At 69.6% G+C, this 53840-nt stretch carries 59 protein-coding genes (2 of these 59 cut by a window edge); 35 read left to right on the top strand and 24 right to left on the bottom strand.

The genetic code is table 11. The features are described from left to right. Both AAHG09_RS19520 and AAHG09_RS19515 read right to left on the bottom strand, forming a co-directional pair. Positions 1-558, bottom strand: partial view of an amino acid ABC transporter substrate-binding protein gene (locus AAHG09_RS19520; protein ID WP_342109104.1) — the 5' portion only. Its footprint begins 348 nt before the window's first position; the window shows 558 of its 906 coding nt (coding positions 1-558); its start codon is at positions 556-558; its stop codon lies off the left edge, out of view. Positions 559-705: 147 nt separating this feature from the next. Then, positions 706-1986, bottom strand: coding sequence for a dicarboxylate/amino acid:cation symporter (locus AAHG09_RS19515; protein WP_342109103.1), 1281 nt, complete (start codon positions 1984-1986; stop codon positions 706-708). A 241-nt stretch (positions 1987-2227) separates the two neighbouring features. Between AAHG09_RS19515 and AAHG09_RS19510 the strand changes: the two genes are divergently transcribed. The 10 genes from AAHG09_RS19510 to AAHG09_RS19465 all read left to right on the top strand — a co-directional run bounded on the left by AAHG09_RS19510 (position 2228) and on the right by AAHG09_RS19465 (position 11701). Beyond that, entirely contained in the window at positions 2228-3145 is a 918-nt protein-coding gene (locus tag AAHG09_RS19510) for an ABC transporter permease subunit (protein WP_244000594.1), read from the top strand. Then, complete coding sequence (gene livM, locus AAHG09_RS19505) at positions 3145-4539, top strand: high-affinity branched-chain amino acid ABC transporter permease LivM (protein WP_342109102.1); 1395 nt, start codon at positions 3145-3147, stop codon at positions 4537-4539. Before AAHG09_RS19510 ends, livM begins: the two co-directional genes overlap by 1 nt. Then, positions 4539-5447 carry an ABC transporter ATP-binding protein gene (locus AAHG09_RS19500; protein ID WP_342109101.1) on the top strand — a complete coding sequence of 303 codons (909 nt, stop codon included), beginning with the start codon at positions 4539-4541 and terminating at the stop codon, positions 5445-5447. The genes livM and AAHG09_RS19500 overlap by 1 nt, the downstream gene beginning before the upstream one ends. After that, positions 5444-6241, top strand: coding sequence for an ABC transporter ATP-binding protein (locus AAHG09_RS19495; RefSeq protein ID WP_342109100.1), 798 nt, complete (start codon positions 5444-5446; stop codon positions 6239-6241). Before AAHG09_RS19500 ends, AAHG09_RS19495 begins: the two co-directional genes overlap by 4 nt. Before the next feature lie 5 nt (positions 6242-6246). After that, positions 6247-6615, top strand: coding sequence for a DUF6867 family protein (locus tag AAHG09_RS19490; protein WP_244000673.1), 369 nt, complete (start codon positions 6247-6249; stop codon positions 6613-6615). Between the two features lie 49 nt (positions 6616-6664). Next, positions 6665-7786, top strand: a complete 1122-nt coding sequence (locus AAHG09_RS19485; RefSeq protein ID WP_342109099.1) for a branched-chain amino acid ABC transporter substrate-binding protein — start codon at positions 6665-6667, stop codon at positions 7784-7786. A 394-nt stretch (positions 7787-8180) separates the two neighbouring features. Then, on the top strand, positions 8181-9104 hold the full coding sequence (locus AAHG09_RS19480; RefSeq protein ID WP_342109098.1) for an amino acid ABC transporter substrate-binding protein: 924 nt from the start codon (positions 8181-8183) through the stop codon (positions 9102-9104). A 250-nt stretch (positions 9105-9354) separates the two neighbouring features. Next, a complete protein-coding gene (locus tag AAHG09_RS19475) occupies positions 9355-10077 on the top strand; it encodes an amino acid ABC transporter permease (RefSeq protein ID WP_342109097.1) in 723 nt (240 codons plus the stop codon). A 51-nt stretch (positions 10078-10128) separates the two neighbouring features. Next, positions 10129-10821, top strand: a complete 693-nt coding sequence (locus AAHG09_RS19470) for an amino acid ABC transporter permease (protein ID WP_342109096.1) — start codon at positions 10129-10131, stop codon at positions 10819-10821. A 151-nt stretch (positions 10822-10972) separates the two neighbouring features. Then, the gene (locus tag AAHG09_RS19465) at positions 10973-11701 is read left to right on the top strand and encodes an amino acid ABC transporter ATP-binding protein (protein ID WP_342109179.1); all 729 of its coding nucleotides are present in this window, start codon (positions 10973-10975) and stop codon (positions 11699-11701) included. 49 nt (positions 11702-11750) lie between these two features. Here the strand turns inward: AAHG09_RS19465 and AAHG09_RS31970 are convergent, their stop codons facing one another. The 3 genes from AAHG09_RS31970 to AAHG09_RS19455 all read right to left on the bottom strand — a co-directional run bounded on the left by AAHG09_RS31970 (position 11751) and on the right by AAHG09_RS19455 (position 13331). Next, complete coding sequence (locus tag AAHG09_RS31970) at positions 11751-11855, bottom strand: hypothetical protein (protein WP_412760059.1); 105 nt, start codon at positions 11853-11855, stop codon at positions 11751-11753. Between the two features lie 90 nt (positions 11856-11945). Continuing rightward, the gene (locus AAHG09_RS19460) at positions 11946-12224 is read right to left on the bottom strand and encodes a BrnT family toxin (RefSeq protein WP_342109095.1); all 279 of its coding nucleotides are present in this window, start codon (positions 12222-12224) and stop codon (positions 11946-11948) included. Between the two features lie 87 nt (positions 12225-12311). Beyond that, entirely contained in the window at positions 12312-13331 is a 1020-nt protein-coding gene (locus AAHG09_RS19455) for a gamma carbonic anhydrase family protein (protein WP_342109094.1), read from the bottom strand. A 143-nt stretch (positions 13332-13474) separates the two neighbouring features. Here AAHG09_RS19455 and AAHG09_RS19450 point away from each other — a divergent pair, with 143 nt between their 5' ends. Beyond that, positions 13475-13942 carry a molybdenum cofactor biosynthesis protein MoaE gene (locus AAHG09_RS19450; RefSeq protein ID WP_342109093.1) on the top strand — a complete coding sequence of 156 codons (468 nt, stop codon included), beginning with the start codon at positions 13475-13477 and terminating at the stop codon, positions 13940-13942. Positions 13943-13948: 6 nt separating this feature from the next. On the opposite strand, the gene AAHG09_RS19445 is transcribed toward AAHG09_RS19450, so the two are convergent. Further along, positions 13949-14098 (bottom strand): hypothetical protein, encoded by a 150-nt coding sequence (locus AAHG09_RS19445; protein WP_342109092.1) that lies wholly within the window; start codon positions 14096-14098, stop codon positions 13949-13951. Between the two features lie 204 nt (positions 14099-14302). Between AAHG09_RS19445 and AAHG09_RS19440 the strand changes: the two genes are divergently transcribed. Beyond that, positions 14303-15448 carry an AI-2E family transporter gene (locus tag AAHG09_RS19440; RefSeq protein ID WP_342109177.1) on the top strand — a complete coding sequence of 382 codons (1146 nt, stop codon included), beginning with the start codon at positions 14303-14305 and terminating at the stop codon, positions 15446-15448. A gap of 138 nt (positions 15449-15586) precedes the next feature. On the opposite strand, the gene AAHG09_RS19435 is transcribed toward AAHG09_RS19440, so the two are convergent. Then, the gene (locus tag AAHG09_RS19435; protein ID WP_342109091.1) at positions 15587-16816 is read right to left on the bottom strand and encodes an amidase; all 1230 of its coding nucleotides are present in this window, start codon (positions 16814-16816) and stop codon (positions 15587-15589) included. Positions 16817-16925: 109 nt separating this feature from the next. On the opposite strand from AAHG09_RS19435, the gene AAHG09_RS19430 reads away from it, so the two are divergent. From AAHG09_RS19430 to AAHG09_RS19405, 6 genes are all read left to right on the top strand, one after another. Further along, the gene (locus tag AAHG09_RS19430; protein WP_342109175.1) at positions 16926-17915 is read left to right on the top strand and encodes an extensin-like domain-containing protein; all 990 of its coding nucleotides are present in this window, start codon (positions 16926-16928) and stop codon (positions 17913-17915) included. Positions 17916-18085: 170 nt separating this feature from the next. Continuing rightward, a complete protein-coding gene (locus AAHG09_RS19425; RefSeq protein ID WP_342109090.1) occupies positions 18086-18547 on the top strand; it encodes a hypothetical protein in 462 nt (153 codons plus the stop codon). 16 nt (positions 18548-18563) lie between these two features. Further along, complete coding sequence (locus tag AAHG09_RS19420) at positions 18564-19226, top strand: ribonuclease T2 (protein ID WP_342109089.1); 663 nt, start codon at positions 18564-18566, stop codon at positions 19224-19226. Between the two features lie 57 nt (positions 19227-19283). Next, positions 19284-20132: a 23S rRNA (adenine(2030)-N(6))-methyltransferase RlmJ gene (locus tag AAHG09_RS19415; protein ID WP_342109088.1), complete on the top strand. Its 849-nt coding sequence runs from the start codon at positions 19284-19286 to the stop codon at positions 20130-20132. A 223-nt stretch (positions 20133-20355) separates the two neighbouring features. Continuing rightward, positions 20356-21633: a porin gene (locus tag AAHG09_RS19410; protein WP_342109087.1), complete on the top strand. Its 1278-nt coding sequence runs from the start codon at positions 20356-20358 to the stop codon at positions 21631-21633. Positions 21634-21921: 288 nt separating this feature from the next. Beyond that, on the top strand, positions 21922-22221 hold the full coding sequence (locus AAHG09_RS19405; RefSeq protein WP_342109086.1) for a hypothetical protein: 300 nt from the start codon (positions 21922-21924) through the stop codon (positions 22219-22221). Positions 22222-22260: 39 nt separating this feature from the next. Here AAHG09_RS19405 and AAHG09_RS19400 read toward each other — a convergent pair whose 3' ends face one another. Next, on the bottom strand, positions 22261-22815 hold the full coding sequence (locus AAHG09_RS19400) for a GNAT family N-acetyltransferase (protein WP_342109085.1): 555 nt from the start codon (positions 22813-22815) through the stop codon (positions 22261-22263). Positions 22816-23006: 191 nt separating this feature from the next. On the opposite strand from AAHG09_RS19400, the gene AAHG09_RS19395 reads away from it, so the two are divergent. Continuing rightward, positions 23007-24524: a peptidoglycan DD-metalloendopeptidase family protein gene (locus AAHG09_RS19395; RefSeq protein WP_342109084.1), complete on the top strand. Its 1518-nt coding sequence runs from the start codon at positions 23007-23009 to the stop codon at positions 24522-24524. Positions 24525-24587: 63 nt separating this feature from the next. On the opposite strand, the gene AAHG09_RS19390 is transcribed toward AAHG09_RS19395, so the two are convergent. Further along, on the bottom strand, positions 24588-24929 hold the full coding sequence (locus AAHG09_RS19390) for a YidB family protein (protein WP_342109083.1): 342 nt from the start codon (positions 24927-24929) through the stop codon (positions 24588-24590). Positions 24930-25082: 153 nt separating this feature from the next. On the opposite strand from AAHG09_RS19390, the gene AAHG09_RS19385 reads away from it, so the two are divergent. Beyond that, a complete protein-coding gene (locus AAHG09_RS19385) occupies positions 25083-25343 on the top strand; it encodes a hypothetical protein (protein ID WP_342109082.1) in 261 nt (86 codons plus the stop codon). Positions 25344-25355: 12 nt separating this feature from the next. Here AAHG09_RS19385 and AAHG09_RS19380 read toward each other — a convergent pair whose 3' ends face one another. Next, on the bottom strand, positions 25356-25760 hold the full coding sequence (locus AAHG09_RS19380) for a YidB family protein (RefSeq protein ID WP_342109081.1): 405 nt from the start codon (positions 25758-25760) through the stop codon (positions 25356-25358). A 125-nt stretch (positions 25761-25885) separates the two neighbouring features. Between AAHG09_RS19380 and AAHG09_RS19375 the strand changes: the two genes are divergently transcribed. From AAHG09_RS19375 to AAHG09_RS19350, 6 genes are all read left to right on the top strand, one after another. After that, complete coding sequence (locus AAHG09_RS19375) at positions 25886-26767, top strand: alpha/beta fold hydrolase (RefSeq protein WP_342109080.1); 882 nt, start codon at positions 25886-25888, stop codon at positions 26765-26767. A 132-nt stretch (positions 26768-26899) separates the two neighbouring features. After that, positions 26900-27232 (top strand): preprotein translocase subunit YajC, encoded by a 333-nt coding sequence (gene yajC / locus AAHG09_RS19370; protein WP_342109079.1) that lies wholly within the window; start codon positions 26900-26902, stop codon positions 27230-27232. 57 nt (positions 27233-27289) lie between these two features. Further along, positions 27290-28894, top strand: a complete 1605-nt coding sequence (secD, locus tag AAHG09_RS19365; protein ID WP_342109078.1) for a protein translocase subunit SecD — start codon at positions 27290-27292, stop codon at positions 28892-28894. 235 nt (positions 28895-29129) lie between these two features. Next, positions 29130-30071 carry a protein translocase subunit SecF gene (gene secF, locus AAHG09_RS19360; protein WP_342109077.1) on the top strand — a complete coding sequence of 314 codons (942 nt, stop codon included), beginning with the start codon at positions 29130-29132 and terminating at the stop codon, positions 30069-30071. 12 nt (positions 30072-30083) lie between these two features. After that, positions 30084-30482, top strand: coding sequence for an Mth938-like domain-containing protein (locus AAHG09_RS19355; RefSeq protein WP_342109076.1), 399 nt, complete (start codon positions 30084-30086; stop codon positions 30480-30482). Then, entirely contained in the window at positions 30482-31360 is an 879-nt protein-coding gene (locus tag AAHG09_RS19350; RefSeq protein ID WP_342109075.1) for a phytoene/squalene synthase family protein, read from the top strand. Before AAHG09_RS19355 ends, AAHG09_RS19350 begins: the two co-directional genes overlap by 1 nt. Here the strand turns inward: AAHG09_RS19350 and AAHG09_RS19345 are convergent, their stop codons facing one another. The 5 genes from AAHG09_RS19345 to AAHG09_RS19325 form a co-directional block, all read right to left on the bottom strand. Then, entirely contained in the window at positions 31361-31957 is a 597-nt protein-coding gene (locus AAHG09_RS19345) for a protein-L-isoaspartate O-methyltransferase family protein (RefSeq protein ID WP_342109173.1), read from the bottom strand. It abuts the gene before it with no gap. Between the two features lie 62 nt (positions 31958-32019). Continuing rightward, positions 32020-32784, bottom strand: coding sequence for a 5'/3'-nucleotidase SurE (surE, locus tag AAHG09_RS19340; RefSeq protein ID WP_342109074.1), 765 nt, complete (start codon positions 32782-32784; stop codon positions 32020-32022). Further along, positions 32784-34283: a serine--tRNA ligase gene (gene serS, locus AAHG09_RS19335; protein WP_342109072.1), complete on the bottom strand. Its 1500-nt coding sequence runs from the start codon at positions 34281-34283 to the stop codon at positions 32784-32786. The genes surE and serS overlap by 1 nt, the downstream gene beginning before the upstream one ends. An 85-nt stretch (positions 34284-34368) precedes the next feature. Further along, positions 34369-34731 (bottom strand): YybH family protein, encoded by a 363-nt coding sequence (locus AAHG09_RS19330; RefSeq protein ID WP_342109071.1) that lies wholly within the window; start codon positions 34729-34731, stop codon positions 34369-34371. Between the two features lie 78 nt (positions 34732-34809). After that, positions 34810-35253, bottom strand: coding sequence for an OsmC family protein (locus tag AAHG09_RS19325; protein WP_342109070.1), 444 nt, complete (start codon positions 35251-35253; stop codon positions 34810-34812). A gap of 357 nt (positions 35254-35610) precedes the next feature. Here AAHG09_RS19325 and AAHG09_RS19320 point away from each other — a divergent pair, with 357 nt between their 5' ends. After that, the gene (locus AAHG09_RS19320; RefSeq protein WP_342109069.1) at positions 35611-36486 is read left to right on the top strand and encodes an ATP-binding protein; all 876 of its coding nucleotides are present in this window, start codon (positions 35611-35613) and stop codon (positions 36484-36486) included. Here AAHG09_RS19320 and AAHG09_RS19315 read toward each other — a convergent pair whose 3' ends face one another. The 3 genes from AAHG09_RS19315 to AAHG09_RS19305 all read right to left on the bottom strand — a co-directional run bounded on the left by AAHG09_RS19315 (position 36487) and on the right by AAHG09_RS19305 (position 40405). Next, entirely contained in the window at positions 36487-38622 is a 2136-nt protein-coding gene (locus AAHG09_RS19315; RefSeq protein ID WP_342109068.1) for a TonB-dependent receptor, read from the bottom strand. It abuts the gene before it with no gap. 434 nt (positions 38623-39056) lie between these two features. Beyond that, positions 39057-39527, bottom strand: coding sequence for a dUTP diphosphatase (dut, locus tag AAHG09_RS19310; protein WP_342109067.1), 471 nt, complete (start codon positions 39525-39527; stop codon positions 39057-39059). Beyond that, on the bottom strand, positions 39524-40405 hold the full coding sequence (locus AAHG09_RS19305; protein ID WP_342109066.1) for an HpcH/HpaI aldolase/citrate lyase family protein: 882 nt from the start codon (positions 40403-40405) through the stop codon (positions 39524-39526). The genes dut and AAHG09_RS19305 overlap by 4 nt, the downstream gene beginning before the upstream one ends. Positions 40406-40509: 104 nt before the next feature. On the opposite strand from AAHG09_RS19305, the gene AAHG09_RS19300 reads away from it, so the two are divergent. From AAHG09_RS19300 to AAHG09_RS19290, 3 genes are all read left to right on the top strand, one after another. Continuing rightward, a complete protein-coding gene (locus AAHG09_RS19300) occupies positions 40510-41259 on the top strand; it encodes a DUF429 domain-containing protein (protein WP_342109065.1) in 750 nt (249 codons plus the stop codon). Between the two features lie 536 nt (positions 41260-41795). Beyond that, positions 41796-42311, top strand: coding sequence for an NUDIX hydrolase (locus AAHG09_RS19295; RefSeq protein WP_342109064.1), 516 nt, complete (start codon positions 41796-41798; stop codon positions 42309-42311). A gap of 43 nt (positions 42312-42354) precedes the next feature. Then, complete coding sequence (locus AAHG09_RS19290; RefSeq protein WP_342109063.1) at positions 42355-43020, top strand: carbonic anhydrase; 666 nt, start codon at positions 42355-42357, stop codon at positions 43018-43020. A gap of 116 nt (positions 43021-43136) precedes the next feature. Here the strand turns inward: AAHG09_RS19290 and AAHG09_RS19285 are convergent, their stop codons facing one another. Continuing rightward, entirely contained in the window at positions 43137-43841 is a 705-nt protein-coding gene (locus tag AAHG09_RS19285) for a DUF4142 domain-containing protein (protein WP_342109061.1), read from the bottom strand. 255 nt (positions 43842-44096) lie between these two features. Here AAHG09_RS19285 and AAHG09_RS19280 point away from each other — a divergent pair, with 255 nt between their 5' ends. The 5 genes from AAHG09_RS19280 to nudC all read left to right on the top strand — a co-directional run bounded on the left by AAHG09_RS19280 (position 44097) and on the right by nudC (position 48450). Then, positions 44097-45245 (top strand): acyltransferase family protein, encoded by a 1149-nt coding sequence (locus tag AAHG09_RS19280; RefSeq protein WP_342109060.1) that lies wholly within the window; start codon positions 44097-44099, stop codon positions 45243-45245. 25 nt (positions 45246-45270) lie between these two features. Continuing rightward, positions 45271-46134, top strand: coding sequence for a universal stress protein (locus AAHG09_RS19275; RefSeq protein ID WP_342109059.1), 864 nt, complete (start codon positions 45271-45273; stop codon positions 46132-46134). Positions 46135-46446: 312 nt separating this feature from the next. Continuing rightward, a complete protein-coding gene (locus tag AAHG09_RS19270) occupies positions 46447-47052 on the top strand; it encodes a hypothetical protein (protein ID WP_342109058.1) in 606 nt (201 codons plus the stop codon). A gap of 71 nt (positions 47053-47123) precedes the next feature. Further along, positions 47124-47543, top strand: coding sequence for an HIT family protein (locus AAHG09_RS19265; RefSeq protein WP_342109057.1), 420 nt, complete (start codon positions 47124-47126; stop codon positions 47541-47543). Between the two features lie 4 nt (positions 47544-47547). Continuing rightward, positions 47548-48450 carry an NAD(+) diphosphatase gene (gene nudC / locus AAHG09_RS19260; RefSeq protein ID WP_342109056.1) on the top strand — a complete coding sequence of 301 codons (903 nt, stop codon included), beginning with the start codon at positions 47548-47550 and terminating at the stop codon, positions 48448-48450. An 8-nt stretch (positions 48451-48458) separates the two neighbouring features. Here nudC and AAHG09_RS19255 read toward each other — a convergent pair whose 3' ends face one another. From AAHG09_RS19255 to AAHG09_RS19235, 5 genes are all read right to left on the bottom strand, one after another. After that, entirely contained in the window at positions 48459-48956 is a 498-nt protein-coding gene (locus AAHG09_RS19255) for a cupin domain-containing protein (RefSeq protein ID WP_342109055.1), read from the bottom strand. A gap of 131 nt (positions 48957-49087) precedes the next feature. Continuing rightward, positions 49088-49231, bottom strand: a complete 144-nt coding sequence (locus AAHG09_RS31965; protein WP_412760057.1) for a type II toxin-antitoxin system RelE family toxin — start codon at positions 49229-49231, stop codon at positions 49088-49090. Between the two features lie 134 nt (positions 49232-49365). After that, positions 49366-49611 carry a type II toxin-antitoxin system Phd/YefM family antitoxin gene (locus AAHG09_RS19245; protein WP_342109054.1) on the bottom strand — a complete coding sequence of 82 codons (246 nt, stop codon included), beginning with the start codon at positions 49609-49611 and terminating at the stop codon, positions 49366-49368. 145 nt (positions 49612-49756) lie between these two features. Continuing rightward, entirely contained in the window at positions 49757-51229 is a 1473-nt protein-coding gene (gene cysG / locus AAHG09_RS19240; protein WP_342109053.1) for a siroheme synthase CysG, read from the bottom strand. Positions 51230-51438: 209 nt separating this feature from the next. After that, positions 51439-53840 carry the 3' portion of a nitrate reductase gene (locus tag AAHG09_RS19235; RefSeq protein WP_342109052.1) on the bottom strand. The gene runs 295 nt beyond the window's last position, so the window shows 2402 of its 2697 coding nt (coding positions 296-2697); its start codon lies off the right edge, out of view; the stop codon is at positions 51439-51441.

Below are 53840 nucleotides of genomic sequence, written 5' to 3'. Positions count from 1 at the left end.
GTGATCCGGTGCCGTCACCACCTGCGCGTCGATCTTGAGCCGGGCGAGCTGGTCGCGCACGGCCTTCTCGTTGGTGGTGCCGGCGGTGACCACCACGGTCTTGCCGCCGAGGTCGCGGTAGGAGGCGATGCCCGAGCCCCGCTTCACCAGGAGCTGCGTCGCGCTGATGTAATCCACCGGCGAGAAGGCCACCTGCCTGCGCCGCTCGGCATTGGCGGTGGTCGAGCCGCATTCGAGATCGATCCTGCCGGAGGCGACCGCCTCGATGCGGGTCTCGGCGGTGACCGGCGCGTAGCGGATCTTCACCGGCCGGCCGATCGCCGCCTGGATGTCGTCGGCGATCTCGCCGCAGAGGTCGATGGCGTAGCCGATCGCCCGGGGAGAGCCGTCCGGATGCTTGCCCTCCACGAAGGAGAACGGCACCGAACTCTCGCGGTAGCCGAGCACGATCTCGCCGCGCTCGGCGACACTCTTGAGCATGCCGGTCAGCACCTCGATGGCGGAAGCGGGGGACGCCGCCAGCGCCAGGGCTAGAATCGCGATGGAAAGCCTTGCCATCACCCGTCCTCCGGGGCGCACCCTACGGTGCCAGCACATCGACACATCGGAGACGAATAGAGCGGAAGGGCGACCTCACGCTCCTCCCTCCCCCGCAAAGGGGGGAGGGAGACGCGCATCGCTTTGACGGCTGCCCCCTCTCTGCCCCTACTCCGCCGGCGACACCACGGTCCCGACATGATCCAGCCGCTGGTCGGTGGCGGTGAGCTGCCCCTCCCACTTGGCCACCGCCACCGTGGCGACGCTGTTGCCCAGCACGTTGGTGGCCGAGCGGCCCATGTCGAGGAACTGGTCGATGCCGATGATCAGCAGCAGCCCCGCCTCCGGGATGTTGAACTGGGTCAGCGTCGCCGAGATCACCACCAGCGAGGCGCGGGGCACGCCCGCCATGCCCTTCGAGGTCACCATCAGCAGGAACAGCATGGTGAGCTGCTGACCCCAGGTCAGCGGGATGTTGTAGGCCTGGGCGATGAACATCACCGCGAAGGTGCAGTACATCATCGAGCCGTCGAGGTTGAACGAGTAGCCCATCGGCAGCACGAACGAGGTGATCCGGTTGGGCACGCCGAACTGTTCGAGGTTCGTCAGCATCTTCGGGTAGGCCGCCTCGCTCGACGCGGTCGAGAAGGCGAGCACGAACGGCTCCTTGATCAGGTTGATGAGCCGCATGATGCCGCCGCCCCCGAGCAGCAGGAACCCGACGCCCATCAGCAGCGCCCAGAGCACCGCGAGGCCGATGTAGAACTCGATCAGGAACTTGCCGTAGGTGACCAGCACGCCGATGCCCTGGGTGGTGATGGTCGCGGCGATCGCGGCGAAGACCGCCACGGGGGCGAACATCATGACGTAGCCCGTCACCTTCAGCATGACGTCGGCCACGCCCTCGATGCCCTTGGCCAGGAAGTGCCCCTTCTCGCCGAGCGCAGCGAGCGCCACGCCGAAGAAGATCGAGAACACCACGATCTGCAGGATCTCGTTATTGGCCATCGCCTCCACGGCGCTCTTGGGCACGAGGTGGGTGACGAACTCCTTCAGCGAGAGCGAGGCGGTCTTGAGCCCCGTGCCGGCCCCGACATCGGGCAGCGGCAGGTTCAGGTTCACCCCCGGCTGCATCAGGTTCACCAGGATCAGCCCCAGCATCAGCGAGCAGAACGAGGCGCCCACGAACCAGAGCAGCGCCTTGCCGCCGACCCGGCCCACTGCGGCCGTGTCCCCGAGATGCGCGATGCCCACCACCAGGGTCGAGAACACCAGCGGGGCGATGATCATCTTGATGAGGCGCAGGAACACGTCGGAAATCAGCGCGATGTAACCGGCGATCTCCTTTGCCGTTTGCGGATCGGGCCACGTGATGCTGCAGGCATAGCCCACCGCGATCCCCAGGAGCATGCCGACGAAAATCATCGTCGTGAGTCGTGAACCTGTCATCGGACGGCTCCTGCCTGGGCTCGGGATGAGCGAGCATTACAGTTCGTTAACGTGAAGCACGAACTGCGCCATGCGCAAGCCCTGAGTGGCGCCGTTACTGGTCTCTTCGACTGTTTTCGCGCGACGCTTGCGCGGGGATGAAACCGGTGGCCGGCATGCTACGGCTGCGGTACGGGTCTTGCCCTGCCAAGCTGCCTGCTGTCTCAGTAGGCAGACTCGAACCCACGGCGCGCGAGAGTACATGGACGTCTTCGTACAGCAGCTCATCAACGGGCTGACGCTCGGCTCGATCTACGGCCTGATCGCCATCGGCTACACGATGGTGTTCGGCATCATCGGCATGGTGAACTTCGCCCACGGCGACGTCTTCATGGTCTCCTGCTTCATCGCGCTGATCACCTTCCTGCTGCTGACGGTCTGGCTCGGAATCAGCTCGATCGCGCTGGCCTTCCTGGTGGTGCTGGTGGTCGCCATGGTGCTGACCGCCCTGTGGGGCTGGGCGATCGAGCGAGTCGCCTACCGGCCCCTGCGCGGCTCGTTCCGGCTGGCGCCGCTGATCTCGGCGATCGGCGTCTCGATCTTCCTGTCGAACTTCGTGCAGGTGGTGCAGGGCGCGCGCAACAAGCCGACCCCGCCGATGTTCTCGGGCGGCATCACCCTGTTCGAGCGCGACGGCTACGCGGTGTTCCTGGCCTGGAAGCAGGTGCTGATCATGGCGGTGACCGCCGTGCTGCTCACCGGCTTCTGGTATCTCGTGCAGCGCACGCCCTTCGGCCGCGCCCAGCGCGCCTGCGAGCAGGACCGCAAGATGGCGGCGCTCCTCGGGATCGACGTCGACCGGACGATCTCGCTGACCTTCGTGCTCGGCGCCGCGCTGGCGGCCGTCGCCGGCGTCCTCTACCTGATGTATTACGGCGTCGTGTCGTTCTCGGACGGGTTCGTGCCGGGCGTGAAGGCGTTCACGGCGGCGGTGCTCGGCGGCATCGGCTCCCTGCCGGGCGCGGTGCTGGGCGGCCTGATCATCGGGCTGATCGAGACCTTCTGGTCCGCCTACTTCTCCATCGAGTACAAGGACGTCGCCGCCTTCTCGATCCTCGCGATCGTGCTGATCTTCATGCCCTCGGGCATCCTGGGCCGGCCCGAGGTCGAGAAAGTCTGATGGCCGCCCCGCAGACTGCCCTTCCCGGCTCCGCGATGGCCGGCATCCTGCGCGACGCCGCCCTCTACGCCCTCGTCACCTTCGGCCTGTGCGTGCCGCTCATCGCCTATCGCACCGATCCCGGCCCAGGCACCGAGCTGGTGCTCGTGCCGCGCTGGGGTCTGGTGGCGGCGCTCTGCGCGGCGATCTTCGTCGCCCGGATCGTGCAAAGGCTGGTGCTGCTGCGCCGGGATGCCCGGCGGGCGCTGACCCCCTCCCCGGCCCAGGCCACAGAGGCGGTCCACGGCGAGCCCGATGCCGGCCAGAAGACCTCGAAGGTCGGGCTCTACATCTTCATCGCCGTGGCGCTGACCCTGCCGATCCTCGCGGCGCTCGCCACCGGCGGCCTGTCCTCGGCCCGCTACTGGATCGACCTCGGCATCCTGATCCTGACCTACGTGATGCTCGGCTGGGGCCTGAACATCGTGGTCGGCCTCGCGGGGCTGCTCGACCTCGGCTACGTCGCCTTCTACGCGGTCGGCGCCTATTCCTACGCGCTGCTGTCGACCACCTTCGGCCTGTCCTTCTGGCTCTGCCTGCCGCTCGCCGGCCTGTTCGCCGGCCTGTGGGGCATGATCCTCGGCTTTCCGGTGCTGCGCCTGCGCGGCGACTACCTCGCCATCGTGACGCTGGCCTTCGGCGAGATCATCCGCCTCGTGCTGATCAACTGGACCGACGTGACCGGAGGCGGCGCGGGCATCTCGTCGATCCCGCGGGCGACCTTCTTCGGCATCCCGTTCACGGCGGGCGACGACGGGTTCGCGGCGACCTTCGGCATCCCGTACGATTCGATGCACCGGCTGGTGTTTCTCTATTACCTGATCCTGGCGCTCGCCTTGATCACCAACTTCGTCACCCTGCGCCTGCGCCGCCTGCCGATCGGACGGGCCTGGGAGGCCCTGCGCGAGGACGAGATCGCCTGCCGCTCGCTCGGCATCAACACCACGGCGGTCAAGCTCACCGCCTTCGCGCTGGGGGCGGCCTTCGGCGGCTTCGCGGGCTCGTTCTTCGCGGTGCGCCAGGGCTTCATCAGCCCGGAGAGCTTCAACTTCCTGGAGAGCGCCATCATCCTGGCGATCGTCGTGCTCGGCGGCATGGGCAGCCAGGTCGGCGTCGCGATCGCCGCGGTGGCGATGGTCGGCGGCCCCGAGATGCTGCGCAACCTCGGCTTCCTCAAGGCCGTGTTCGGCGAGGGCTTCGACCCGAACGAGTACCGCCTGCTCCTGTTCGGTCTCGCGATGGTGGCGATGATGGTCTGGCGGCCCCGCGGGCTGATCTCGGTGCGGCTGCCCTCGGTCTCGCTCGGCGAGCGCCGCGCCGTCTCCGGCGCCCATGTCAGCGAGGGGCACGGCTGATGGCGACGTATCCCGATCTCCGGGCGGCGGCCGCGACCCCGCCGGTGCTCACCGTTGAGCATCTGACCATGCGGTTCGGCGGGCTTGTCGCCGTCTCCGACCTGTCCTTCGAGGCGCGGCGCGGCGACATCACCGCGCTGATCGGCCCGAACGGGGCCGGCAAGACCACCGTGTTCAACTGCATCACCGGCTTCTACAAGCCGACCGAGGGCATGCTGACCCTGGCGCACGCGGACGGCACCACGCACCTGCTGGAGCGGCTGCCGAACCACGAGGTCAATCGCACTGCTCGGGTGGCGCGCACCTTCCAGAACATCCGCCTGTTCCAGGGCATGACGGTGCTGGAGAACCTGCTGGTCGCCCAGCACAAGCCGCTGATGCGCGCCTCCGGCTACACGATCCTCGGGCTGCTCGGCCTCAAGGGTTTCCGGGACGCGCAGGAGGCGGCGATCGAGCGCGCCAAGGCGTGGCTGACGCGGATCGACCTGATGGAGCGGGCGGACGATCCGGCCGGCGCCCTGCCGTACGGCGCGCAGCGCCGCCTGGAGATCGCCCGGGCGATGTGCACCGATCCGGTGCTGCTCTGCCTCGACGAGCCGGCGGCGGGCCTCAACCCGCGGGAATCGGCCGAGCTGAACGGCCTCCTGCGCCACATCCGTGACGCGCACGACACCTCGGTCCTGCTGATCGAGCACGACATGTCGGTGGTGATGGAGATCTCCGACCACGTGGTGGTACTCGATTACGGCCAGAAGATCGCGGACGGCACGCCCGCCGAGGTCCGCAGCGATCCGAAGGTGATCGCCGCCTATCTCGGCGTCGAGGACGAGGAGGTGGAGGCCGTGGAGGCCGAGGTCGGGATCAGCGTGCCGCACGGGGACGCGACCCATACGGGAGCTCCGGCATGAGCGTCGCCGGCATCAACGTCCTGGTCGAGGAGACCCGGGCGATCCAGGCGGGCCAGAAGCCGCCGCTCCTCGCGGTGCGCGACGTCTCGACCTATTACGGCAGCGTCGCCGCCCTGCGGGGCGTCGATCTGGATGTCGCCGAGGGCGAGATCGTCACGCTGATCGGCGCCAACGGTGCCGGCAAGTCGACCCTGATGATGACGATCTTCGGCAGCCCCCAGGCGCGCTCCGGCACGATCACCTATGACGGGCGCGACATCACCCGCCTGCCGACCCACGCCATCGCCCGGCTCGGAATCGCCCAGTCGCCGGAGGGGCGCCGGGTCTTCCCGCGCATGAGCGTCTACGAGAACCTTCAGATGGGCGCGGCGCTCCACGACGGGCGCTTCTTCGCCGAGGATCTGGAGAAGGTCTGCGTCCTGTTCCCCCGGGTGAAGGAGCGCCTGAACCAGCGCGCCGGCACCATGTCGGGGGGCGAGCAGCAGATGCTGGCCATCGCCCGGGCGCTGATGAGCCGCCCGCGCCTGCTGCTCCTCGACGAGCCGTCCCTCGGCCTCGCGCCGCTCGTCGTGAAGGGCATTTTCGACGCGATCCGGGAGCTGAACCGGACCGACGGCATGACGATCTTCCTCGTCGAGCAGAACGCCTACCACGCCCTGAAGCTCGCCCATCGCGGCTACGTGCTGGTCAACGGCCGGGTCACGATGAGCGGCACGGGCCGCGCGCTCCTGGACGATCCGAACGTCCAGGCCGCCTATCTGGAGGGGGGCCATGCCGGCCCGGTCGGGGCATGAGCATGCTGCAGGGCGTCGTGTTCGAGGAGGAATCGGCCTGGCTGTTCCTGCTTGTCACCGTGGTGATGGGCGGCTGGGCCGGCTGGATGGCCGCGCGGGGCATCGCCCGGGGCTGGCGGCCGTTCTGGCAATGCGCCCTGGCGCTGCTGCTCGTGGCGGCCGCCGTGCGCTTCATCCACTATGCTTTGTTTTCGGGCACGCTGCTGTCGCTGCACTACTATGCGGTCGACGCGCTCGTGGTCATGATCATCGGCGCGGCGGGCTTCCGCTATACGCGGACGCGCCAGATGACGAGCCAGTACCGCTGGCTCTACGAGAAGACCTCACCGCTGACCTGGCGCGAGCGGGCGCCGGAGGCGGGCGGGGTCCGATGAGTGCGGCCGGATCCGCACGTGCGGTCCTGACACCAAGGGGAAGTACGCGATGAGATCGATTCTGCTGGCCGGGCTCGCCCTCGGCGCCATGATGGCCGGGGCGCAGGCCGCCGACGTCAAGCTCGGCATCGCCGCGCCGATCACCGGTAACAGCGCCGCCATCGGCGCGCAGCTCAAGAACGGTGCGAGCCAGGCGGTCGAGGACCTCAACAAGGCCGGCACCCTCAAGGGCACGACGCTCTCGGTCACGGTGGGCGACGACGCCTCCGATCCGAAGCAGGGCGTCTCGGTGGCCAACAAGTTCGCCAGCGACGGCGTGAAGATGGTGGTCGGCGACTACAACTCCGGCGTCTCGATCCCGGCCTCCGACGTCTATCTCGACGCCGGCATCATCCAGGTCACCCCCGCCTCCACGAACGTGAAGTTCACCGAGCGCGGCATGTGGAACACGTTCCGCACCTGCGGCCGCGACGACCAGCAGGGCGCGGTGGCCGGTGCCTACCTGGCAGATCATTTCAAGGGCAAGAAGATCGCCTTCGTCCACGACAAGACCCCCTACGGCAAGGGCCTGGCCGACGAGACCCTGAAGGCCCTCAAGGCCAAGGGCGGTAAGGACGTGATGTACGAGGGCATCAACCCGGGCGAGAAGGATTATTCTGCCCTCGTCTCCAAGCTGAAGTCCGCCAATGTCGATGTGGTCTATTTCGGCGGCTACTACACCGAGGCCGGCCTGATCCTGCGCCAGATGCGCGACCAGGGCCTGAAGGCGCCGATGATGGGCGGCGACGGCATGGTCGACCGCGAACTCGTGGCGATCGCCGGCCCGGCCGCCGAGGGAACGCTGACCACCTTCCCGCCGGACGCCCGCAAGAACCCGAACGCCAAGGCGGCGCTCGCCGCCTTCAAGGCCAAGAACATCGATCCGGAGGGCTACACCCTCTACTCGTATGCGGCCGTACAGGTGCTGGCCAAGGCGATGGCCGAGACCGGCTCCAGCGACGGCAAGAAGCTCGCCGACTGGCTGCACCAGGGCAAGTCCGTGGACACGGTGGTCGGCCCGATCGCTTACGACAAGAAGGGCGACATCACCCGGCCCGATTACGTGATGTACGAGTGGAAGAAGGGCGCCGACGGCAAGATCGACTACACCGGCAACGAGCTGACGAAGTAACGTCCGGCGGCTCGCCCGTCCCGTCGCCAGTCCGAGGCCGCTCCGCACCACCCTGCGGGGCGGCTTCGTCGTTTGGGGCGCTGTGAATTCGTCGATCTGTATGCGGATACGTCCTCTAGACCCCGTGCGCACGCCTAAGAAGTGTGCATGATGCCGCCGGCGCGAGCGGCGGGCCGGCTCGGCGCCTGGGAGAACGTCATGGGGACGGCAGGGATCGCGTTCGCGTGTATCCAGAGGCGCTTGTCCGCGCCCTGTCGGTATTCGACCGCGTTTGCGCGCGGCCCCTCGGCCCATCTCCCGGCACCATCATTGCAAAGGCGTCGCCCGAGCGGGCGGGCCCGCAGGCCCAGCCGCCAGCCGACACCGTTCGGCCTGATTCAGGAGTTCCGTACCGATGCAGTCTGATATCGCTCGCCGCGGCGTTGCCGCGGCGCTGGGCCTGACCCTCGCCCTCGCGCCCATGAGCCTCCGGGCGCAGGAGCTGACCGGCACCCTCAAGAAGGTGAAGGACGCCAACGCCATCGTCATCGGCTATCGCGACGCCTCCGTGCCGTTCTCGTATCTCGGTGGCGACCAGAAGCCGGTCGGCTACGCGATGGACATCTGCTACAAGATCGCCGATGCCGTGAAGGCCAAGCTCAACCTCCCGAACCTCGAGGTGAAGCTGAACCCGGTCACCTCCGCCACCCGCATCCCGTTGATGGCGAACGGCACGATCGACCTCGAGTGCGGCTCGACCACCAACAACGCCGAGCGCGAGAAGCAGGTGTGGTTCACCAACTCGCACTTCCTGACCGCGACCCGCTACGTCTCGAAGAAGTCCGCCAACCTGCACACGATCGAGGACCTGAAGGGCAAGACCGTCGTGTCGACCTCGGGCACCACGAACATCAAGCAGATCAACGAGGCCAACACGGAGCGCAAGCTCGGCCTGACGATCCTGCCGGCCAAGGACCACGCCGAGGCGTTCCTGATGGTCGAGACCGGCCGTGCCGCCGCCTTCGTGATGGACGACGTGCTGCTCGCCTCGCTGGCCGCCTCCTCGAAGGACCCGTCGGCCTACGAGATCTCCACCGAGGCCCTGTCGAAGCCTGAGCCCTACGGCATCATGCTGCGCAAGGACGACACGGAGTTCAAGAAGGTCGCGGACGACGCCACCGCCAAGCTTTACACGAGCCCCGAGGGCAAGGCGCTCTACGACAAGTGGTTCACGCAGCCGATCCCGCCGCGCAACATCAACCTCAACCTGCCGATGAGCGCGGAGATGAAGAAGCAGTTCACCACCCCGATCGCCAGCCCCGATCCGGCGGCTTACTGAGATCGGTCCACGCAACGACGGCGCATCGCGGGTTCGCCCGCGATGCGTCACGGACGGTCCGAAGCAGACGGCAATCCCACACACTCCCTCATCCTGAGGTGCCGACGCGCAGCGGAGGCCTCGCAGGGGCCCTCCAGGGATCGCGCGGCCGGCTGGAGCCCTCCTTCGAGGCCCGCTGACCCGGGCACCTCAGGATGAGGGTGAGATTGGGAAACACCGGGCTCACACGTTTCATCTCAGAAGCAGCGCGATGAACTACAACTGGAACTGGCGGATCTTCTTCGATGCCTCGCCTGAGGGCAACGGCACCTATCTCGACATGCTGCTCTCCGGGCTCATGTGGACGATCGCCACCGCGCTCTGCTCGTGGATTATCGCGTTCTTCCTCGGGTCGCTGATCGGCGTGCTGCGCACCCTGCCGTCGAAGCCCGCCAACGCGATCGGCACGGCCTATGTCGAGCTGTTCCGGAACGTGCCGCTGCTGGTGCAGATGTTCCTCTGGTACTTCGTGCTGCCGGAGCTGGTGCCGACCCGGCTCGGCGACGCGATCAAGCAGATGCCGGACGCGCCGTTCTACACGGCGGTGGTGTGCCTGGGCTTCTTCACCGCCTCGCGCGTGGCCGAGCAGGTCCGCGCCGGCATCCAGGCGCTGCCGCGGGGGCAGCGCATGGCCGGCACCGCCATGGGCTTCACGACCTACCAGACCTACCGCTACGTCCTGCTGCCGAACGCCTACCGGATCATCCTGCCGCCGATGACCTCGGAATTCCTGAATAACCTGAAGAACACGTCCGTGGCCCTGACCATCGGCCTGCTGGAGCTGACCGCCCGGGCCCGCTCGATGCAGGAATTCTCCTTCCAGGTGTTCGAGGCGTTCACGGCCGCGACCTTGCTGTACGTGATCATCAACCTCGTGGTCGTCACGGCGGCGACCTTCCTGGAGAAGGCGGTCGCCATCCCCGGCCAGCGCTGAGGACAGCCCGCCCCCGATCCCCCGCCAGACGGCCACCGCGAACAGGCGCCGATGCTCTCGAACTTCGATTTCTCCGTCATCGTCCAGTCCCTGCCCTACCTGTTCGGGCAGGGGATGGTCTTCACCGTGACGCTCACCGCCATGGCGGCGGTCGGCGGCGTGATCATCGGGACGCTTCTGGCGATGGCCCGGCTCTCGGGCGTGCCCGGCCTCACCCAGGTCGCCAAGGGCTATGTCGAGCTGTGCCGCTCGCTGCCGCTGGTGCTGGTGATCTTCTGGTTCTACTTCCTCGTGCCGTATATCGGCGCCTACGTGACCGGATCCTCGACGCCGATCCAGGTCGGCGCCTTCCCGTCCGCGCTGATCACCTTCATGGCGTTCGAGGCGGCCTATTTCTCGGAGATCATGCGGGCCGGCATCCAGTCGATCCCGAAGGGCCAGACCGCCGCCGCGCAGGCGCTCGGGATGAACTACTGGCAGACGATGGGCAACGTCGTCCTGCCCCAGGCCTTCCGCAACATGCTGCCGCTGCTGCTGACCCAGACGATCATCCTGTTCCAGGACACCTCGCTGGTCTACGTCCTGTCGCTCACGGACTTCATGGGCGCCGCCTCGAAGGTGGCCCAACGCGACGGCCGCCTCGTCGAGATGTATATCTTCGCGGCGGTCGTCTACTTTGTGATCTGCTTCTCGGCCTCGTTCCTGGTGCGCCGCCTGCAGCGCCGCGTGGCCATCATCCGCTGACCGACACTGGAGACCGCGTATGACCTCGTCCCCGATGCCGGCCCCGACCGCCGCCGAGCCCGCCGTCGAAGCCGCCTATGCCCCCGCGGATGCGGGTCTGCAGCCCGGCCATCTCGTCTCCGGCGTGCCCCAGGCGGCGCCCGGCGAGACGATGATCGCCATCGACAACATCAGCAAATGGTACGGCGACTTCCAGGTGCTGACGAACTGCACCACCAAGGTCGCCAAGGGCGAGGTCGTTGTGGTCTGCGGCCCCTCCGGCTCGGGCAAGTCGACCCTGATCAAGTGCGTCAACGCCCTGGAGCCCTTCCAGAAGGGCCAGATCACGGTGGCGGGCACCAAGGTCGCCGACAAGGGGACCAACCTGCCCAAGCTCCGCTCGCGGGTCGGCATGGTGTTCCAGCATTTCGAGCTGTTCCCGCACCTGTCGATCACCGACAATCTCACCATCGCCCAGCGCAAGGTGCTGGGCCGCAGCGCCGAGGACGCCAAGAAGCGCGGGCTCGACCTGCTCGCCCGGGTCGGGTTGGGCGCCCACGCCACGAAGTTTCCGGGCCAGCTCTCGGGCGGTCAGCAGCAGCGCGTGGCGATCGCCCGGGCGCTCGCCATGAACCCGGTGGTGATGCTGTTCGACGAGCCGACCTCGGCGCTCGACCCCGAGATGGTCGGCGAGGTGCTCGACGTGATGGTGGAACTCGCCAAGGAAGGCATGACCATGATGGTCGTGACCCACGAGATGGGCTTCGCCCGGAAGGTCGCCGACCGGGTGATCTTCATGGATCGCGGCGAGATCGTCGAGGACGCCAAGAAGGAGGACTTCTTCGGCAGCCCCCGATCCGAGCGGGCGCAGACCTTCCTGTCGAAGATCCTGCAGCACTAACCGAGGCAATTCGGTCAGGAGCGCTGGCCTATCACCGGCGCTTCGCTTTCTAAACCGTCCGCTCCGTCGCGAGGCCCGCTGCGAGAACCTCGCCCAGGCGGACCTGCCAGCCGGGACCGCTCGCCTGATAGCCCGCGATCACGTCGGGCGGCAGCCTGAGGGTGACGAGCTTCCTGCTGGCCTCCGATCGCGGGCGATGGCGGCCTGAATTCGGGCCTCCGCGGCGTCGCTGATGGGACCGGCCTTACGCGTCGTCATAGAGGCTCCTCTCCCTTCGACTGGCCGGACGGAGGCTGATTGCCGAGACGGCCTGCGTGCAGAGTGGCGCGAACACGCGGGCGCGCAGATGTCCGTCGAGCCATCCAATGGCGATGAATCGCGCTCGGCCATCCGGCCCCGGATAGGTCGGAACGACGAGCGTGCTGTCCCACGCGAAGCGATCGCGGGCATCAAGGACATCGAGCCTCTGACCCGCCGGCTCCGGGAGCAGGTCGATCGCGCGCTTCCGCTCGTCCCAGACCATATGCACGGTTATATCGTAGCTACAGTATAGACCGGCTGCAGGAGGCCGGATGGCCCTGCATTCCGCGCCGGACGAGCCCCCCGGTCTCTAACCCAACGCCTCCTGCGCCGCCCGGTACTCCCGTCCGTGCCGGCAATAGCCCTCGACGATGCGGATCATCGTGGCGCGCTTCTCGGCATCGAGCGGCGCGAGGATCCGGGCCGGGCGACCGCCCCAGAGATAGCCGGCTTCGAGGATCTGACCGGGATCCGTGGTGGCGCCGGCGGCCAGCATCACGTCGTCGGCGATCAGGGTGCCGGGGGCGATCGCGGCGCCGATCCCGATGAGCGAGCGGGCGCCGATCCGGCTGTCGGCGATCCGCACGTTGTGGGCGATCGTGGTGTCGCGCCCGATCACCACGCCCTCGCCGCGGGTGCGGATCACGGTGTTGTCCTGAATGTTGGTGTCGGCGCCGATCACGATCGGCCCGGCCTCGGCATTGAGGTCGCAGCAGAACAGCACCGTCGATCCCGCGCCGAGGCTGACCCGCCCCCGCACGCTCGCGGTGCGGGCCACGAACACGCTGGGCTCGACCTCGGGCGGCTCCCCGGCGGGCGGGGTGGGCCCATCGCCCATCCGCTCCCGCAGGCGCTCGGCCCGTTCGGCGACCTCATCGAGGCCGACCGGCTGCTTCGGCCGCGCCGGGCTTCCGGCATAGGCGTAGCCGCCGGCCAGCTGCGCCCGCGGGAAGACGGTGGAGCCCGCCTCGATCACCGCGCCATCGCCGATCTCCGCGCCGTCGAGGATCACCACGTCGTCTTCGATCACCACATCGGAGCCGACCGTGCAGGCATGCACGACGCTGTTGCGCCCGACGGTCACGCGGTCGCCGACCTGCGTGCCCCGCGCCTGGGTGGCGATATGGACGGTGGAGCGCGGGCCGAGCCAGAATCGTTCGCCGAGGATGACGCTCTGCCCATCCGCGCGGATGACCGCGTCGTCGCCGATCCAGGCCTGGGCCCCGAGACGCGCCGCGCCGATCACCGTGCTGCCGCGTCCGCACCAGACGGGCCGGCTCGCGAAGTCCGGCAGGACGCCGTCGTAGGGCAGGATCAGATCGGGGGTCACACGAAAATCCTTCTCCACCGCCGGCCCGGGGGCTTCCGTCCCGGGCCCGGTGGGGCGCGGCAGACCGTGTCATATAGTGGCATGACCCGATGTGACAGGCGGGGGGCTGGCCGGGGCCGTCGCCGACCCCTATGGACCGCAGCATGAGCGCGCCCGACCCGAGCATCGCCATCCAGGCCGAGCCCTTCGACACCGCGGCCGAGATCGCCCGGATCAACGCCGATCTCGGCGGCCGGGCCGGCGCCGTCGTCACCTTCTCGGGCCTGTGCCGAAATGAGGGCGGCCGCTTGGCGGCCCTGGAACTCGAGCACTACCCCGGCATGGCCGAGGCGGAGCTGTCCCGCGTCGCCGCGGAGGCGGCGGCACGCTGGCCGCTCCAGGCCGTGCGGGTGATCCACCGCTACGGGCGCGTGCGCCCGGGCGACGGCATCGTGCTGGTGATCACGGCGTCCAGCCACCGGGTCGCCGCCTTCGAGGCGGCGAGCTTCCTGATGGACTACCTCAAGACCCGGGCGCCGTTCTGGAAGCGCGAGCACCTCGCCGACGGCACCATCGGCGCCTGGGTCGAGGCCACCGCGCAGGACGACGCCGCGGCCGAAAGCTGGCGCTGAGCGCCCCTACACGATCAGCGCGTTGAGCAGCACGGCGAGCGCCCCGCCGGCGATGGCGATACCCATCAGGACGACGCTGCTGAGCTGATCGGCGCCATCGACCGTGTGGCCGGGGCCGAGGGAACGGACCGGGGTCTCGCCGTAATGGTCGCTCATCGCGGGTCTCCTGTGGGGGCCGGCGCCTCGATCGGCCGGACAGCCGCAACCAACGCGCGAAAGGCCCTCCGGTCCCATCCCGGATCGGGTCGAGCGCGGCTGTTCCACGCGGACAGGGCTGACCTCCCTGCACACATCCCGCGCTGCACGCACTTGACCCCGGTGGAACCGCGGCGTTCGTGGGACCGCGTTGCGGGAGTGATGATGTCAGACGGGAAGCTTCAGGAACTCAAAGGCCCGGTCGGGCCCTGGCGCGGTACGGCTCCGCTCGCCGCCTCCGGTATCGCGGTGGTCTGCTTCGCGGCGGCACTGGCGCTGGCCTGGATGTCGGTGGGCACGCTGCTCCTGATCTTCGCCGGCGTGCTGCTGGGCGTCTTCCTGGATGGCCTGACCCGCGGGATCGGCCATGTCCTGCCCCTGCCCCGGGCCCTGCGGCTCACCATCGCCAGCCTCGCGGTGGCGGTGGCCGCCATCGGCTTCGGCAGCTACGGCGGCGCCACGATCGTGCAGCAGGGGCGCGACCTCGGCACCACGATCAAGGATCAGGCCGGCACGGTGACGGGCTGGCTCTCCGAGCGCGGCATCGACGTGCCGTCCTTCGCGCCGCAGGGGGGCGCCAAGGACGGCTCGACGGAATCGGGACAGCGGGAGGGCGGGCTCGGCGGCCTCGCCAACGGGCTCCTGAAGGGCAGCAGCTCGATCGTCTCGGATGCCGGCAGCGTGCTGGGCCCCGCGGCCGCGGTGATCCTCGGCCTGTTCGACGCGCTGGGCAACCTCCTGGTGATCGCCTTCCTGGGGCTCGCCTTCGCGGCCGACCCCAAGGCCTACCGGGACGGCGTCGTCCGCTTCGTGCCGCCGCAGAAACGCTGGCGGGCGTCCCAGGTCCTCGACGGCGCAGGCGAGACCCTGCGGCACTGGCTGTTCGGCCAGTTGATCATCATGGCGGTGATCTTCCTGTGCACCTGGGCAGGCTTGGCCTTCCTGGGGATCGGCGGCGCGCTGATCCTCGGCCTTCAGGCCGGCCTGCTCGCCTTCGTGCCCACGGTCGGACCCCTCGTGGCCGGCCTCGTGATCGTGCTGGCCGCCCTCGCCTCGGGCACCAAGGCCGTGATCGGCGCCGTGGGCGTCTACCTCGCCGTGCAGTGCCTGGAGAGCTACGGCCTGACGCCGTTCATCCAGAAGCGCGCCCTCGACATCCCGCCGGCGACGATCTTCGCCGGGCAGCTGATCCTCGGCGTCATCTTCGGGCTCTGGGGCATCGCCCTGGCGCTGCCGCTGATGGCGGTGATCAAGGTCCTGCTGGAACAGCTCTATGTGGAGGACACCCTCCACGAGCAGCCGAGCACGTAAGGTCCCGGTTTCGAACGGGCGAGCCCTTTCGTGGGTGCAGGGCAAGGCCCTGCCGGGTTCGGGCGGAGCCCGATTGTCGGGGCTGCGCCCGAGCCCCGCCAAAAGGGCTCGCCCTTCGGGAACCCCCGATGTGGCGTGCTAGCGCAGGGCGTCCTCGATCATCCGGGCCACCGCCAGAGCGCGTCCGTCGTCGCCGAAGCGGCCGATCACCTGGACGCCGATCGGGAGCCGGTCGCCCGGCACCGGCACGTTCACGCAGGGCACGCCCATCAGCGTCCAGAGCTGGTTGAACCGCGGATCGCCCGTCGAGGCCAGCGTCGCGGGGGCCGGCCCCGGGGCCGAGAACGTCAGGATCGCGTCGTAACCGGCGAACAGATCCTTCAGCACCCGCCGGGCCCGGTGGGCGTGGCGGCGGGCATCGTCATACGCGGCCGGCTCGATGGCCGCGCCGGCATCGAGATGCGCCCGGACGAGGGGCGGCAGGGCTTCGGCCTGCGTGTCGTATTCCCAGGCGAGCGCGAGCCGGCCCTCGTAGTTCTGGATGAGCCGGTGGCGCTCCCAGGCCTCGGCCAGCGCCTGCGGAAGCGCGAGATCGGTGACCTGTGCGCCGGCCCGTTCGGCCGCCTGCCGGGCGCGTCCCAGGGCGGCCTCGGCCGCCGGCTCGGGCGCTGCGGCGAAATCCTGCCGGACGAGGCCGATGCGCGGCGCGGATCCCGTCTCCGCCCCCTCGATCTGTGGCCGGCCGGTCACAAGCGCCAGGGCGTGGGCGACATCCGCGACGCCGGCGGCGAACAGGCCGACCGTGTCGAGCGCCCACGAATAGGTCTTCACCCCGACGGTCGGGATCAGCCGGAAGGACGGCTTCACCGCCGCGCAGCCGCAATAGCTCGCCGGCCGGATCACCGAGCCCGCCGTCTGCGTGCCGAGCGCCAGCGGCAGCAGCCCGGCCCCGACCGCCGCGGCCGAGCCCGCCGACGAACCACCCGGCGTGTGGCCGGGATCGTGCGGATTGACCGTCGCGGTCGGGTCGCTGCTGGCGAAGGCCGTGGTGGTCGTCTTGGCGAGCGCCACCGCGCCGAGGCGTTTCAGCCGCGCCACCACGGCCGCGTCCCCCCGCGGATGCCAGCCCTGATAGATCGACGAGCCCATCTGGGTCGGCAGGCCAGCGCTGTCGATGATGTCCTTCACGCCCACCGCGATCCCGGCAAGCGGCCCCGTCTCCGGAATCGCGGGCGCCGCATCGAGGGTGACGAAGGCGTGCAGCTCCGGCTCCCGGGCAGAGATCGCCGCCCGGCAGAGGTCGATCGCGCCCGCGGGCGAGAGGGTGCCGGCATCGATGCGGGCGCGGAGGTCGAGGAGCGAAAGCATTTTGTATTCAGTGCTCCGGAAGGGGGATCTGTCAACAGAGCCACAGGGCGGCGCATTCCGGAAACGCCGTTGACGAACGCTTTACGCGACCGTGCGCATCGTCCGGGTCATGTGGCGTGGCGTATCCCTGTTATCGGCCCTGGCGCTGTTCGGCGCGGGGCTCACCGCGTGCTCGATCAACCATTTCGAGCGGCGCGAGCCGTGGCGCGATCAGGCGGAGCAGGTCTGCCTGGCCAAGAAGCTGGTGGAGCCCACCGAGTTCATCACGCCGGTGGCGGCGATGGACGGCCCGGGCCCCTGCGGCATGCAGCAGCCGTTCCGGGTGACGCGGCTCGGCGGCGGCTCCGTCATCCTGAAGCAGCGGATGACGCTCGGCTGCCCGGCGCTCGCCGAGGCCGAGGCATGGCTCGCCGACACCATACAGCCCGCCGCCAACCTCTATTTCGGCGTGCCGGTGGCCGAGATCAACGCGGGCTCCTATTCCTGCCGCGGCCGCAACAACCAGCCCGGCGCCAAGCTCTCCGAGCACGGCTTCGGCAACGCCATCGACCTGATGTCGGTGAAGCTCGCCGACGGGCACGTGATCACCGTGAAGGGCGGCTGGCGCGGCACCGAGGCCGAGCAGGGCTTCCTGCGCGAGATCTTCTTGGGGGCCTGCCAGCGCTTCACCACGGTCCTGGCGCCGGGCTCGAACGTGTTCCACTACGACCACATCCACGTCGACCTCGCCCGGCACGACCCGCGCGGCCTGCGGCGGATCTGCAAGCCGCTGATCAAGTTCACGCCGCAACTCGGCACCGAGGGGGAACGACCCCTGTCGCGTCCTGTCCCGCCGCCGCGCCAGCCCGCCGCCCCGCAGGCCCCGGTGGATATCGAGGAGGACGATCCCCGCGGCGTCTCGCCGATGTCGCGGGCGGCGAGCCCGACGCAGGTCGCCCGCGCCCCGGCGCGTGTGCCGGCGGCCACGGCCTACACGTCGGCGCCGCCGGTCCGGCCCGCGCCGCACGTCGCGACCGCGCTCCCGGAGGAGCCCGGACAGAGCGACGACGAGCCGCTCCAGCTCGGCGCGCCGACGCCCGGCACCGGGCCGATCTACTGAGAAAAGATCACGCCGTGATGCGGATGCCCCGGGCGACCAGCGGATCACTGTAGCCGCCGCGCCGCACCGGAGTTCAAAACCACCGCCGAATCGCTGCCGGAGCTTGACTGGCGGCGCAGCCGAGCCATCGTCCCGGGATGCAGGACCGTACATCCGCCGAGGCCCGCGCCATGCGTTCGATCCGTCACGGCCTCGCCCTCGGGCTGGCCCTCATCGCCCTGGCTCAGCCGGCGCTCGCCCGCTCGGCGCGCGAGGATATCGAGCCCGCCGAGGAGCGGGAATTCCCGTTCGACGCGCAGATCCCCGGCTGCCAGGATCCGTCGGTGCTGGAGCGGGTCTCGACCAACTTCGCCGAGAAGGAGGCCAAGTTCTGGAATTCGTCGATGACGATCCTGTCCTTCGACACGATCGAGCGCACCGCGTGGCGCCCCTGGGGGCTCGACACCTATCCGCGCCGCTTCTGCACCGCGACCGTGACGACCTCGGATGGCGTGCGCCGCAAGGTCGACTACTCGGTGCGCGAGAGCCTCGGCATCATCGGGGCGACCTGGGGTGTCGAGTTCTGCGTCCACGGCCTCGACCGCGATCTGGCCTACGCCTACGCCACCGCCTGCCGGATGGCGCGCCCCTGACGGCACGAGCCTGACGATGCGCGCTCAGGCCGCCTGCCTCGCCGCCCTGCTGCTGACCGGGCCGGCCGTCGCTCAGGACTACGGCGGCTTCGCCCGCCGCGGCACCCCCGGCGAGTTCGACTTCTACGTGCTGGCCCTCTCGTGGTCGCCGAACTACTGCGCAAGCACGGGGGACCGCCGGGACGACGTCCAGTGCGCCCCGGGCCGCGGGCTCGGCTTCGTCGTCCACGGATTGTGGCCGCAATACAGCCGGGGCTACCCGGAGAACTGCTCCGCGGTGGTGCGCGCACCGACCCGGCAGGCGATCGAGGTGGCCGGGCAGGTCTATCCGAGCGAGGGGCTCGCCCGCTACGAGTGGCGCAAGCACGGCACCTGCTCGGGCCTCGACCCGGCGGCCTATTTCGCCGCCGCCCGGGACGCCCGGCTGGCCGTGACGATCCCCGACACCCTCAAGGGCGGCGGCCCGGCCCAGACCCTGGCGCCGATCGAGATCGCCCGGCAATTCGTCGCCGCCAATCGCGGCCTGCGCCCCGACATGATGGCGGTCACCTGCACGAGGGGGCAGCTTCAGGAGGTCCGGATCTGCTTCGGCAAGGATCTGAAGGGCTTCACCCCCTGCCCCGAGGTCGCCCGCGGCAATTGCCGGGCGCCGGAGATCACCCTCGACGCCGCGCGCTGAGTTTTTTCGGCTTCGGGCGCTGGACCCGGGCCGCCGGATCCGCTTCACCGCGCTCTCATGAACTATCGCCACGCCTTCCACGCCGGCAACCATGCCGACGTGCTCAAGCACCTCGTCCTCGCGCGGGTGCTCGACCATCTGTGCCTCAAGGACAAGCCGTTCCGGGCGCTCGACGCCTTCGCGGGCGTGGGCGTCTACGACCTCACGGCCGACGAGGCGTCCCGCACCGGCGAGTGGCGGGACGGCTGGGGCCGGATGGACGCGCCCTTCGCGCCCGCCGTGGAGGCGCTGCTCGCCCCCTACCGGGCCGCGGTGGCGGCGGTGCAGGCGCGCTACGGCGCGACCGCCTATCCTGGCTCGCCCGCCGTGATCCGTGAGGCCCTGCGACCCGGCGACAAGGGCGTGTTCGTCGAGCTGCACCCGGCCGACGCCGCGACGCTGCGCGAACGCTACGAGCGCGATCCACGCACCAAGGTGATGAGCCTCGACGGCTGGACCGCGGTCAACGCCCAGATCCCGCCCCCTGAGCGGCGCGGCCTCGTGCTGATCGACCCGCCCTACGAGGTTCCGGGCGAGATCGAGCGGCTCGGTGCTCATCTCGCCCGGGCGGTGGCGAAGTGGCCGACCGGCGTGTTCCTCGCGTGGTATCCGATCAAGGATGCCGCCGCCCTCGATCGGATGATCCGGGAACTCGATGCCGCCCTGCCCCGACCGGCCCTGCGCCTCGACCTGCTGATCGACCGGCCCGACGATCCGACCCGGCTGACAGGCAGCGGGCTGATCGTCGTCAACCCGCCCTGGCGCCTCGCCGAGGAGGCCCTGCTGTTCCTGCCGGCGCTGGCCGAACGCTTGGCCCGGCAGGACTTCGGAGGGTTTCGCTGCGATCCGATCGGCGCCAGTGCCTGAGACGGCAGCATTCACCCGCCCGCGGGAAGCTGTTTCCCGTTCGTGACGAACAGAAGTCTCGGCTTCCGATATTCTCGTTGCCGCAAAGACACATTCGGCCGGACACCGCTCGCAGCGATGTGAAAGTGCACAAAAACTATGCAACTGCCATTTGTTTGATTTTGTGTCAGCGGCGGGTCGATGTCAGCTTGACCGTAGACGAACACCAACAAGCGGCGAGACCATGCTGACCCGATCCACCCTGACCGGCTTTGCCGCCGTCCTGCTGTCCTCGACCAGCATCCTGGCGGCCGATCTGGCGGCCCCTGCCCCGGTTCCGGTGCCGCCTCCGGCTGAGCCCTGCAAGGCCACGCTGCTCGGCCCGACCTACGGCGGTGTGATCAAGGCGAACCCCACCCCGACCTGCTTCGCCGCGGGCCCGCTGGGCGACCTCTATGTCGGCGGTGCGGTGACCGGTTACGGGTACGTGCAGACCAACCCGTTCAGCAACTTCGCGACGCCGGCCGCCCCGAACGAGCGCGACCGCGCGGCGCGGTTCGACTTCTCGAACATCCAGGGCATCATCCAGAAGCCCGAGGGCGCGTTCCAGTTCTACATCCAGGCCGGCGGCTACTCGATTCCGCAGCTCGGCTTCCCGACCATCGGCACCTTCGCGCAGACCGATCTTCTGTTCGGCCCGGTTCCGGTCGCCTTCGGCAAGATCCAGATCAACGACGAGTGGTCGGTCCAGGGCGGCCGGATGTTCACGCTGATCGGCAGCGAGCTGCTGTTCACCTATCAGAACCTGAACATCAACCGCGGTCTCCTGTTCGTGCAGGAGAACTTCATCAACCAGGGCGTGCAGGTCAACTACAGCAGCGGCCCGCTTTCGGTGTCGCTCGCCGGGACGGACGGGTTCTTCTCCAACGAGATCACGTGGTTCACCGGCAACGTCGCCTACAAGCTCGACGACTACAACACGATCGGCGTCAACGGCGGCCTGAACCTCGGCCGCACCAACGCCTTCGACCGCAGCGCGCGCTACCAGTTCGCGACGCCCGGCTTCCAGCAGAACAGCGGTATCTTCGACATCAACTACACCTACGCGAACGGTCCGTGGATCATCTCGCCCTACTTCCAGTTCACCAACGTTGAGCGGGATCCGCGCGTGGGCATCAACGCCTCCGCGTCGACCTATGGCGGCGCGCTGCTGGCGGCCTACTCGTTCACCGACAACTTCTCCCTGGCCGGGCGCATCGAGTACACGGAGCAGAGCGGCGTGCGGGGCGGAGCGACCCCGAACCTCCTCGGGTTCGGCTCGGGCAGCAACGCCTTCTCGGTCACCGTGACGCCGACCTTCACGTTCGACCGCTACTTCTTCCGGGTCGAGTACGCGCATGTCGAGCTCGGCAACATCACCCGCGGCAACCTCGCGGAGGGGACCCTGGGCACCGGCTTCGGCCGGACGGGCAACCGTACGACTCAGGATCGCTACATGGTCGAGACCGGCATCACGTTCTGAGCCCATCCGATCCCGGCCGCCCAGGCGGCCATCCGAAGCCCCCGGCGCGAGCCGGGGGCTTTTTTATTTGTTGTCGAAGAAATTTGGATACCCGCGATGGATGAAGTCATCATCCATGATAATCCGTCACCACTGATCGTTTATCGCTAGTATCGGTTTTTGACGCAGAGCAGTACCCTGGCGATGTACTGGACATGATTTGTGTTCATCTTGATCCGAACTTGTGGCCTCCGGTAAATATCCGCCTCTGCCGGCCGCGTCCGGTTCGAGGATTGAGGGATGATTGCGATGGAAGCCTTGTCGGTGGCCCTGTGGAGCTTGGCGACCCCGGGCATGACGCCGAAGGCGTTGCGTGCCGCCGTCCGCGCGAAGCATCCCGAGGCGTCCAAGAAGGACATCGTCCGCGCGGCCTTCTACGCGTTGATCGAGGCTCGGTCCCAGGACGCGCAGACCCTGGATGCGCTGCATCGATTCGCCCTTGCCGAGCGCATCCCCTCCGATGAGCCCATGACGATCGGCAAGCGGCGGAAGAAGAAGCAGCGCCGCGCCACCGAAGTGCAGGCCGTCGAGACCGCGGTCGCGGCCTGAGCGACGCGCGGGCCGCGTGTCTCCGGTCGGAAGGCCGGCCTAGCTGCGCCGGAGCAGCCGCCGGCCCGGCCGATGGCCCTCCTCACCCGTGTCGCGGAAGCCGAGCTTCTTCAAGAGCTCCCACGACGCGATGTTGGCCGGCCGGCACTCCGCCACGATGGTCCGGCTCGGGAAGCGTCCGGCGAGAAGCCCGATGATGGCCGAGACCGCCTCGTACGCGAATCCGCGTCCGCGGGCGGCGCCACCGATCCAGTAGCCGATCTCGATCGCGCCCGCGCCGCGCAGATGCGTACCCACGACGCCGACAAGATCCCCGCCTTCGGCTCCGGCGGACGTGGCGGCGGTGCCGATGGCGCGCGACCACAAGCCGAGGAACCGGTCCTGCCCCCGCCGCCCGCTCAGAATCAGGCCCTCTGCGTCCTGCAGGGTGAACGGCGTGGGCAGGAAATCGACCGCGGCGGTGATGGCGGGATCGTCCGTGAGCCGGCGCAGCGCATCCGCATCCTCGGGCCGCAAGGCCGCGATCGACAGGCGCGGGGTCTCGATCCCGGGCAGGTCGGAGAGGCTGGCGCGGGTGGCGCGGATGGTAAACATCCCTTCGAGATGGGGTGCCGATCGGCGCGGAAAAGGCACGGCCGTGGCCCCCGTGATCATCCCGCCAATACAGCGAAAACCCTCTGTCGCTCTTCGCGCAGGGGCTGCAGTCTCGCGGCACGGGAACGGTTGCTTAACCTGAATCCGTCTTCATTGGGGCATCAGGTTGCGTCAGGCAAACGGGTGCGTCGATGCGGGTGCGCGGTAAGGGTCGGATGTTGCGGACGCTGTCGCGGGTCGCCCTCATCGGCATCATTGGTGGAGCGGCGGCGGCTTGCTCGTCAGACGCTTCGCGGCTGAGCAATCCATTCTCGAATCCCTTCGATTCGGAGCCTTCGGCCACCGGCAGCCTGCCGGATGGCGGCCTCAAATCCGTGCCCCCGGTCCGCACCGGCCGGATCCAGTCGGAGGCGCTGAGCGCCCCCGGGGCACCGCGCGCGATCAGTTCCGCGGCGCCGGCCCCGACCCATGCGGCGGCGCCCGCCACCCGCGTCGCCTCGACCGGGCAGGTCGGCTGGAACGCCCAGGGCGGCACGCAGATCACCGTGTCGCAGAACGACAGCCTGAACCAGATGGCGACGCGCTACGGCGTGCCCGCCTCGGCGATCCTGTCGGCCAACGGCCTGACCAGCGCGAACCAGATCACCCCCGGGCGCCAGATCGTGATCCCGGTCTACAACGCCTCCGGCATGAACCCGGCCGCCGCGCCGATGACCGCCCGCCCCGCCCGGGCCGCGGAGGAGAAGCGCGAGGACGCCAAGCAGGTCGAGGGCAAGCTGGCCGCCAAGCGCGAGGAAGCCGCCAAGGAAGCCAAGCGCGAAGAGGCCAAGCGCGAGGACGCCAAACGCGAAGAGGCGAAGCGCGAAGAGGCCAAGGAGGCCGCCAAGGAGGCTGCCAAGCGCGCCGCCGACAAGGAGGCGGAGCGCAAGGAAGCCCTCGCCCGCGATGCCGCCGCCCGCAAGGTCGCCGACGCCAAGTCCCGCAAGGAGACCGTGAAGGACGCCGCCAAGGAGACCGGCAAGGCGGACGAGAAGGCGCGTCACGTCCGTCCGGGGCAGGTCGCCAAGGCCGACGAGAAGAAGCCGGATCCGAAGGCCGAGGCGAAGGCCAAGGCCGAAGCCAAGGCGATGGAGGCCAAGGCCGAAGCCAAGGCCGCCGCGAAGGCCGAGGCGGCCCAGAAGCTCGCCGAGGCCAAGGCCGCCAAGGAGGCCGCGCAGAAGGCCGCCGCCGCCGAGAAGGCCGAGAAGGTCGCCGCCAAGGAGGCGCCGAAGCCGGTGGCGGCCGCCGCTCCGGCGAAGCCCGAGCCCGCCGCAACCGGATCGGTCGCCGACGCTGCGGCCTCCGAGAGCTTCCGCTGGCCCGCCAAGGGCCGGGTGATCTCGGGCTATGGCAGCTCCGGCAACGAAGGCATCAACATCGCGGTGCCGGAGGGCACGCCCGTCAAGGCCGCCGAGGAGGGCACCGTCGCGTATGCCGGCTCGGACGTGAAGGGCTACGGCAAGCTGGTGCTGGTGCGCCACGCCAACGGCTACGTCTCGGCCTACGCCCATAACGGCGAGCTCGACGTGAAGCCCGGCGACAAGGTCAAGCGCGGTCAGGTGATCGCGAAATCCGGCGCGTCGGGCAACGTGACCTCGCCGCAGCTGCACTTCGAGATCCGCAAGGGCGGCGCCCCGGTGGATCCGATGTCCCAGCTCGCCAGCAACTGAGCGACCCATCCGGGTCGGCGCGCGCGGCGGTCCCGGGAGGGGCCGCCGTTCTCGTTGTGAGCCTCAGGCCTTCGGCACCTGCAGCGTCCCGTTCGGGCTGTGATGATCCACCGCCTGCGGCAGGGCCTGGGCCAGGGTCGGGAACAGCTGATCCATCGGGATTCCGAGCTTCTGCGCCATCTGGCGCACCTGCTCGTTGTCCAGGACCTTGCGCAGGTCGTCCGCGGTGATCGGCTCGTTCGGGCCGCGGCCGAGCCAGGAATTCACCTGACTCTCGTAGCCGGAGCGGCGGAGCTGATCGAGCAGGGCGTTGAGGCCGCCGGGCAGCACCTGCTGGATGATCCCGGGCAGCGCCTTCAACGCCATCTGACCGAGCGAGCCGCCCAGCGAGTCGAACAAACTCATGGTGTTCCCCCGTCGACCGATTCAATCCGGTCGAGTCTAGGGCGTATTACCGGCGCGGGGGAGCCCGGGGCCGCGTGAACGGCAATTTAATCGACAGATCCGCCGCCTTGGCCCGGTATGCCGGTCCGACGTCCGTTTCCCGGTCACGCGGCGATGAGACTGCCCGTCCTGTTCCTGCCGCTCGCGATCTGGGCCGGTGCGTCCCTGTCGGCGCATGCCGAGGCGGCCCGGCCGGCGCCGGACGAGCACACCCTGACGGATGCGGTGTTCGTCCGGCCGCTCTACGGGGTCTACCGGCATTGCGGCGGCGCCTGCCTCAAGAGCGGTTCGCTGACCTGGTACTGCTTCCAGAAGCAGAGCTGCTACCTGAGCTGTGCCACCGCACCGCCATCGATGAAATGCGCCGTCCCTTAGGCCGGAGGCGGATCAGCGGACCTGGGTGCTGAAGTTCGGCTGCGGCTTCAGCGTGCCGTTCTCACTCTGCGCGGCCACGGCGGCGGGCAGGAACTCTGCGAGAACCGTGGGCACCCGTCCCTCAGGAATGCTGAGATCGTAGGCCAGACGCTTGGTGACCGCCTCCGGCAGGCACGCCGCGATCGCGGCGGTCGGAACGCTGTGACGCTCCTCCGGCCGTGTCTGCGCCGAAAGCCAGGACTCGACCGCGCCGCCATGGCCGGTCTCGCGCAGGCGGTCGAGGAAGGCCGCAAGGCCGCCCGGATAGAACTTGGCGAACGCCAGGGCGAGCTTGCCGCTGCCGGTGTTCTCCAGGGCCCGATCCGCCGCGGCCGCGATATCGCCGATCAGGTTCCTCGCACCGTCGAGCAGGCCCATCGTTCTCCCCCGTCACGCTTGAATGCGACGGGTCAAGTTGGGCGCGGAACGCCGGCGGCAAGCGCGTGCGGCAATTCCGCGGCGGATCGCGTAAGCTGCACCCGAGGGAATCTGTGGGAACCGTCATGAACAGCGTGCGCGCCGGCGTGCTGGACATCGCCTACCGGGAGGCCGGTCCGCCCGACGGGCCGCCGGCCGTGCTGCTGCACGGCTTCCCGTACGACATCCACGCCTACGATGCGGTGGCCGAGCGGCTCGCCGCCGCCGGGGTGCGCTGCCTGATCCCGTCCCTGCGCGGCTACGGGCCGACCCGGTTCCACGATCCCGCCACGCCCCGCTCGGGCGAGCAGGCCGCGCTCGGCGCCGACCTCCTGGCCTTCCTCGATGCCCTCAGCATCGAGCGCGCGGTGCTCGCCGGCTACGATTGGGGCGGCCGGGCGGCCTGCGTGGTCGCGGCCCTCTGGCCCGGGCGGGCCCAGGGGCTCGTGAGCTGCGGCGTCGGCTACAACATCCAGAACATCCCGGAGGCCGGGCGACCCCTCGCGCCGGAGGCTGAGCATCGGCTCTGGTATCAGTACTACCTCCACGGCGAGCGCGGCCGCGCCGGGCTGGACGCCAACCGCGACGCCTTCTGCCGCCTGCTCTGGCAGCTCTGGTCGCCGAGCTGGGCCTTCGACACCGAGACCTTCGCGCAGACCGCCCGATCCTTCGACAATCCCGATTTCGTCGACGTGGTGGTGCATTCCTATCGTCACCGCTTCGGCCTCGTGCCGGGCGATCCGGCTTATGGCGCGATCGAGGCGCGACTGGCGGAGCAGCCGGCGATCCCGGTGCCGTCGATCGTGCTGCTCGGCGCCGACGACGGCGTCGGCCCCCCGCCCGAGACCGACACGGATGCCCGCCACTTCACCGGCCCGTACCGGCGTGAGATCGTCGCGGGGGTGGGCCACAACTTTCCCCAGGAGGCGCCGGACGCCTTCGCGGCGGCGGTCCGCGCCCTCCTGTGAGGCCGATACGGGCGCGGCGCGCTTCGACGTTGCTTTCGGGAAGCCCCTGGCTATAGTCCGCGCGCTTTTCGACAGGTCTGCACACGCCGAAAACCGGCGGCAGGCCCGATCGCCATTTGCAGGAGACGCTCGTTGATCACCCCCGCCTTCGCGCAAGGGGCCGGTACGGCCGCTGGCGGAGCGGAGATCGCCTTTCAGGTGATCCCGTTCGTTCTGATCTTCGTGATCATGTACTTCCTGATCCTGCGGCCGCAGCAGAAGCGGGTCAAGGACCACCAGACCTTGCTGAAGTCCGTGCGCCGGGACGACACGGTCGTCACCAATGGCGGCCTCGTCGGACGCGTGACCAAGGCGGCGGACGATCAGGCCGAGATCGAGGTGGAGATCGCCCCGAACGTCCGCGTGCGGGTCGTCCGGTCGATGATCTCCGAGGTCCGCGCCAAGGGCACCGTGAAGGCCGCCTGATTTCCCGGTTGAAACGGCCGGCGTAACGCGCCGGCCCACAAGAGAAAAAGACGGCCGATGCTGCGCTTCTCCCGTGCGAAGATCATCGCGACGCTGGGCCTGATCCTGGTGGGGCTGATGCTCGCCGTGCCGAGCTTCTTCTCGCCCGAGCAGCGCAAGGGCTTCATCGCCAGCCTGCCCCCGTGGTTCCCGAGCTGGATCGTCCCGACCCGGGCGATCGTGCTCGGGCTCGACCTGCAGGGCGGCTCGCAGCTCCTGCTCGAAGTTGACCAGAACGAACTGATCGCCTCCCAGGCCAAAGCCCTGCGCGACGACGTGCGCCGGGTGCTCCAGCAAGAGAACGTCCGGGCCGATGGCGGCATCGGCCTGCTCCAGCGCGGCGTCCAGGTGAAGATCGCGGACGACGCGGCCCGGGCCAAGGTGCTGCCGAAGCTGCAGGAACTGTCCCAGCCGATCACCACCTCCCTCGGCCAGACCGCGGCCCGCACCCTCGACATCTCCGAGCAGCCCGGCGGCCTCGTCCGCCTGACGCTCACCGATGCCGGCATCACCGACCGAACCCGCCGGGCCGTGAGCCAGGGCATCGAGGTCATCCGGCGGCGTCTCGACTCCACCGGCACCACAGAGCCCTCGATCCAGCAGCAGGGCGCCGACCGGATCCTGATCCAGGTGCCGGGCGAGCAGAATCCCGAGCGCCTGGAAAAGCTCCTCGGCTCCACCGCCAAGCTCGAATTCCGCATGCTGGCCGACAGCCCCTCGGGCGATGTCGACATGCTGCCCTCCAAGGACGAGAAGGGCGCCAAGGTGCCGGTCGAGCGCCGGGTCATGGCCGATGGCGGCGAGTTGACCGACGCGCAGCCTTCCTTTGATCAGCAGTCCCACGAGCCGATGGTGAGCTTCAAGTTCAACCTGCGCGGGGCTCAGCGCTTCGGGCAGGCGACCTCGGAGAATATCGGCCGGCGCATGGCGATCGTGCTCGACAACGAGGTGGTCTCGGCCCCGGTGATCCGCTCGGCGATCACCGGCGGTTCGGGCCAGATCACCGGCAACTTCACCGTGCAGCAGGCGAACGATCTCGCGGTGCTGCTGCGGGCCGGCGCGCTGCCGGCGAAGTTCACCGTGGTCGAGCGCCGCGTCGTCGGCCCCGGCCTCGGCCGCGACTCGATCGAGGCCGGCAAGCTCGCGACCCTGGTGGCGGCGGGCCTCGTGGTCTGCTTCATGTTCGCGACCTACGGGACCTTCGGCTTCATCGCCAACATCGCCCTCATGGTCCACGTCGGCCTGATCCTGGGCCTGATGTCGGTGCTGGAGGCCACCATGACCCTGCCCGGCATCGCCGGCATCGTGCTCACCATTGGCACGGCGGTGGATTCCAACGTGCTGATCTACGAGCGCATGCGCGAAGAGAGCCATGCCGGCCGCTCGCTGATCTCGGCGCTTCAGGCGGGCTTCGACCGGGCGTTCGCCACCATCATCGATTCGAACTCGACCATGGCGATCGCCGCCCTGATCCTGTTCTTCCTCGGCTCGGGCCCGGTGAAGGGGTTCGCCGTGGTCTTCATCCTCGGCATCCTCACCACGGTCATCACCGCGGTGACGCTGACCCGGATGATGATCGCGGTGTGGTACAAGACCTTCCGACCGAAGGCCCTGCCGTTCTGAATGAAGTCACTTTCGGGAGACGCATCACCGCTGGCCTGATCCGCTTTTCCAAACCACCACCTCATCCTGAGGTGCCCGCGTGAGCGGGCCTCGAAGGAGGGCTCCAGGGATCGCGGTTGTCACTGGAGGGCTCCTTCGAGGCCTCCGCTCCGCTTCGGCGCCTCAGGATGAGGTCGGGGATTGGAGAGGCGAGCTGAGCCGGTGATGCGATCTTCCCAACGTTAGGTCCGAAACAATGCGCCTACTCCGCCTCTGGCCCGATGAATCGCATTTCGACTTCATGCGATTCCGGCGCTTCACCTTCCCGCTCTCGGCGGTGCTCTCGCTCGTCACGGTGGTGCTGTTCCTGACGGTCGGGCTCAATTTCGGCATCGACTTCAAGGGCGGCACCCTGGTCGAGCTGCAGGCGAAATCCGGCACCGCCGACGTGGCCTCGATCCGCCATACGGCCGCCGGCTTCGGCTTCGGCGAGCCGGAAGTGCAGGAACTCGGCAACCAGGGCACCGTGCTGGTCCGCCTGCCGCTCCAGCCCGGCGAGCAGGGCCAGACCGCGGTGATGAACAAGGCGCACGCCGCCTTCGACAAGGATTACGACTTCCGCCGCACCGAGACGGTCGGCCCGCGCGTCTCCGGGGAACTCGTCCAGTCCGGCACGCTCGGCGTCGTGCTCTCGGTCGTGGCGGTGTTGCTCTACCTCTGGTTCCGATTCGAGCGGGAACTCGCGCTGGGCGCCATCGTGGGCACGCTCCACGATATCGTGCTGACGGTCGGCGTGTTCATCATCACCCGGATCGAGTTCAACATGACCTCGATCGCCGCGATCCTGACGATCGTCGGCTACTCGCTCAACGAGACTGTGGTGGTGTTCGACCGGACCCGGGAGCTGATGCGCCGGTACAAGACGATCCCGACTGTCGACCTGCTCAACCTGTCGATCAACTCGACCATGTCGCGCACGGTGATGACCTCGATCTCGTCCGCACTGTCGCTGCTGGCGCTGGTCCTGTTTGGCGGCGAGGCGATCAAGGGCTTCGCCACCGTGATGCTCTGCGGCGTTCTGATCTGCACCTATTCGGCGATCTTCGTCTCGACTCCGGTGTTGATCTATCTGGGGCTGATGCTCTCCGGCGCCCGCGCGGCGTCGGAGCGGTCCGGCGTCCCGCAACCGGCGGAATAGTCTTTCTCCGAGATGGCCGATCAGCCAAGCCCGAAAACCTTCGATTCCGGCTTCGTGCCGGGGCGCCACATCATCGACACCTACGGCAATGGCGGCTTCCGCTTCGCCGGGATGTCGCATCGCGGCTCGATCCTGATGCTGCCCTCGGGCGTCCGTGCCTGGGAGGTGACGGAGCCGAAGGGGATCGACCGGTCGGCGCTCCGCCCGGTCCAGGCCGAGGCCGAGGGGATCGAGTTGCTGCTGGTGGGCACCGGCCTCGACATCGCGGCGATCGATCCCGCGCTCCGGGGCTGGCTGAAGGATGTCGGTGTCGGGCTCGACGTGATGCAGACCGGGGCCGCCGCCCGGACGTACAACATCCTGGTGGCCGAGAACCGCAAGGTCGCGGCCGCCCTCATCGCGGTGACCTGATGCCGGAGGTCGAGGGCCAAGCCGCCGAGACCGGGCTCGCCTTCGCCCAGTCCCACTGCGAGGAGCTCGTGCGGGCCGGCGATCCGGACCGCTACTACGCCACGCTCTTCGCGCCGGCCGCCGCCCGGCCGCATCTCTTCGCCCTCTACGCTTTCTCGTTGACCATCGCGCGGGTGCGCGAGGCCGTCTCGGCGCCGATGGCCGGGGAGATCCGCCTGCAATGGTGGCGCGATGCGCTGCAGGGCGAGGCGCGCGGCGATGTCCGTGCGAACCCGGTAGCGGCGGCGCTCGAGGAGGCGATCCGGGTGAACCGCCTCGCGCGCCAGCCCTTCGTCGACCTGATCGATGCCCGGGTTTTCGACCTCTACGAGGATCCGATGCCCCGGGTGAACGATCTGGAGGGCTATTGTGGCGAGACCGCCTCGGCGCTGTTCCGGCTGGCGAGCCTCGTGATCGGCAACGGCACCGAGCCGGGTGGCGCGGGCGCGGCCGGCCATGCCGGCGTGGCCTACGGGATCACGGGGCTGCTGCGGGCGCTCCCCTGGCACGCCCGTTCGGGGCAGGTCTATCTGCCGGCCGACATCCTCGGCCGTTACGGCGTCACCCGCGAGGACATCGTCACGGGCCGCGGCGGCCCGGGCCTGCGCCGGGCCTGCGCCGACCTGCGCGACCTCGCCCGGCAGCACCTCAAGGCCTTCGAGGCGGCGCGCCCGACCATCGCGCCCTCGGCCGGCGCCGCCTTCCTGCCGGTGGCCCTGGTGGAGCCCTATCTCGCCGCCATGGAGCGGGCGTCCTACGATCCGCTCAACACGCTCGTGGAGCTGCCGCGCTGGCGGCGGCTATGGCGGCTGTGGCGGGCGGCGCGGCGGATCGGCTAGTCAGAGCACCCGCGCCAGTCCCGGCACCAGTGCCGCGAGACGTACAGGCGCACCCGGCTCCGCGTCAGCTTCCGGCGAGGCCAGCACGGCGGCCCGGCACAGCCCGTCGTGGCTGAGACCCGTCACCAGCCGCCCGCCGGGTTCGAGTGCCGCGCGCCAGTGCGGTGGGATCGCCGCCACGCTGCCGTGGACGAGGATGCGGTCGAAGCCGCCATCCGGCAGCTCGGATGCCAACCCGTCCGCCCGGACGACATGCGCCTCCGGGAGCGCCGCGAGCCGCCGCGTCGCCTCGACGGCGAGCGTCACCGAGCGCTCCAGGCTCAGCACCGCGCTCGCCCCGAGCCGGGCGAGCAGCGCCGTCACGTAGCCCGAGCCGGTGCCGATCTCAAGCACCCGCTGGCCCGGCTCGATGCGCAGCAGCGCCAGCATCACCGCCACCATGGACGGCGCCGTCATGGAGGCACCGCAGGGCAGCGGCAGGGCGATGTCCCGCCTTGCGTGCTCTCGATACGGAGCCGGCGCGAAGGCCTCCCGCGGCACCTGCTCCATCGCCCGGAGCACCGCGGTGTCGCGCAGACCCCGGCCCCGGAGGGCCATCACGAAGGCCGCATTTCCGGCAGCCGCCTCCAGGCTGCCCAGATCGATCGAAGGCCTTTCGATCACTCGGCAAACGCCTGCGCGAAGCGCGTCAGGGTCGGCTCGTCGGTGAGGTCGAGGCGCAGGGGCGTGACGGAGATCCGCTTCTCCGCGATGGCCTTGAGGTCGGAACCGTGGCCCGGCTCGAACCGGGCCTTGGCGAAGGCCAGCCAGAAATACGGGTTGCCGCGCCCGTCGACCCGGGCGTCGATCGACAGCAGCGCCTGATTGCGGAACCCCTGCGCCGCCACCGCGATGCCCTGCACGTCGGCCGGTTCGCAATCCGGAAAGTTCACGTTGATCAGGATGCCGGGCTCGATCCCGGTCTCCAGGATTCTTTTAATGACTTTCGGACCGTGGGTGCGGGCGCAGTCCCACTTGAGGGCGCCGCGTCCGCCTGCGCCATAGGCCTGGCTCAGGGCGATGGAGCGGATGCCCAGGATCGTCCCCTCCATGGCGGCCGCGATCGTGCCCGAATAGGTCACATCCTCGGCGACGTTCTGGCCGCGGTTCACCCCCGACAGGACGAGGTCGGGCCCGTGATCGCCCAGGATGTGGCGCACGCCCAGGATCACGCAGTCCGACGGCGTGCCCATCACGGCGAAGCGCTGCTCCGAGACCTGCCGCAGCCGCAGCGGATCGTTCAGCGAGAGCGAGTGCGACACGCCCGACTGGTCGCTCTCCGGCGCCACCACCCAGACGTCGTCCGACAGGGCCCGGGCGATCTCCTCCAGCGTGGCGAGGCCCGGCGCGTGGATGCCGTCGTCGTTGGTGACCAGGATGCGCATCAGCGAGGCCCTTCGATCCGGTTGAGCCCGCCCATATAGGGGTGGAGCACCGACGGGACCGTGATGCTCCCGTCCGGGTTCTGATAGTTCTCCATCACGGCGATGAGCGCGCGACCGACCGCCACGCCCGAGCCGTTGAGGGTGTGGACGAAGGCCGGCTTGCCGTCCTTGCCCCGGTAGCGGGCATTCATCCGCCGCGCCTGGAACTCGCCGCACACCGAGCACGAGGAAATCTCGCGGTGGGTGCGCTGGCCCGGCACCCAGACCTCGATGTCGTAGGTCTTCTGGCTCGCGAAGCCCATGTCGCCGGTGCAGAGGGTCATCACCCGGTAGGGCAGATCCAGCTTCTTCAAGACGGCTTCCGCGCAGGTCAGCATCCGCTCGTGCTCGTTCGCAGATTCGTCGGGCGTCGTGATCGAGACCAGCTCGACCTTGTTGAACTGGTGCTGGCGCAGCATGCCGCGGGTGTCCCGCCCCGCCGCCCCGGCCTCGGCCCGGAAGCACGGGGTGAGCGCGGTGAAGCGCAGGGGCAGTTCTTCCTCGCGCAGGATCGACTCGCGGACGAGGTTCGTTAGTGGCACCTCGGCGGTCGGGATAAGCCATCTTTGGCCAAATGCTTTAGTGGCCGCATAAATCTCTTCTGACGAAAAGTGAATTTTTTCACTGTCAAAGCCGACGGCGACCCATCCTGGTCCGTCGATTTTTATTTGGAACTGATACAGATGATTTTTGCCGCCGACATTTGGGTCGAGAAGGGCAAAAACTTTACGAACTTCATGATTGGGCGGAATTTTTAGGCCAAGTTGCGATGCAATGTCAGCGTCATTAGGCTGTATGCCAAATTGATCTTCTCTAAACTTCGGCAGTTGCGCGGTGCCGAACATGGCGGCGTCGCGCACCAGCACCGGCGGCGCGACTTCGAGATACCCATGCTCCTGCGTGTGCAGGTTCACCATGAACTGGCCGAGCGCCCGTTCCAGCCGGGCGAGCTGGCCCTTCAGCACCACGAAGCGCGAGCCCGACAGCTTGGCCGCGGCCTCGAAATCCATCAGGCCGGCGGCCTCGCCCAGCTCGAAATGCTCGCGTCCCTCGGTCAGCCGCTCGCGGGTCGAGGCGTGGCTGCGGTAGACGACGTTGCCGTGCTCGTCGGCGCCGTCCGGCACGTCGGCCTTCGGCCGGTTCGGGATGGCGGCCAGCCGATCGAACAGAGCCTTGTCGGCCGCGTCCTGCGCGGCTTTCAGCTCCGGCTCGGCGGCCTTCAGCGCGGCGACCTCCGCCATCAGGGCGGCGGCGCGGTCCTCGTCCTTTGCCTTCTTGGCGCCGCCGATCTCCTTGGCGAGCGCGTTCCGCCGCTCCTGGTTGGCCTGCGCGGCCGAGACCGACGATTTCCGCGCCTCGTCCAGCGCGATCAGCGCGGCCGAGATCGGCGCGAGGCCCCGGCGTTGGAGATCGCGGTCGAAGGCGTCCGGGTTCTCCCGGATGGCGCGGATGTCGTGCATCGAGTCGGCTCGGGTCTTGGGCGCGGCGTTGAGCGCGCGCGCCCCGCTTTGCCGCATCGCGTCCGGTGGGACAAGCGCGCCCTGGTCAGTCCTTCGGCGGCGCGAGCTTGAGCTGGTCGATCGCCCAGAGCCACGTCCCGTCCGCCTGCTCGCGGGCGACCTCGACCGAGAAGGCGCCCCTGGGCAGCCGGGCGAAGGTCATGGCGAGCGACCCATTGCGCAGGGGCGGCAGGGTCTCGGGGGCCGGGAAGTCGGATTTGCGCGCCAGCAGGTCGGTGTAGAAGCTGCGGATCTCGTCATGGCCGGTGGCCACGACGCGGCCGGCCGCCAGAATGGCATCCGGCTCGTACAGGGCGACGAGGCCTTCGACGTCGCCCGCATTGGCGCGCTGGTTGAACAGGGTGGCCAGCGCTTCGGGGGCGCGGGCGGGCTCACGGGTCTCCGACATGGCGTCTCCTCGTCCGGTTCGCGCGACCGGTTCGCGTTGCGGGAATGCGCCGGGCGGCGGATCTTTCCGCGGGTCGGCTCATTTCAGGCGGGTCCCGTCGCCATCCGTCACCGAGACGGAGACCGGGATCCCGGCCTTCACGCTCTCCGAGACGGTGCAGAACCGCTCGAACTGCTCCAGCACCCGGTCGATCCGCGGCATCTCGGCGGCGGCCGCGCCGAGGCCGATCCGCACGTCGATTCCGGTGATGCGCAGGCGGCCCTCGGCGTTGCGCTCGACCCGGCATTGCGCCTCGGCGGCGACGCCCCGCGCCTCCTGCCGGAATTTCCCCAGGGCGAAGACGAGGCTGGCGCAGAGGCAGTTCGCGACGCTCGCGATCAGGATCTGCTCGGGGAACGGCCCGGTCCCGCCGCCGATCGGGGGCGCCTCGTCGGTGACGAGCGCCGGGAGGGCACCGCCGAAATCGACCGTGAAGACGTAAGCGTCGACCTGGGTGATCCGGATCGTCGGTCCTGGCTCCATAGTGCCCTCAACACCGTCCAAACGTGTCGGCGCGGCCACGGATCCGCGACCTGGCCCCCTCTCCCGAGCGGGAGAGGCTTGGGGTGAGGGAGAAGAACTCTCAGCATCGAGCGCGCCAGGCAGGCGCGTCCACGTCGAGCCTGCACTGGAAGCCGCGGGTCCCTCACCCTGTCCCTCTCCCGCTCGGGAGAGGGGACCCGCTCTCTCCTGGCTGCCGATGAGACTGAAGGTTGCCGGTTTCGCGTCGACGAAACATCCAACGCGCGATCCGGGTTCGCGTTCGGAAGCGGATGCTTTCCGCCGAGCTTCCCCGTAGAACCGGCGCCCTGAACGCCGCGAAGCCGAACCCCCGATCCGATGACGAGCGCCCCGACCCTCGACACCCTGATGCCGCTCCTGGAGCGCATCGCCACTGCGCTGGAGCGCGCCGCGCCCCCGGCCCCGCCGGCCTTCGATCCGAATGCCGCCGACGCCTTCCTGTGGGGGCCCGAGCGCCGGCTCACCCCGGTCCCCGAGGTCGCCCGGGTGGAGATGCGGCTGCTCACCGGCATCGACCGGGCCCGCGACACCTTGGTGGAGAACACCGAGCGCTTCGCCCGGGGCCTGCCGGCCAACAACGCCCTGCTGTGGGGTGCCCGCGGGATGGGCAAGTCGTCGCTCGTCAAGGCGGCCCACGCGGAGATCAACGCCCGGCGCCCGGCTGGTTCGCTGCCGATGAAGCTCGTGGAGATCCACCGCGAGGATATCGAAGCCCTGCCCGATCTGATGGCCCTGCTGCGGCCGGATTCGCACCGTTGGCTGGTCTACTGCGACGACCTCTCGTTCGACGCCGACGACACGTCCTACAAGTCCCTCAAGACCGCGCTGGACGGCGGCATCGAGGGGCGTCCCGGGAACGTCCTGTTCTACGCGACCTCCAACCGCCGGCATCTCCTCGCCCGCGACATGATGGAGAACGAGCGCTCCACCGCGATCAACCCCGGCGAGGCGGTGGAGGAGAAGGTCTCGCTCTCGGATCGGTTCGGCCTGTGGCTCGGCTTCCACAAGTGCAGCCAGGACGAGTATCTGGCGATGATCAGCGCCTATACGGAGCGCTACGGCCTCGACGTGCCGGCCGAGACGCTGCGGGCGGAAGCCCTCGAATGGGCCACCACCCGCGGCTCCCGCTCGGGCCGCACCGCGTTCCAGTACATCCAGGATCTCGCGGGGCGGCTCGGCAAGACGCTGGAGTGATCAATAATCCACCGAGGCCGACAGCCAGACCGTGCGCGGCGCTCCGAGGATCAGGGCGCCGTTCGGGTTGGCGATCCAATAGTGGTTGTCGGCGACGTTGCTGACGCTCGCCCGCAGCGTGACGGGCTTGTCGCCGAGCGCCGTCGCGTAGCGCAGGCCGAGATCGATCGAGGTCCAGTCCGGGATCTTCTGTAGGACCGCCTGGAAGGCGGTGCCGGCATAGGAGCCGCCCGTGTAGACCACGGCGGCGGTCGCCGTGAGCCCGCGCAGGAACGGCGTGTCCCATTCCCACCCCACGGTGGTCTGGAACCGCGGCGCGCCCGTCGCGGGATTGCCGGCATAGGGTCTGCCCGGGGTCCGCGCCCACCTTGCGTCGAGCAGAGTCGCGCCCGCGATCACCCGCAGATCGGGCAGGATTTCCCCGAAGACGGTGCCCTCGAAGCCGCGGTTCCGCTGGTCGCCGACGATGCCGTAACGCTGCGTCTGCGCGTCGAGCAGGCCCGCCGGGCTGGTGATCTCGAAAGCGGCGAGCGTCACGCCGAAGCTCTGGAAGTCGAGCTTACAGCCGACCTCGTATTGCTGGGTCCGGGCGGGCGCGAACATTTCGTTGGCGTTGATCGCCGAGCTCGGCGCGCGCAAAGCGGTCAGCCCCTCGACGCTGTTGGCGTAGAGCGACAGGACCTGCGTCGGCCGCACCACGATGCCGAAGGCCGGCGTGACCGCGCTCTTGTCGTAGGCGGTGCTGAGCAGGCCGGTCACCGGCGCGTAATTGCCGGCCTCGATCGTCTGCCGCCGGGCTCCGACCAGCAACTCGACGAGCCCGTCGGCGAAGGTCATCGTGTCGGCGATCGCGAGGCTCGTCAGCCGGTTGTAGCTCGCCCGGCCGCGGGGGAATGACGCCTTCAGATCCGGCCCGCCGGGCGAGGCCAGGCGCAAAGGCGCGTAGAGGTTCGTCAGGTAGGTCCGATAGGTGATCTGGCCGAGCGTCAGGTCCTGATCGAGAGCGGTGGCGGTGAAGACCGCCTCGTGGCGTATATCGCCGGTTGCGAAGCGGGCGCGGGCCCCGGCCTCGCCCGAGATCGACACCGTATCGCCGCTCTGGAAGATGGAGTTCGACCGCGTCCGACCCGTCGCGTCGAGGAGCGTGAAGGCCGGGTTCTCCTGCTTGGCGTAGGTGAAGTGGTTCGCGCCCAGAGCCGCGAACAGGGTCAGGTCCTGGGTGAGGTCGTATTCCGCGCGGGCCAAGCCGGTGATGCTGTCGGCGCGGGAGAAGTCGAAGCGCTGGGACAGGTTCTTGTGCGGGTCGGGCGCCCGGGGGATGCGGATGCCGGGCAGTGGGTTGCCGCCCCGGGTCTGGCTGTCATAGGCGTCGTGCTGGTAGATCACGTCCGCCGAAAGCCGCAGGCGCTCGCCCTCATAGTCGAGGCCCAGCGAGCCGGCGGCGTTGCGCTGGCCCGTCAGGTCGATCGGCGTGGTGCCGCCGAGGCCCGCGGCGTTGATCCGCACGCCGACCTGCTTCGCATCGCCGTAGCGCCGGGCCACGTCGACCCCGGCCCCGCCGCGGCCCGGAGAGGCATAATCGACGGTGATGCGGTTCAGGGGCTCGTCGCCCGCGCGCTTGGTGACGACGTTCACGGTGCCGGCGATGCCGCCGTTCAGCGGCACGCCGTACAGGAAGGCGGCCGGGCCCTTGAGGATCTCGACCCGCTCCAGCGGGGCCGGGTCGATCCGATAATCCGGCACGAGGCCGTAGAGCCCGTTCAGCGCGAATTCCCGGTTCTCGATGCGGAAGCCCCGGATGTTGACCGCGTCGTAGCGGTTGCCGCTGCCGATCGAGGTCCGCACCGACGGATCGGTCCGGGTCAGGAGGTCGCCGACGCTGATCACTTGGCTGTCGCGGATCGTCTTCTCGGTGTAGCTCGCCGTGCTGAACGGCGTCTGCATGTAGTCCCGGTTGCCGAGCAGGCCGAGCCGGCTGCCGCGGGCCACCTGCCCGCCCGCGAAGGACGGCGGGAGGGCGCTCGCCCCCGCCGGGCCGCGTGCCTCCACGGACAGCGTGTCGAGCTGGACCGACGCGTCGGGCGCCTCCTCAGCCAGCGCCGGTGCGACCACGGCCGGAACAACAATCATCAGCATAGCAGCGCGCCGCGCGCGCCGGATTGTGATGAGATTGGTTTCAAAGAGGGGCATATCTACAGTTTCCGGCGCGACAACTGTGCCTGAACTGCCGAAGAAGCGGGCGCATGCGGTCGCATTCTGTGCGTGGTCCTGTAGATTGGGCCGGTATCAGGCCAAAATTTGGTTGGCAAGCATCATGATCTGGAATGAATTTAGATTTAAACTCGTCGTACGGCGACTAACTGTGAAAATAAAGACCCTTAAAAACTATTACATATCAAATTTATGTTGAGATGATATCTGTCAAAACTCATGAGATGGTCAAATAGACTTGTTTCGCGCGGTGATGGGCGCGATCCTGCTTGTTCGTCATGCGCGAAGAGAGGCAGCCCCTTAGGCAGGATGACGGCGCGGCCCTCGGATAACCAAGCCGCGCAGCGTCGGCTGTCGGATCAGCGTCCGCTTGACCCGAATCCACCCGCGCCGCGAGCCGATCCCGGGCCGGCCTCGCCCTCCTGCACGGTCAGGACCGGCCGGGCGATGCGCGTGAAGACCAGTTGGGCGATCCGCTCGCCGGGTTCGATCCGGATCGGAGCAGCCGCGTCGCGGTTCCAGGCCGAGACCATCAGCGGTCCCTCGTAATCCGCGTCGATGACGCCCGTGCCGTTGCCGAGCACCAGCCCTTCGCGGTGTCCGCGGCCGGACCGCGGGAAGATCAGCCCGCACCACGCCGGATCGCGAATCAGCACGCTGAACCCCGCCGGGATCAGCGCCGGTGCTCCCCGTGCCGGCAGATCCAGCGGGGCATCCAGGCAGGCATGCAGATCGAGGCCCGCCGCCGCCGCCGAACCCCAGCGCGGAAACCCCCACCCGGTCAGGCGCGGGTCGAGGATCCGCAGGCCGACTTCGGGTAGCGCGCTCATCCGCCGAGCCGCTCGATCGCGCTGGCGAGCGCGAGAAGGCGCCGGGCCGACTCGACGTGCAGGCGCTCGACCATCTTGCCGTCGACGGCCACGACACCGCGGTCGCGGTTCTCCGGCGCTTCGAACACATCGAGCATCCGGCGCGCCGCCGCCACCGCCTCGCCATCCGGCCCGAAGGCGGCATTGGCCGGGCCGATCTGATTCGGATGAATCAGCATCTTGCCGTCGAAGCCGAGGTCTCGGCCCTGCGCGCATTCCGCCGCGAAACCGGCCCCGTCGTTCAAGTCGGTGAAGACGCCGTCGATCGCCTCGATCTCGTAGGCCCGCGCGGCGGCCAGCACCGTCATCAGCCAGGGGACCAGGGCGGCCCGCCCCGGCGGGGGGATCCGGGCCGCCTTCAGGAGGTCGTTCGGGCCGATCACCAGGGCGGCGAGCCGCCCATCGACGTCCCGGGCCGCGCCGGCGATCTCGGCGGCGTTCACCACCGCCATCGGCGTCTCGATCATCGCCCAGACCCGTGTCGCCGGCGGCGCACCGAGCCGGCGCAGGCGGGATCCCACGGCGATCAGCGTATCGGACGTGCGCACCTTCGGCACCAGGATGGCGTCCGGCGCGGCGGGGGCGAGGGCCAGGAGGTCGGCCTCGCCATCCTCGGTCTCGGGCGGGTTGATCCGCACCACGACCTCGCGCGCCCCGAAGCCCCGGGCGGCCACCGCGGCGGCGACCTGTCGGCGAGCCGCTTCCTTGGCCGCCGGGGCCGTCCCGTCCTCAAGGTCGATCAGGATCACGTCGGCGGGCAGCGTGCGGGCCTTTTCCAGCGCCCGCGCGTTGGAGCCGGGCATCGCCAGGACGCTGCGGCGGGGACGGATCTCGCTCATCACGCTGCTCCCGAGTCGGTGCGTCGGCGCGATGCGGATAGCTGCCCGCGCCAGCCCGGACAAGAACGCAGCGGGGGCCAGGTTCCGCACGGTGGAGGATCACGATGGCGCGGTGGATCGCGGGGCTCGACGGCTGCCGGGGTGCCTGGGCGGGGGCCCTGCTCGATCTCGACGACCCGGACCGGCACCGCTGCGCCCTCTTCCCGGATATCGCGGCGCTCCTCGACGCGCCGGAGCAGCCGCTCGTCGTCGGGATTGACGTGCCGATCGGCCTGCCGGACCGGATCGTCGGCGGCGGGCGGGCGGCCGATCTGGCGGCGCGCGCCAAGCTCGGCCCCGCGCGGTCGTCGGTCTTCCCGATGCCGCCGCGGGCCGCCATCTACGCGGACGACTACGACGCCGCCAAGGCCGCCTCCCGGGCGGCCAGCGACCCGCCCTTCGCGCCCTCGATTCAGGGCTACAACATCTTTCGCTACGTCCGGGCGGTCGACACGCTGCTGCGGGCGCGGCCGGCGCTGTGCGACCGGATCCACGAGGTTCACCCGGAGGTGGCATTCCACGCACTCAACGGTGACCGACCCCTCGGCCTGCCCAAGAAGGGCCGTGAGGCCCGCCGGGGGCTCGATCGCCGCCGCGCGCTCCTGTCTGCGGCGGGGCTGCCGGCGGCGCTGCTCGATGCCCGGGCGAAGGGCATTCCCGAGGATGACCATCTCGACGCCCTGGCCGCGCTCGTGGTGGCGCGCGATATCCTGACGGGGCGCGCCCGGCCGCTCCCCGACCCGCCGGCGCAGGATGGGCATGGCCTGCCCGTGGTCATCTGGGCACCGGCCGTGCAGGAGCCGCTGCCTCCCTAAATCCAGTCGGGTCGGTGTCGCGAGGCCGGCGGAGGTTTGCAGGCGCCGCTCCCAGAGGTGGTCTGGTCCGTCGGTGACGCAAACACCGTGTTGGATGACTCGGAGCCTTTCAGGTCGGCGAGCGCGCCCTTTGCCTGTCCGATCTCGACTGTGCTGCCGATCGACATGGCCGGGGCGCCTGTCGCGCCGGCGATCGGATCAAAGCGATGATGGTTCGGCTCCATGAGCGCGGCGTCGGATCTCCTTCCCGTGAATCAGATTTCATCAAAATTCGAAACGATGTTGCGGATTATTTTTCGTTATCACAGGCTATTCTAGGGCTTAGACATTCAAGTATTGAGCCAAATAGCCACTGCACAACGCTTTTTCATGGTCGCGCGGCCGATATGATCCCGATCGGCGCGGATCAGGCCCAACGTCGCGGGCAAGCTGTCATGATCGGCGGATCGAGCGACGGCGCGGCGGGGGGCGTGCCGATGGGCCAAGCGAAGGAATGTCCATGTCCGGCGCGGTCCGCGTGCCCTAACTCTGACCGCATGAGTGCCGCGACCCCTCTGCCCGTCCGCCATGTCGCCCGGGCCATCGTGCTCGATCCGCAGGACCGGATCCTGCTGATCGCCTACGCCTCCGTTCACGCGACGGCGCCGGACGGGACGCCGTTGCGGTTCTGGTTCATGCCCGGCGGCGGCCTGGAGCCCGGCGAGGACCACGTCAGCGCCTGCCGCCGGGAACTCGAGGAGGAGATCGGCCGCGCCGACGTCACGATCGGCCCGCAGGTCGCGGCCTGCGACGGCCCGTTTCACCTGTTCCGCCAGGGCCGGGATGCCCGCGAGCGCTACTTTCTCGTCCGCCTGCCCGATGATCGGGTGGATACCAGCCGCCTCGCCGAGACCGAGGACAATCCCGTGCTCGGCACCCGCTGGTGGTCGATCGCCGAATTGCGCGCGAGCGGCGAGCGTGTCGAGCCGGCGGGGCTTGCCGATCTCGCGGCCGATCTCGCCCGCGGGATTATGCCGACCGCGCCCCGCGTTCTGACATGGCAAAGGTCCTGAATTCAGCCGTATCGCGGCGAATAATACAACCGGAGGTGACTTGATGTTTCCTGTCTATCTGACCGAAGGATACCGTTCGTTCCTGGAGCAGCGCTTTCCGGCCGAGCGCCGTCGTTTTGCGCAGCTGGCCGAATCACAGCAGCCCGAGATTCTGATCATCAGCTGCTGCGACAGCCGGGTCTCGCCGAGCGCCATCTTCGATGCCGGGCCGGGCGAACTGTTCACGATCCGCAACGTCGCCAACCTCGTGCCGCCCTATCAGCCGGACGAGAATTACCACGGGACCTCGGCGGCGCTCGAATTCGCCGTCCAGGCCCTTGAGGTGAAGCACATCGTCGTGCTCGGCCACGCCACCTGCGGCGGTGTGAAGGCCTATGCCAGGAAGGCCGCGCCGCTCTCCGAGAGCAACTTCATCGGCAAATGGGTCTCGCTGGTGGAGCCCGCGGCGGCGAAGGCCGGCGATCCCGAGGCGCCCGACTACCTGACGCGCCTCGAATACGCGGTGGTGTCACAGGGCCTCGAAAACCTGATGACCTTCCCGTTCGTGAAGGAGCGGGTCGATGACGGCCGGCTTCAGCTCCACGGCGCGCATTTCGGCGTCGCCAGCGGGTCCCTGGTCGTGCGCGACCCGAAGACCGGGGCGTTCACGCCGCCGCTCGACACGGCCGGCCTGGCGGTTCGCTCGTCCGCCGCCATCGCGTGCGACTGAGGCCGAGGCGGCGCAGGCAACTGCGCCGCACGCGCACGACATAAAAAAGGCGGCCCGCTCGCACGGGCCGCCCATCGCGCTGGCCCGGCCGAAGCCGGGCCGCCAATCCGAGACGCTTACATGGCGCCCGGCAGGCGCTGCGCCTGATTGTAGTGCATCTCCAGCGCCGGCAGGGCCTGCTGCGCGTAGTTCCGCAGTGCCGGGTTCGGGCCGCCCTGGGCGTAGGCCTGGGTCATCGAGATGGCCATCTGATGGGCCTGGATCTGCTGGGTCGCGTAGAGACGGTCGAAACGCGCCCCGGCGGGGGTCGACGACAGCTCGGCCAGCATCGCCTGCTGCTGCGGGCTCGGCTGCACGATCGTCGAGCCACCCGTCGCCATCATGTCACCGCCGCCCAGGCGTCCGCCCATCGCAGCGCCGTTGGCCGCACCGGCGCCCGCGCCCTGGAGGCCGCCGACCGGGCCGCCCGAGAGGGTGCCGCCGACCACGCCGGTCGCCGCACCGACCCCGGCGCCCACGGCGCTGCCGGCCACCGCGATCGGGGCCGTGATCAGGCCGCCCAGACCCGGCTCGCCGCCCGCCATCGCGCCGGACTGACCGCCGGCCAGCGCCACGTTGGCGGCGCGGTGATCGCGGATCACCTCCTGCGCGTAGGAACGGACCCGCGGGTTGCGCGACTTCGACAGGGCGATCTGCGAGGACTGGATCTCGAACGCGTTCGCCTGCATCGACTGCATGCGGAAATCGTTCGCGCTCTGCGCCAGGGCCGGGGTCGACAGCGCCAGGACCAGCGCGGAGGCAGCGGCGTAATTCTTCAGCATCAGGAACCTCATTTCAAAATGGGAGCGCGGACGGTCAGACGATGTGTGGCGGAGATCGAAGACCTCACGCGCGGCGTCCGCGAATTGATCGGTCAACGGGGCCATCGGCTTATGGTTCCTGTCGTTTTCGCCCCGGACCGGCCTGATGAATGAGGTTTCGCGCCCGTACGGCTGCGTCGGCACGCCGGATATCGGTCGTTCCGGACGCGCGATGCCGTTGCGCGGAACCCCGCCTCACCGACCCCTGAGCGCCGGATGATTCTCGTCCCGATCCAGATCCTGCGCGGCCTCGCCGCCCTGATGGTGGTCTGGCACCATGCGCGACACGAAGCGGATCTGCTGGCGCTGCGCGGCGGCGGTCCCGCCCTCGACCCGGGCATGGTCCTGCCCTGGTGGGGGGGCGTCGACCTGTTCTTCGTGATCTCCGGCCTCGTCATCGTCCTGGCGAGTGCACGCCTGTACGGGGCGCCGGGGGGCCGGACACGCTTCCTCGCCCACCGGATCGCCCGGGTCGTGCCGCTCTATTGGCTGGTGAGCCTGCTCTACCTCGGCCTCGCGCTGGCGCGTCCCGACCTGCTCGGGGCGGCGGCCGGTCTGGTCCGCGAGCCGGTCGCGCTCCTGGCGGGCTTCCTGTTCTGGCCGGCCGCCCGGCCCGACGGCATCGTCCAGCCGCTCTACGGGCTGGGCTGGACCCTGAACTACGAGGCCTTCTTCTACGTCCTCTTCGCCGCCGGGCTCGGCTTCGGGCGGCGCGGCGCCGTGGTGTGGCTGATCGCCGTGCTGGGGCTCCTCGTCACCGCGGGGATCGTTTGGCCGGACCTGCCCCTGGCGCTCCGCTTCTGGGCGAATCCGATCGTGCTCGAATTTGCCGCCGGGGCCGGGCTCGCCCTCGCCTATCGCGGCGGTGCCCGGCCCGCAGCGCCGCTACGGATCGGCCTCGGGGCGCTCGGTGTCCTCGGTCTGATCCTGGCGGCGCGCCTCCTCGCAGGACTCGGCGAGGCGGATGGGGGGCTGCGGCCGCTCCTGGTCGGCGTGCCGGCAACCCTGCTCGTGGCATCCGCCCTCGGCCCGGAGCACGATAAGGCGCAGGTCGCGCGCCGATCCGGTCCGATCCGGGCGTTCGTGATCCTCGGAGATGCCTCCTACGCCCTCTACCTCGTGCATCCCTTCGCCCTGCGCCTCGTGCGCGAGATCCTGGCACGCGCCGGTACGGCGTTCGCGCTGCACCCCCAGTTCGCCATGGTCCTGATGCTGGCCGCGAGCGTCGCGGCCGCCCTCCTGGTCCATCGCGTCATCGAGACGCCGCTGACCCGGCGCTTCCGGAGGATCCTCGACTCCGGAACATCGCAAAACCGTGTGCGCGCGGGAGCGGGCCCGGTTTCCCACGGGCGCCGGCCGGATTAGCTTCGTGCCCGAGGAGGACAAAGCCATGAAGACGCTGCTCGTACCCATCGCGATGCACGACGCCCTGCCCTCCGTGTTCGAGACGACGCGGCTCGCCGCCACGCGGTTCGGCAGCCTGATCGAGGGCGTGTCGCTGCGCCCGGCGCTCGCCGAATACGTCCCCGTCGACATGGTCGGCGGCATGACGTGGCTGCGGGACGAGGAGGCCGACCGGGCCGAGGCCGAGGAGGCCGGCGGCCGCTTCGTCGGCTTCATGGATGCGGCGGGCATCCCCCGGCACCCCCGCGACGGGATCTGCATCCCGGAGCGGGTGCCGGAGGCCGGGCCGCGCTATCGGTGGCGGCAGGACGTGCCGACCGGCGACGCGTTCCTGGGCCAGTATGCCCGGCTGTTCTCCGCCACGGTGGTCGGCCGTCCGGGCACGACCGACAACGCCCCGCGCATGACCACCTTCGAGACCGCCCTGTTCGAGAGCGGCCGCCCGATCCTGCTCGCGCCGCCGACGGCCCCCGCGAGCCTGGGCGACGCGATCCTGATCGCCTGGAACGGCTCGACCGAGACCGCCCGGGCGGTCGCCTTCGCCATGCCGTTCCTGCGCAGGGCACAGCGCGTGCTGGTGCTGAGCGTCGAGGGCGGCATGGTACCGGGTCCGAGCGCCCAGGACCTCGCCCAGGCGCTGGCCTGCGAGGGTGTCGATGCCGCCCATCGCGCCCTGCCTGCGGGGCGGCGCGCGCCGGGCGAGACCTTCCTGGCCGAGGCCAAGGCCTTCGGCTGCGACCTGCTGATCAAGGGGGCCTATACCCAGAGCCGCCTGCGCCAGATGATCTTCGGCGGCGTCACCAGCCACGTGCTGGCCTATGCCGACATGCCGGTGCTGATGGCGCATTGAGCCGCCGCTCGATGGCCGGCCGCAGCCTTCCCGGGCTGCGGCCGACTGACTCACCGGCCGTCGACCGTCCGATAGCGATGCGTGAGACGCGTGAACGGCGCGTTCGAAGGCGCCATGATGGACCCTTTTAAGGTCACGGCCCGCTGCGAACGGACCGTAGACGGTGACCTTTATCCACCGCGACCGGATCGAATCTGGCCCGGCAGTCGGTGCGCAAGCGCATCGCCTGCGCGCGAACGCGTCGGCATGTTCGGGAACCGCCGTGACGCTTTGACGTTCGGCTCCCGCCCACCTCGACCCGCAAGGATCCCCGTGACGCGTACCTTCAAGCGCAGCCTTTTCGCCGCCCTGCTGACGGCTGTGACCGTCACCGCTGCCCTGGCCGAGCAGGCCATGGTGCGGTTCCGGGGAACGGTCGCATGGGCCGAGTCCGACCGCCTCGAGATCCGCCGGCCCAGCGGCAGCACCCTCGCCCTGCGGATGGATCCCAAGACCCGGATCTACGCGGTGAACGGGTCGGACCTGCGGTCGATCAAGCCGGAGAGCTACGTCAGCGTGCTCGGCGTCGCGGGTTCGGAGCCGCGACGCGCCACCGCGGTGACGCTGTATTCGCCGTCCGAACGCGGCTTCGAGGCCGGGAGCCAGCCCTGGGACACGGCGCAGGGCGCCACGTTGACCGCAGGCTGGGTCGCCGATCTGCGCCGCGGCTCGCCCCTGAAGCTGGCTCTGTCATACGAGGGTGGGCAATCCACCTTCGAGATCCCCGGCAACACGCCGGTGACGCAGTTGTCACCCGGCGAAAGGGCGCAACTCCAGCCCGGCGCCGCCGTCACGATCTTCGCCCACTCGGATGCGGACGGCGCGCTCACGGCGGGGACGATCGCGGTGGGTCGGCAGGGCGCCGTTCCGGGCCTCTGACGGTTCGGCGGCGGTCGCGCTGCGTCATTGTTCCCGCGCGCGTCCCGCGAAGCTGCGCTACACCGATCCGGATGACCGAATCCGCGTTCACCCTCGATTCGCGCCTGGCCGCCGACACCGTCGAAGTCGGCGACCTCGCCCTGTGCCGGGTCCTGCTGATGGACGACGCCCGGTTCCCGTGGCTGATCCTCGTGCCGCGCCGCCCCGGCCTCTCCGAGATCACCGACCTGTCCGAGCCGGATGCGTCTGCCCTGTGGCAGGAGCTTCGCATCGCCACCGGCGTGATGCAGGCCCTGGCCAAACCCGACAAGGTGAATGTCGGGGCGCTGGGCAACATCGTCACGCAGCTCCACGTCCACGTGGTCGGCCGCTTCCGCTCGGACCCGGCCTGGCCCGGCCCGGTCTGGGGTTTCGGGACCCGGTCGCCCTACCCGCTCCACGCCCGCGCCCAGCTCATCGAGCGCGCCGGTGCCCTATTCTCGGCGGCCTGAGCCCATGACCGATCCCCGCGACACCCTCGGCTTCGTCCGGAACCGCCTCGACCGCCATTCGGCCGAGCAGCCCGAGGAGACGGTGCCCGCCTTCGACGCGCCGGAGGCCCGCCTCGTTCTCCTGTGCGGCGACCGGATCGTGCTGCGCGGCGCCACCGCGCTGATCGCGCCGGAGGATGCCGCTGCCTTCGCCACCGGCACGCGGATCTTCCTCGGGCATCGGGACGGGCAGCCGGTCTTCGCGCTGGCCGCGCCCGCCGAGGCCGCCGAGCGCTTCGCGTCGGACGAGACCCGCACCCTCGACCTGCGCAGCATCGCGACGGAATCCGCCGTGGAGGCGGAGGAGCTGGGTCTGCTGGCGGTCGCCAAGTCGATGCTCGACTGGCACGCCCGCCACGGCTTCTGCGCCAATTGCGGCACCGCCACCGTGTCGAAGGCCGGCGGCTTCCGCCGGGAATGCCCGTCCTGCGCCGCCCATCACTTTCCGCGGGTCGATCCGGTGGTGATCATGCTGGTGCGCCGGGGGGATGCCTGCCTCCTCGGCCGGGGCCCGCATTTCCGGCCGCACATGTATTCCTGCCTCGCGGGCTTCCTGGAGCCCGGCGAGACGATCGAGGACGCAGTCCGCCGCGAGGTGTTCGAGGAGACCCACATCCGCGTCGGCGCAGTGACTTACCGGACGTCGCAGCCCTGGCCGTTCCCGTCCTCGCTGATGATGGGCTGCGCCGCGGAAGCCCTGGACGGGGACATTGTCACCGATCCCAACGAGCTGGAGGATGCCCGCTGGTTCAGCCGCGCGGACGTCGCCGCCATGCTGGCGGGGACGCATCCGGAGGGCATCCAGGCGCCGCCGCCCATGGCGATCGCCAACTATTTGATGCGCGCCTTCGTGGCCGGGGAGACCTGAGCGCGGCCTCAGCCCGGCCCGCCCGCGCTCCGGCTCGGGTCGTCGGCGGGGTTGATGTAGTCCAGCCCGAACGGGCCGGAGCCGTTGACCTGTAGCTCGACCGGCTCGTCGGTGGTCCAGAGGGAATGCGGCATGTCCTCCGGCAGGTAGACGAAGCCGCCGGTCTTCAGCGCCGACCCCTTGGACTTGTCGAGGATGCGGCCGTGCTCGTGGTAGATCGAGCCGGACAGGATCGTCAGGGTCTCGGGCTTCGCATGCGTGTGGGGCGCGATCACCGTGTTGGCCGGGACCTTCACCCGCAGCACGAACGGGCCGGGCTTCGACGGATCGCCCGCGACGCGGCTGATCTGCGTGCCCTTCGGCAGGTTCGGCGGCCCCGGCTCGTAGGTCGCGGCGGCGGCGTCGGGGAGAACAACCAGACCGCCGTCATCATGCCCGGCGGCCCAGGTTGGCGCGGCGGCGAGCAGGGCAAAGGCCGTAGCGGCGCGGATCCAGGTTCGTGTCATTGAATGCCTCCCCAGTGTGGTGGGGGATGTCGCCCCCCAGCGAGGTTGTGGCTCCGGTCGCATCCGAGCCCAGGCGCCTTCGACGGCACAGATCGTCGCACCGCCGAGGCTGAAGGCCGGAGATCGTGCGATCAGCGCGTCTGCACCGTCCGATAGACGGCCTGCCGGTCGCGCTTGCCGACCGCCACGACCGTCACCGTGATGGCCGTGTCGCTGACGCGATAGACCAAGCGATAGCCCGAGGCCCCCAGCTTGATCTTGTGGCAGTCCTTCATCTCCGAACCGGCCAGCCGATCTGCCGGGACGTGCGGAGCCTTCCAACCGTTCGGCGAGCTTGGCCTTTGACTGTTCGCGAACGGTGTCGCCGAGCTCGCGCCACTCTTTCAACGCGGAGGGCAGGAACAGCAGCTCATAGCTCATCCAGGGAGACCTTCACCGGCTCCTCGCCGGCCCGCGCCTGGAGAAGTGCGGCCAGTTCCGCGTCGTCGATGATATCCATCATCGCCTCATAGAGCGCGGTCGGGACCATGTAGGCCATGATCCGGTCGTGGTTGAGAATCGCCACGGCCTCGCCTTGCGCGTCGCTGAGCACGCTGGCCGGGCTCTTCGTCAGATCCGACAAGCTCACGGCCACATTCGCCAGGACGTTCTGCATTGCGCGCTCCTCCTGCTGGAGACGAGCCCAGGCCGCCGATGGAGGTTACGCAATCGTGAACTCGATATCGAGTGTAGCCGCGTTTGTGATGGATCTGTGCAGGCAGGTCGCGGCTCCGGCCAAATGGACCGTGAAGGCTGCTGCGTCAGATCGCCAAACGGCTCGGCTCGGCCACGATCGGTACCGCCCCCCGCATCTCTGAGAACGCCTCGCCCACCATCAGTAGCGCCGGCCCGTCGAGGCCGGCCGCCTCGACCCGATCCGCCAGATCGGCCGCCGTGCCGCGCAGGGCCTGCTGGTTCGGGCGCGTGGCGTTGAACACCAGCAGCGCCGGGGTCGACGGTGCCAGACCCTCTTCGACCGCGCGGGCGAGCAGCGCCCGTAAGGTGCGCTTGGGCATGTAGACCACGGTCGTGACGCTCGGATCGGCCAGCGCCCCCCAGTTGAGGTCGTCCGGCAAGGCCCCCCGGCGGTCATGGCCCGTGACGAACTGGAGGCGGCGCGCCGCGTCGCGGTGGGTCAGCGAGACGCCCAGCGCCGCCGCCGCGCCCTGCGCCGCGGAGACGCCCGGCACCACCGTGACCGGGATGCCGGCGGCGCGGCAGGCCTCGATCTCCTCGCCGGCCCGGCCGAAGACCAGCGGATCGCCGGATTTGAGCCGCACCACCTGCTTGCCCGAGCGGGCGAGCTGCACCATCAGCGCGTTGATGTCGTCCTGGCGGCAGGACGGACCGTGGCCGGTCTTGCCGACCAGCATGGTCCGGGCCTCCCGGCGGGCATAGTCCAGGATCTCGGGGGCGACGAGGTCGTCGTACAGGATCACGTCGGCGTTGCGCAGCGCCCGCAGGGCCTTGAGCGTCAGCAGCTCCGCGTCGCCCGGACCGGCGCCCACGAGCGTCACCGCGCCGCCCTTGGGGGCGGCCTCGGTCTCCCCGAGCAGCTCCGCGAGGTCCGCATCGGAGGGCGCCCGGTCGGGCTCCGCGAAGGCGCGGTCGGTGAAGCGTTCCCAGAAGGCGCGCCGCTCCGCGAATCCGTGGAAGCGGGCCGTGACGCCGTCGCGCCAGTCGCGGGCGGCCGCGACCCAGCGACTGAACCCACGGGGCAGCATCGCCTCGATCCGGGCGCGCACGGTCTGGCCGAAGACCGGGGCGGCGCCTTCCGTTGAGATGCCCACCACCAGTGGCGAACGGTTGACGATGGCGCCGAACTTCACATCGCAGAGATGCGGCCGGTCGACCGCGTTGACGATGGCCCCGGCCCCGCGGGCGGCCGCCACGAAGGCGACGCACTCGGCCTCGTCCTCCATCGCGCCGATGCAGAAGGCGGCGCCCCAGAGGTCGTCCGGGCTCCAGGCGCGTTCGTGCAGCACCACCTGCCCGTCGACGATCTCGCCCGGCACGGCGCGCAGCTCCTCGCTGGGTTCGGGGGCGTAGACGTCGACATGGGCGCCGGCCGCGGCCAGCACCTTCACCTTCCAGGGGGCGCCGCCGGAGGAGCCGGCGAGCACCACCCGCTTGCCGCGCAGGGGTACGAAGACGGGCAGCACCGCCAGCGGCTCCAGGCCGGCGGCCTTGGTCTCGCGGGGCGCGCGGGCCGCGCGCAGGGGTGTGTCGGTCACGGGTCCGTCCTGAATCGTCCTGTTACCGGCCTATCCCATCCGCGCCCTCATCCTGAGGCGCCGGAGCGTAGCGGAGGCCTCGAAGGAGCCTTCCAGGGATCGCGCGGCCGGCTGGAGGGCTCCTTCGAGGCCCGCTGGCGCGGGCATCTCAGGATAGGGTGGTCGGTTGGACGGGCCGATCAATCCTCGCATGCGAGTGTATCAGATAATCACGCGGCGCGGGCGGTCTGACCGGCCAGCATCTTGCGGATCTCAGGGATGCACGAGCCGCAATTCGTTCCGGCCTTGCAGGCGGCGCCCACCGCCTCCACGGAGCCGGCGCCCCCCGCGATGGTGGTGGCGATCGTGTCGGCGCCGACGCCGTGGCACGCGCAGACCACCGGACCCGCCGAAGCCGTGGCGGCCCGCCCGGAGAGGAGCGCCAGACGCGCGGGCGTCTCGGGCTCCTCGGCGGCGAACAGGGCCTTGGCGGCCTCCCAGTCCGGGCGCACCCCGGCGGGCGTGTAGGCGAGGCTGGCGACGAGGCGGGTGCCGTCGTAGACGGCGCAGCGATAGCGGTCCCGGGCGTGATCGGCGTACTCGGCCAACTCGCAGCCGGGCAGCGCCTCGCTCTGGATCAGGCCGCGCATCATCAGCGCCACGGCGCGGGAGCTGTCCTGCGTGGCGAACTGCACGCCCCAGCCGCCGGTGATCGCCGCCCGCGCCCACCACCAGCCCTCCGGAAGGTCAACCTGCGCCCGGGACAGCAGGAAGCCGCGGGCGCGGTAAGCCAGAGGCGCGATCGCGGCTGGCGTGGCCTTCAGTTCGGGCTGGCCCGAGACCGGATCGGGCATGCCGCGCACCAGGGCGCCGACCCGGGCCTTCGACGCGAAGGCACCGCCCCAGTGCATCGGCATGAACAGGCTGCCCGGCACCACCGTGTCAGTGATCATCACCTCCAGCTCGGCCTCGCCGTGCTCGGTCGTCAGCCGGGCGATCCCGCCATCCGTGAGCTCGTGGATCGCCGCATCGTCCGGATGCACCTCGACGAACGGCACGGCGCGGTGGGCCGAGAGGCGCTGGCTCTTCCCCGTGCGCGTCATCGTGTGCCAGTGGTCGCGCACCCGGCCGGTGTTGAGCACGAACGGGAAATCCTCCGACACCGCCAGCGCGAGGGCCGGCGGCTGCACGGCGACGAAGCGCGCGCGCTGGTCGAAGGTGTAGAACCGCCCGTCGCCGAACAGGCGGGCCTTGCCCTGCGGGGCGTTCCGCGGCCCGGAGCGCTTCGGAATCGGCCACTGCACCGGAAGGCTCGCGTCGTAGGCGGCGTCGCTGAGGTCGGTGAGCGCGCCGAGGTCGAAGTCGCGCGTGCCGTTGTTCTCGTAGGCCGAAAGCCTGGCATGCTCGCGGAAGATCGCGGCGGCGGAGTCGAACGCGAAGGCCCGTCCGTGGCCGAGGCGCCGACCGACCTCCGCGAGCACCGCCCAATCGGGCCGGGCCTCGCCGGGGCTCGCCAGGAAGCGGCGCTGGCGCGAGATCCGGCGCTCGGAATTGGTCACCGTGCCGTCCTTCTCGCCCCAAGCCTGGGCGGGCAGCAGCACGGTCGTCCGGCCCGTGCCCCGGGCGGTGTCGGAATCCGAGACCGCCTCGGAGACCACGTAGAGGTCGAGCCCCTTCAGCGCCTCGCGGATCACGTCGGCCCGCGGCATCGAGACCAGCGGGTTGGTGCCCATCACCCAGAGCGCCTTGATCTTGCCCCGCGCGACGGCCTCGAACAGCGCGACGGCCTTCATGCCCTCGCCGGTGATGATCCGCGGCGCCCCCCAGTAGCGGCGCACCCGGTCGACCTCCTCGGGGGCGAAATGCATGTGGGCGGCCAGCATGTTGGCCAAACCCCCGACCTCGCGTCCGCCCATGGCGTTGGGCTGGCCGGTGAGCGAGAACGGCCCGGCCCCGGGCTGCCCGATTCGGCCGGTGATCAGGTGGCAGTTGATGATGGCGTTGCCCTTGTCGGTCCCCTGCGCCGACTGGTTCACCCCCTGCGAGAAGGCCGTGACCACCCGCCGGGTGCCGGCGAACAGGGCGTAGAAGGCCGCGATGTCGGCCTCCGGCACGCCGGTTTGGGCCGCGACCGCGGCCATGTCCGGCGCGATCTGGCGGGCGCGGTCGAGGGCGCCGTCGAACCCGGCCGTGTGGGACTCAATGAAGGCGCGGTCGCGAAATCCGTTGTCCGACAGATAGACCAGCAGGCCCGAGAACAGGGCGGTGTCGGTGCCCGGCCGGATGCCGAGGAACAGGTCGGATTCCTGCGCGGTCTGGGTCCGGCGCGGGTCGATGACGACGAACTTGGTGCCGCGGCGCGCCTTGGCGTCGGCCATGCGGCGGAACAGGACGGGATGGCACCACGCGGTGTTGGAGCCGACCAGCACGATCAGGTCGGCCTCGTCGAGATCCTCGTAGCAGCCCGGCACCGTGTCGGAGCCGAAGGCCCGGCGGTGGGCCGCCACCGCGCTCGACATGCACAGCCGCGAGTTGGTGTCCACGTGCGGCGTGCCGATGAAGCCCTTCGCGAGCTTGTTGGCGACGTAGTAATCCTCGGTGAGGAGCTGCCCGGACAGGTAGAAGGCGATCG

Origin of the sequence: Methylobacterium guangdongense, assembly GCF_038442355.1 — a bacterium.
Taxonomy (GTDB): Bacteria; Pseudomonadota; Alphaproteobacteria; order Rhizobiales; family Beijerinckiaceae; genus Methylobacterium; species Methylobacterium guangdongense.
This window is presented reverse-complemented; position numbering and strand designations above follow the sequence as displayed.

Excerpts from the sequence above, each read along its gene's own strand:
- AAHG09_RS19425 (WP_342109090.1), top strand. The coding sequence starts at position 18,086 with ATGCGTTCGATCCGTCACGGCCTCGCCCTCGGGCTGGCCCTCATCGCC.
- secF (WP_342109077.1), top strand. The coding sequence starts at position 29,130 with ATGCGCCTACTCCGCCTCTGGCCCGATGAATCGCATTTCGACTTCATG.
- AAHG09_RS19410 (WP_342109087.1), top strand. The coding sequence starts at position 20,356 with ATGCTGACCCGATCCACCCTGACCGGCTTTGCCGCCGTCCTGCTGTCC.
- AAHG09_RS19470 (WP_342109096.1), top strand. The coding sequence starts at position 10,129 with ATGCTCTCGAACTTCGATTTCTCCGTCATCGTCCAGTCCCTGCCCTAC.
- AAHG09_RS19350 (WP_342109075.1), top strand. The coding sequence starts at position 30,482 with ATGCCGGAGGTCGAGGGCCAAGCCGCCGAGACCGGGCTCGCCTTCGCC.
- AAHG09_RS19375 (WP_342109080.1), top strand. The coding sequence starts at position 25,886 with ATGAACAGCGTGCGCGCCGGCGTGCTGGACATCGCCTACCGGGAGGCC.
- AAHG09_RS19275 (WP_342109059.1), top strand. The coding sequence starts at position 45,271 with ATGAAGACGCTGCTCGTACCCATCGCGATGCACGACGCCCTGCCCTCC.
- AAHG09_RS19385 (WP_342109082.1), top strand. The coding sequence starts at position 25,083 with ATGAGACTGCCCGTCCTGTTCCTGCCGCTCGCGATCTGGGCCGGTGCG.
- AAHG09_RS19315 (WP_342109068.1), bottom strand. The coding sequence starts at position 38,622 with ATGCTGATGATTGTTGTTCCGGCCGTGGTCGCACCGGCGCTGGCTGAG.
- secD (WP_342109078.1), top strand. The coding sequence starts at position 27,290 with ATGCTGCGCTTCTCCCGTGCGAAGATCATCGCGACGCTGGGCCTGATC.
- AAHG09_RS19355 (WP_342109076.1), top strand. The coding sequence starts at position 30,084 with ATGGCCGATCAGCCAAGCCCGAAAACCTTCGATTCCGGCTTCGTGCCG.
- AAHG09_RS19430 (WP_342109175.1), top strand. The coding sequence starts at position 16,926 with ATGTGGCGTGGCGTATCCCTGTTATCGGCCCTGGCGCTGTTCGGCGCG.
- AAHG09_RS19510 (WP_244000594.1), top strand. The coding sequence starts at position 2,228 with ATGGACGTCTTCGTACAGCAGCTCATCAACGGGCTGACGCTCGGCTCG.
- AAHG09_RS19405 (WP_342109086.1), top strand. The coding sequence starts at position 21,922 with ATGGAAGCCTTGTCGGTGGCCCTGTGGAGCTTGGCGACCCCGGGCATG.
- livM (WP_342109102.1), top strand. The coding sequence starts at position 3,145 with ATGGCCGCCCCGCAGACTGCCCTTCCCGGCTCCGCGATGGCCGGCATC.
- AAHG09_RS19305 (WP_342109066.1), bottom strand. The coding sequence starts at position 40,405 with ATGAGCGAGATCCGTCCCCGCCGCAGCGTCCTGGCGATGCCCGGCTCC.
- AAHG09_RS19320 (WP_342109069.1), top strand. The coding sequence starts at position 35,611 with ATGACGAGCGCCCCGACCCTCGACACCCTGATGCCGCTCCTGGAGCGC.
- AAHG09_RS19295 (WP_342109064.1), top strand. The coding sequence starts at position 41,796 with ATGAGTGCCGCGACCCCTCTGCCCGTCCGCCATGTCGCCCGGGCCATC.
- AAHG09_RS19485 (WP_342109099.1), top strand. The coding sequence starts at position 6,665 with ATGAGATCGATTCTGCTGGCCGGGCTCGCCCTCGGCGCCATGATGGCC.
- AAHG09_RS19330 (WP_342109071.1), bottom strand. The coding sequence starts at position 34,731 with ATGTCGGAGACCCGTGAGCCCGCCCGCGCCCCCGAAGCGCTGGCCACC.
- AAHG09_RS19245 (WP_342109054.1), bottom strand. The coding sequence starts at position 49,611 with ATGCAGAACGTCCTGGCGAATGTGGCCGTGAGCTTGTCGGATCTGACG.
- AAHG09_RS19475 (WP_342109097.1), top strand. The coding sequence starts at position 9,355 with ATGAACTACAACTGGAACTGGCGGATCTTCTTCGATGCCTCGCCTGAG.
- AAHG09_RS19390 (WP_342109083.1), bottom strand. The coding sequence starts at position 24,929 with ATGAGTTTGTTCGACTCGCTGGGCGGCTCGCTCGGTCAGATGGCGTTG.
- AAHG09_RS19345 (WP_342109173.1), bottom strand. The coding sequence starts at position 31,957 with ATGGCCCTCCGGGGCCGGGGTCTGCGCGACACCGCGGTGCTCCGGGCG.
- AAHG09_RS19415 (WP_342109088.1), top strand. The coding sequence starts at position 19,284 with ATGAACTATCGCCACGCCTTCCACGCCGGCAACCATGCCGACGTGCTC.
- AAHG09_RS19515 (WP_342109103.1), bottom strand. The coding sequence starts at position 1,986 with ATGACAGGTTCACGACTCACGACGATGATTTTCGTCGGCATGCTCCTG.
- surE (WP_342109074.1), bottom strand. The coding sequence starts at position 32,784 with ATGCGCATCCTGGTCACCAACGACGACGGCATCCACGCGCCGGGCCTC.
- AAHG09_RS19450 (WP_342109093.1), top strand. The coding sequence starts at position 13,475 with ATGAGCGCGCCCGACCCGAGCATCGCCATCCAGGCCGAGCCCTTCGAC.
- AAHG09_RS19495 (WP_342109100.1), top strand. The coding sequence starts at position 5,444 with ATGAGCGTCGCCGGCATCAACGTCCTGGTCGAGGAGACCCGGGCGATC.
- serS (WP_342109072.1), bottom strand. The coding sequence starts at position 34,283 with ATGCACGACATCCGCGCCATCCGGGAGAACCCGGACGCCTTCGACCGC.
- AAHG09_RS19255 (WP_342109055.1), bottom strand. The coding sequence starts at position 48,956 with ATGACACGAACCTGGATCCGCGCCGCTACGGCCTTTGCCCTGCTCGCC.
- AAHG09_RS19460 (WP_342109095.1), bottom strand. The coding sequence starts at position 12,224 with ATGGTCTGGGACGAGCGGAAGCGCGCGATCGACCTGCTCCCGGAGCCG.
- AAHG09_RS19440 (WP_342109177.1), top strand. The coding sequence starts at position 14,303 with ATGTCAGACGGGAAGCTTCAGGAACTCAAAGGCCCGGTCGGGCCCTGG.
- AAHG09_RS19395 (WP_342109084.1), top strand. The coding sequence starts at position 23,007 with ATGCGGGTGCGCGGTAAGGGTCGGATGTTGCGGACGCTGTCGCGGGTC.
- AAHG09_RS19400 (WP_342109085.1), bottom strand. The coding sequence starts at position 22,815 with ATGTTTACCATCCGCGCCACCCGCGCCAGCCTCTCCGACCTGCCCGGG.
- AAHG09_RS19500 (WP_342109101.1), top strand. The coding sequence starts at position 4,539 with ATGGCGACGTATCCCGATCTCCGGGCGGCGGCCGCGACCCCGCCGGTG.
- AAHG09_RS19435 (WP_342109091.1), bottom strand. The coding sequence starts at position 16,816 with ATGCTTTCGCTCCTCGACCTCCGCGCCCGCATCGATGCCGGCACCCTC.
- AAHG09_RS19285 (WP_342109061.1), bottom strand. The coding sequence starts at position 43,841 with ATGCTGAAGAATTACGCCGCTGCCTCCGCGCTGGTCCTGGCGCTGTCG.
- AAHG09_RS19290 (WP_342109063.1), top strand. The coding sequence starts at position 42,355 with ATGTTTCCTGTCTATCTGACCGAAGGATACCGTTCGTTCCTGGAGCAG.
- AAHG09_RS19325 (WP_342109070.1), bottom strand. The coding sequence starts at position 35,253 with ATGGAGCCAGGACCGACGATCCGGATCACCCAGGTCGACGCTTACGTC.
- dut (WP_342109067.1), bottom strand. The coding sequence starts at position 39,527 with ATGAGCGCGCTACCCGAAGTCGGCCTGCGGATCCTCGACCCGCGCCTG.
- AAHG09_RS19280 (WP_342109060.1), top strand. The coding sequence starts at position 44,097 with ATGATTCTCGTCCCGATCCAGATCCTGCGCGGCCTCGCCGCCCTGATG.
- AAHG09_RS19445 (WP_342109092.1), bottom strand. The coding sequence starts at position 14,098 with ATGAGCGACCATTACGGCGAGACCCCGGTCCGTTCCCTCGGCCCCGGC.
- AAHG09_RS19465 (WP_342109179.1), top strand. The coding sequence starts at position 10,973 with ATGATCGCCATCGACAACATCAGCAAATGGTACGGCGACTTCCAGGTG.
- AAHG09_RS31965 (WP_412760057.1), bottom strand. The coding sequence starts at position 49,231 with ATGAAGGACTGCCACAAGATCAAGCTGGGGGCCTCGGGCTATCGCTTG.
- AAHG09_RS19480 (WP_342109098.1), top strand. The coding sequence starts at position 8,181 with ATGCAGTCTGATATCGCTCGCCGCGGCGTTGCCGCGGCGCTGGGCCTG.
- nudC (WP_342109056.1), top strand. The coding sequence starts at position 47,548 with ATGACCGATCCCCGCGACACCCTCGGCTTCGTCCGGAACCGCCTCGAC.
- AAHG09_RS19380 (WP_342109081.1), bottom strand. The coding sequence starts at position 25,760 with ATGGGCCTGCTCGACGGTGCGAGGAACCTGATCGGCGATATCGCGGCC.
- AAHG09_RS19420 (WP_342109089.1), top strand. The coding sequence starts at position 18,564 with ATGCGCGCTCAGGCCGCCTGCCTCGCCGCCCTGCTGCTGACCGGGCCG.
- AAHG09_RS19300 (WP_342109065.1), top strand. The coding sequence starts at position 40,510 with ATGGCGCGGTGGATCGCGGGGCTCGACGGCTGCCGGGGTGCCTGGGCG.
- AAHG09_RS19265 (WP_342109057.1), top strand. The coding sequence starts at position 47,124 with ATGACCGAATCCGCGTTCACCCTCGATTCGCGCCTGGCCGCCGACACC.